At 64.2% G+C, this 57,671-nt stretch carries 51 protein-coding genes (1 of these 51 running past the window's edge); 18 read left to right on the plus strand and 33 right to left on the minus strand.

Annotated features, from left to right (window positions below; all coding sequences use genetic code 11):
- On the plus strand, window positions 1-1,481 hold a 1,481-nt coding region (locus VF168_12390; protein ID HEX7004975.1), incomplete at its 5' end, for a hypothetical protein.
- A 5-nt stretch (window positions 1,482-1,486) separates the two neighbouring features.
- Window positions 1,487-2,689, plus strand: a complete 1,203-nt coding sequence (locus VF168_12395) for a GIY-YIG nuclease family protein (protein HEX7004976.1) — start codon at window positions 1,487-1,489, stop codon at window positions 2,687-2,689.
- A gap of 124 nt (window positions 2,690-2,813) precedes the next feature.
- Here the strand turns inward: VF168_12395 and VF168_12400 are convergent, their stop codons facing one another.
- Together VF168_12400 and VF168_12405 are read right to left on the minus strand one after the other, a co-directional pair.
- Window positions 2,814-5,276, minus strand: a complete 2,463-nt coding sequence (locus tag VF168_12400; protein ID HEX7004977.1) for a S8 family peptidase — start codon at window positions 5,274-5,276, stop codon at window positions 2,814-2,816.
- Between the two features lie 2 nt (window positions 5,277-5,278).
- A complete protein-coding gene (locus tag VF168_12405) occupies window positions 5,279-6,259 on the minus strand; it encodes an ATP-binding protein (GenBank protein ID HEX7004978.1) in 981 nt (326 codons plus the stop codon).
- An 878-nt stretch (window positions 6,260-7,137) separates the two neighbouring features.
- Here VF168_12405 and VF168_12410 point away from each other — a divergent pair.
- Window positions 7,138-8,121, plus strand: a complete 984-nt coding sequence (locus VF168_12410; GenBank protein HEX7004979.1) for a hypothetical protein — start codon at window positions 7,138-7,140, stop codon at window positions 8,119-8,121.
- Between the two features lie 95 nt (window positions 8,122-8,216).
- Here VF168_12410 and VF168_12415 read toward each other — a convergent pair whose 3' ends face one another.
- From VF168_12415 to VF168_12425, 3 genes are all read right to left on the minus strand, one after another.
- Entirely contained in the window at window positions 8,217-10,802 is a 2,586-nt protein-coding gene (locus VF168_12415; GenBank protein ID HEX7004980.1) for a tetratricopeptide repeat protein, read from the minus strand.
- 88 nt (window positions 10,803-10,890) lie between these two features.
- Window positions 10,891-12,639, minus strand: coding sequence for a hypothetical protein (locus VF168_12420; GenBank protein ID HEX7004981.1), 1,749 nt, complete (start codon window positions 12,637-12,639; stop codon window positions 10,891-10,893).
- A 266-nt stretch (window positions 12,640-12,905) separates the two neighbouring features.
- Window positions 12,906-13,874: a LysR family transcriptional regulator gene (locus VF168_12425; GenBank protein HEX7004982.1), complete on the minus strand. Its 969-nt coding sequence runs from the start codon at window positions 13,872-13,874 to the stop codon at window positions 12,906-12,908.
- A gap of 276 nt (window positions 13,875-14,150) precedes the next feature.
- On the opposite strand from VF168_12425, the gene VF168_12430 reads away from it, so the two are divergent.
- Entirely contained in the window at window positions 14,151-14,570 is a 420-nt protein-coding gene (locus VF168_12430) for a hypothetical protein (GenBank protein ID HEX7004983.1), read from the plus strand.
- A gap of 108 nt (window positions 14,571-14,678) precedes the next feature.
- Here VF168_12430 and VF168_12435 read toward each other — a convergent pair whose 3' ends face one another.
- Window positions 14,679-15,155 (minus strand): MarR family winged helix-turn-helix transcriptional regulator, encoded by a 477-nt coding sequence (locus VF168_12435; GenBank protein HEX7004984.1) that lies wholly within the window; start codon window positions 15,153-15,155, stop codon window positions 14,679-14,681.
- Window positions 15,156-15,387: 232 nt separating this feature from the next.
- Between VF168_12435 and ectA the strand changes: the two genes are divergently transcribed.
- The 5 genes from ectA (at window position 15,388) to VF168_12460 (ending at window position 20,373) form a co-directional block, all read left to right on the plus strand.
- Window positions 15,388-15,888, plus strand: coding sequence for a diaminobutyrate acetyltransferase (gene ectA, locus VF168_12440; protein ID HEX7004985.1), 501 nt, complete (start codon window positions 15,388-15,390; stop codon window positions 15,886-15,888).
- A 294-nt stretch (window positions 15,889-16,182) separates the two neighbouring features.
- Window positions 16,183-17,475, plus strand: a complete 1,293-nt coding sequence (ectB, locus tag VF168_12445; protein HEX7004986.1) for a diaminobutyrate--2-oxoglutarate transaminase — start codon at window positions 16,183-16,185, stop codon at window positions 17,473-17,475.
- Complete coding sequence (locus VF168_12450) at window positions 17,472-17,867, plus strand: ectoine synthase (GenBank protein ID HEX7004987.1); 396 nt, start codon at window positions 17,472-17,474, stop codon at window positions 17,865-17,867. The genes ectB and VF168_12450 overlap by 4 nt, the downstream gene beginning before the upstream one ends.
- Before the next feature lie 95 nt (window positions 17,868-17,962).
- A complete protein-coding gene (gene thpD, locus VF168_12455; protein ID HEX7004988.1) occupies window positions 17,963-18,889 on the plus strand; it encodes an ectoine hydroxylase in 927 nt (308 codons plus the stop codon).
- A gap of 8 nt (window positions 18,890-18,897) precedes the next feature.
- Entirely contained in the window at window positions 18,898-20,373 is a 1,476-nt protein-coding gene (locus VF168_12460; GenBank protein ID HEX7004989.1) for an aspartate kinase, read from the plus strand.
- A gap of 8 nt (window positions 20,374-20,381) precedes the next feature.
- On the opposite strand, the gene VF168_12465 is transcribed toward VF168_12460, so the two are convergent.
- The 6 genes from VF168_12465 to VF168_12490 all read right to left on the minus strand — a co-directional run bounded on the left by VF168_12465 (window position 20,382) and on the right by VF168_12490 (window position 27,681).
- Window positions 20,382-21,170 carry a class I SAM-dependent methyltransferase gene (locus VF168_12465; GenBank protein ID HEX7004990.1) on the minus strand — a complete coding sequence of 263 codons (789 nt, stop codon included), beginning with the start codon at window positions 21,168-21,170 and terminating at the stop codon, window positions 20,382-20,384.
- A gap of 61 nt (window positions 21,171-21,231) precedes the next feature.
- Window positions 21,232-21,669: a hypothetical protein gene (locus VF168_12470; protein HEX7004991.1), complete on the minus strand. Its 438-nt coding sequence runs from the start codon at window positions 21,667-21,669 to the stop codon at window positions 21,232-21,234.
- A gap of 113 nt (window positions 21,670-21,782) precedes the next feature.
- Window positions 21,783-24,203 carry an ExeM/NucH family extracellular endonuclease gene (locus VF168_12475; GenBank protein ID HEX7004992.1) on the minus strand — a complete coding sequence of 807 codons (2,421 nt, stop codon included), beginning with the start codon at window positions 24,201-24,203 and terminating at the stop codon, window positions 21,783-21,785.
- A gap of 191 nt (window positions 24,204-24,394) precedes the next feature.
- Window positions 24,395-26,785, minus strand: coding sequence for an excinuclease ABC subunit UvrA (locus tag VF168_12480; protein HEX7004993.1), 2,391 nt, complete (start codon window positions 26,783-26,785; stop codon window positions 24,395-24,397).
- 28 nt (window positions 26,786-26,813) lie between these two features.
- Entirely contained in the window at window positions 26,814-27,227 is a 414-nt protein-coding gene (locus VF168_12485; protein ID HEX7004994.1) for a VOC family protein, read from the minus strand.
- A gap of 10 nt (window positions 27,228-27,237) precedes the next feature.
- Complete coding sequence (locus VF168_12490; protein ID HEX7004995.1) at window positions 27,238-27,681, minus strand: helix-turn-helix transcriptional regulator; 444 nt, start codon at window positions 27,679-27,681, stop codon at window positions 27,238-27,240.
- Window positions 27,682-27,946: 265 nt separating this feature from the next.
- Here VF168_12490 and VF168_12495 point away from each other — a divergent pair, with 265 nt between their 5' ends.
- Entirely contained in the window at window positions 27,947-30,112 is a 2,166-nt protein-coding gene (locus VF168_12495) for an HD domain-containing phosphohydrolase (GenBank protein ID HEX7004996.1), read from the plus strand.
- A 27-nt stretch (window positions 30,113-30,139) separates the two neighbouring features.
- On the opposite strand, the gene VF168_12500 is transcribed toward VF168_12495, so the two are convergent.
- The 4 genes from VF168_12500 to VF168_12515 all read right to left on the minus strand — a co-directional run bounded on the left by VF168_12500 (window position 30,140) and on the right by VF168_12515 (window position 35,568).
- Window positions 30,140-32,170: an ABC transporter ATP-binding protein gene (locus VF168_12500; GenBank protein HEX7004997.1), complete on the minus strand. Its 2,031-nt coding sequence runs from the start codon at window positions 32,168-32,170 to the stop codon at window positions 30,140-30,142.
- Entirely contained in the window at window positions 32,167-33,891 is a 1,725-nt protein-coding gene (locus tag VF168_12505; protein HEX7004998.1) for an ABC transporter ATP-binding protein, read from the minus strand. The genes VF168_12500 and VF168_12505 overlap by 4 nt, the downstream gene beginning before the upstream one ends.
- Complete coding sequence (locus tag VF168_12510) at window positions 33,891-34,490, minus strand: TetR/AcrR family transcriptional regulator (GenBank protein HEX7004999.1); 600 nt, start codon at window positions 34,488-34,490, stop codon at window positions 33,891-33,893. The genes VF168_12505 and VF168_12510 overlap by 1 nt, the downstream gene beginning before the upstream one ends.
- A gap of 91 nt (window positions 34,491-34,581) precedes the next feature.
- Window positions 34,582-35,568 carry a GNAT family N-acetyltransferase gene (locus tag VF168_12515; protein HEX7005000.1) on the minus strand — a complete coding sequence of 329 codons (987 nt, stop codon included), beginning with the start codon at window positions 35,566-35,568 and terminating at the stop codon, window positions 34,582-34,584.
- A 241-nt stretch (window positions 35,569-35,809) separates the two neighbouring features.
- Here VF168_12515 and VF168_12520 point away from each other — a divergent pair, with 241 nt between their 5' ends.
- From VF168_12520 to VF168_12530, 3 genes are all read left to right on the plus strand, one after another.
- Window positions 35,810-36,826, plus strand: coding sequence for a metalloregulator ArsR/SmtB family transcription factor (locus tag VF168_12520; protein ID HEX7005001.1), 1,017 nt, complete (start codon window positions 35,810-35,812; stop codon window positions 36,824-36,826).
- Between the two features lie 319 nt (window positions 36,827-37,145).
- Window positions 37,146-38,225: a crosslink repair DNA glycosylase YcaQ family protein gene (locus VF168_12525; GenBank protein HEX7005002.1), complete on the plus strand. Its 1,080-nt coding sequence runs from the start codon at window positions 37,146-37,148 to the stop codon at window positions 38,223-38,225.
- Window positions 38,226-38,513 carry a hypothetical protein gene (locus tag VF168_12530; GenBank protein HEX7005003.1) on the plus strand — a complete coding sequence of 96 codons (288 nt, stop codon included), beginning with the start codon at window positions 38,226-38,228 and terminating at the stop codon, window positions 38,511-38,513. It begins immediately after the preceding gene.
- 3 nt (window positions 38,514-38,516) lie between these two features.
- On the opposite strand, the gene VF168_12535 is transcribed toward VF168_12530, so the two are convergent.
- Together VF168_12535 and VF168_12540 are read right to left on the minus strand one after the other, a co-directional pair.
- Window positions 38,517-39,710, minus strand: a complete 1,194-nt coding sequence (locus VF168_12535; GenBank protein HEX7005004.1) for an FAD-dependent oxidoreductase — start codon at window positions 39,708-39,710, stop codon at window positions 38,517-38,519.
- Window positions 39,711-39,824: 114 nt separating this feature from the next.
- Window positions 39,825-40,193, minus strand: a complete 369-nt coding sequence (locus VF168_12540) for a VOC family protein (protein ID HEX7005005.1) — start codon at window positions 40,191-40,193, stop codon at window positions 39,825-39,827.
- A gap of 102 nt (window positions 40,194-40,295) precedes the next feature.
- Here VF168_12540 and VF168_12545 point away from each other — a divergent pair, with 102 nt between their 5' ends.
- A complete protein-coding gene (locus VF168_12545; protein ID HEX7005006.1) occupies window positions 40,296-40,841 on the plus strand; it encodes a YIP1 family protein in 546 nt (181 codons plus the stop codon).
- Here VF168_12545 and VF168_12550 read toward each other — a convergent pair.
- From VF168_12550 to VF168_12595, 10 genes are all read right to left on the minus strand, one after another.
- Window positions 40,838-41,575 carry a DNA alkylation repair protein gene (locus VF168_12550; protein HEX7005007.1) on the minus strand — a complete coding sequence of 246 codons (738 nt, stop codon included), beginning with the start codon at window positions 41,573-41,575 and terminating at the stop codon, window positions 40,838-40,840. The genes VF168_12545 and VF168_12550 overlap by 4 nt on opposite strands.
- A gap of 83 nt (window positions 41,576-41,658) precedes the next feature.
- A complete protein-coding gene (locus VF168_12555) occupies window positions 41,659-42,633 on the minus strand; it encodes a cytochrome c (protein HEX7005008.1) in 975 nt (324 codons plus the stop codon).
- A 6-nt stretch (window positions 42,634-42,639) separates the two neighbouring features.
- Window positions 42,640-42,867: a hypothetical protein gene (locus tag VF168_12560; GenBank protein HEX7005009.1), complete on the minus strand. Its 228-nt coding sequence runs from the start codon at window positions 42,865-42,867 to the stop codon at window positions 42,640-42,642.
- On the minus strand, window positions 42,867-43,487 hold the full coding sequence (locus VF168_12565; protein HEX7005010.1) for a cbb3-type cytochrome c oxidase subunit II: 621 nt from the start codon (window positions 43,485-43,487) through the stop codon (window positions 42,867-42,869). The genes VF168_12560 and VF168_12565 overlap by 1 nt, the downstream gene beginning before the upstream one ends.
- On the minus strand, window positions 43,484-44,935 hold the full coding sequence (locus VF168_12570) for a cbb3-type cytochrome c oxidase subunit I (protein HEX7005011.1): 1,452 nt from the start codon (window positions 44,933-44,935) through the stop codon (window positions 43,484-43,486). The genes VF168_12565 and VF168_12570 overlap by 4 nt, the downstream gene beginning before the upstream one ends.
- Window positions 44,936-45,272: 337 nt before the next feature.
- The gene (locus tag VF168_12575; GenBank protein HEX7005012.1) at window positions 45,273-45,662 is read right to left on the minus strand and encodes a YkvA family protein; all 390 of its coding nucleotides are present in this window, start codon (window positions 45,660-45,662) and stop codon (window positions 45,273-45,275) included.
- A 112-nt stretch (window positions 45,663-45,774) separates the two neighbouring features.
- Window positions 45,775-46,770: a hypothetical protein gene (locus VF168_12580; GenBank protein HEX7005013.1), complete on the minus strand. Its 996-nt coding sequence runs from the start codon at window positions 46,768-46,770 to the stop codon at window positions 45,775-45,777.
- A 65-nt stretch (window positions 46,771-46,835) separates the two neighbouring features.
- On the minus strand, window positions 46,836-47,480 hold the full coding sequence (locus tag VF168_12585; protein HEX7005014.1) for a TetR/AcrR family transcriptional regulator: 645 nt from the start codon (window positions 47,478-47,480) through the stop codon (window positions 46,836-46,838).
- A 130-nt stretch (window positions 47,481-47,610) separates the two neighbouring features.
- Window positions 47,611-47,811, minus strand: coding sequence for a helix-turn-helix transcriptional regulator (locus VF168_12590; GenBank protein ID HEX7005015.1), 201 nt, complete (start codon window positions 47,809-47,811; stop codon window positions 47,611-47,613).
- Window positions 47,812-47,813: 2 nt separating this feature from the next.
- A complete protein-coding gene (locus VF168_12595; GenBank protein HEX7005016.1) occupies window positions 47,814-48,206 on the minus strand; it encodes a hypothetical protein in 393 nt (130 codons plus the stop codon).
- A gap of 86 nt (window positions 48,207-48,292) precedes the next feature.
- On the opposite strand from VF168_12595, the gene VF168_12600 reads away from it, so the two are divergent.
- Both VF168_12600 and VF168_12605 read left to right on the plus strand, forming a co-directional pair.
- Complete coding sequence (locus VF168_12600) at window positions 48,293-48,628, plus strand: YrdB family protein (GenBank protein HEX7005017.1); 336 nt, start codon at window positions 48,293-48,295, stop codon at window positions 48,626-48,628.
- Window positions 48,625-49,497 (plus strand): alpha/beta hydrolase, encoded by an 873-nt coding sequence (locus VF168_12605; GenBank protein ID HEX7005018.1) that lies wholly within the window; start codon window positions 48,625-48,627, stop codon window positions 49,495-49,497. The genes VF168_12600 and VF168_12605 overlap by 4 nt, the downstream gene beginning before the upstream one ends.
- On the opposite strand, the gene VF168_12610 is transcribed toward VF168_12605, so the two are convergent.
- Together VF168_12610 and VF168_12615 are read right to left on the minus strand one after the other, a co-directional pair.
- Window positions 49,494-50,309: an ABC transporter permease subunit gene (locus VF168_12610; GenBank protein HEX7005019.1), complete on the minus strand. Its 816-nt coding sequence runs from the start codon at window positions 50,307-50,309 to the stop codon at window positions 49,494-49,496. The genes VF168_12605 and VF168_12610 overlap by 4 nt on opposite strands.
- The gene (locus tag VF168_12615) at window positions 50,306-51,247 is read right to left on the minus strand and encodes an ABC transporter ATP-binding protein (GenBank protein ID HEX7005020.1); all 942 of its coding nucleotides are present in this window, start codon (window positions 51,245-51,247) and stop codon (window positions 50,306-50,308) included. Before VF168_12615 ends, VF168_12610 begins: the two co-directional genes overlap by 4 nt.
- 41 nt (window positions 51,248-51,288) lie before the next feature.
- On the opposite strand from VF168_12615, the gene VF168_12620 reads away from it, so the two are divergent.
- Window positions 51,289-52,716: an HD-GYP domain-containing protein gene (locus VF168_12620; GenBank protein ID HEX7005021.1), complete on the plus strand. Its 1,428-nt coding sequence runs from the start codon at window positions 51,289-51,291 to the stop codon at window positions 52,714-52,716.
- 40 nt (window positions 52,717-52,756) lie between these two features.
- Here VF168_12620 and VF168_12625 read toward each other — a convergent pair whose 3' ends face one another.
- Both VF168_12625 and VF168_12630 read right to left on the minus strand, forming a co-directional pair.
- Window positions 52,757-53,587 carry a hypothetical protein gene (locus tag VF168_12625; GenBank protein ID HEX7005022.1) on the minus strand — a complete coding sequence of 277 codons (831 nt, stop codon included), beginning with the start codon at window positions 53,585-53,587 and terminating at the stop codon, window positions 52,757-52,759.
- 133 nt (window positions 53,588-53,720) lie between these two features.
- The gene (locus VF168_12630; GenBank protein HEX7005023.1) at window positions 53,721-55,817 is read right to left on the minus strand and encodes a heavy metal translocating P-type ATPase; all 2,097 of its coding nucleotides are present in this window, start codon (window positions 55,815-55,817) and stop codon (window positions 53,721-53,723) included.
- A 277-nt stretch (window positions 55,818-56,094) separates the two neighbouring features.
- On the opposite strand from VF168_12630, the gene VF168_12635 reads away from it, so the two are divergent.
- Window positions 56,095-57,276: a GGDEF domain-containing protein gene (locus VF168_12635; GenBank protein HEX7005024.1), complete on the plus strand. Its 1,182-nt coding sequence runs from the start codon at window positions 56,095-56,097 to the stop codon at window positions 57,274-57,276.
- 10 nt (window positions 57,277-57,286) lie between these two features.
- On the opposite strand, the gene VF168_12640 is transcribed toward VF168_12635, so the two are convergent.
- Window positions 57,287-57,671, minus strand: partial view of a CGNR zinc finger domain-containing protein gene (locus VF168_12640; protein HEX7005025.1) — the 3' portion only. Its footprint extends 182 nt past the window's final position; 385 of the gene's 567 nt are visible here — the last part of the coding sequence; its start codon lies off the right edge, out of view; its stop codon occupies window positions 57,287-57,289.

Raw genomic sequence — 57,671 nt, forward strand, 5'->3', positions numbered from 1 at the left:
GGTCCTACTTCCGTGGGGACGCCGATGCCGTTCTCGCTCCTGAAGACGAGGCGAGATTTGACACGGTCACGTACACGTACTACGAGCAGCTCAACGGCTACGAGTACCTAAAGCAACTTGACATTGGGTACTACTTCTACGCCGGATCTTATGTGGACGACATCCTGAACGTCCTTAACCCGGCGGAGAAGACGATTGTTCATATTCCTAACGTCAACTCAAGAGAGAGCACTAAGGACAAGATCCGCGAGGTTGAGCACATCTTGGATTGCCTCGGCAAATGGCAAGGAGCGGACCCGGAGACTGGCTTCCAGTTGGTCGAAACGCCGGATGGGCGGCTCCTGAGGATCGCGGACTTGGTTGACGATGACCCGAACAAGCGCGACCGTGTTGTTGCTGCGTTGAAAGACCCAGCACAGAAGAACAACCGGGATCACGTCGATATCATCATCGCGTTGGGAATGGCAAAGGAAGGCTTCGACTGGATCTGGTGCGAACACGCGCTTACCGTTGGGTACCGGTCGAGCCTGACGGAGATTGTGCAGATTATCGGCCGGGCTACTCGTGATGCGCCGGGCAAGCCCAAGGCGACTTTCACCAACTTGATAGCTGAGCCGGACGCCAGCGAGGAAGCCGTCACTGAAGCCGTCAACGACACGCTCAAGGCCATTGCCGCCAGCTTGCTAATGGAGCAGGTGCTGGCGCCCCGTTTCGAATTCAAGCCGAAACGTCCTGAAAGCGAGCCGGATGCCGGTTTCGACTACGGGAGCGACTGCTACGACCCGGCCGCTACTAACGTCGGCTTCGACGAGGAGACGGGACGCGTGCAGATCGAAATCAAAGGTCTCCTTGAGCCAAAGACCGAGGCGGCGAAGAGAATTGTAGACGAGGACCTGAACGAAGTCATTGCGACTTTCCTTCAGGACAAGACCGCCGCGGAGCGCGGCCTCTTCGACCCGGACCTCGTGCCAGAGGAGCTCACCGTGGTCCGGATGGGCAAAATCGTCAAGGATAAGTACCCCGAACTTGATGATGAGGACCAGGAAGCTGTGAGGCAGCGGGCGGTGGCGGCGCTGGCGATAACACAAGCTGCCAAACAGGAGGTGCTGAACACCCCAGGCGGGAGCCCAGGTGAGCCCTCGGCCAACACGTCGTTGATTGATGGCATCCGCAAGTTCGCGATGGACGTTCGTGAACTGGACATCGATCTAATTGATCGCATCAATCCATATGGCGAGGCGTACGCCATCCTTGCGAAGGCCATGAGTGAAGACAGTCTCAAGCAGGTGGCTGCCGTCATCGCTGCAAGGAAGACACGACTATCTCCGGAAGAGGCGAAGGACCTCGCTTTCAGGGCGGTGCGCTTCAAGCGCGAAAGGGGCCGGCCCCCATCCATTAGCTCTACGGACGCATGGGAGAAACACTTGGCTGAAGGAGCTGCCGCGTTCGTCCGATATAAAGATGAGGGTCGCTATGAGTGATCGCTATGGCTGATATGGACTTGGAACAGCTGAGGGAAGAGCTCGACGAGTTTGCGCAGCCCGCCAAGCAGGAAGGCCGAACGCCGCTCGAAGAGCGCATTATCGCCGGGTTCGAAGAGATTCAGCGTTTCGTTGACGAGCATGGTCACGCGCCTCGCCACGGCGAGCACTTGGACATCTTTGAAAGGCTGTACGCGATCCGTCTCGACCGGCTCCGCACACTTGGAGGGCACATGGGCTTGCTCCAGGGCCTAGACCGACAAGGGCTCCTGGCCCAGCCCGCTGGCATACCGCTGCCCGAAGAGGAGCTGGACGACGACGACCTACTTTCTGAACTCGAAGGCGTGGCGGGAGCTTCGTCAATCACACAACTCAAACACGTACGAGCAACCGCTGAGAAGCGAGCTGCCGAGGAGATTGCCAACCGGGAGCCGTGCACGGACTTCGACGCCTTCAAATCCCTGTTCCACCAAGTAAAAAAAGAGCTCGCCACTGGCATACGAGAGACAAGCCGCTTCGAGGAAAACGCGACCATCCAGCCCCAGCAGTGGTTCATAGTTGGAGGCCAGATCGCTTACGTTGCCGACATGGGTGAGGTCTACACTAATGCTCAAGGGCGAGAAGATGCACGACTCAGGGTCATTTACGACAACGCCACAGAAAGCAACCTCCTCATGCGCTCACTACAGAGAGCCCTGCATCGTGACCCTGCCGGCAGGCGGATTATCAAGTCATCAAATGGTCCACTATTCAGCGGCGAGGCAGCCGAGGACGACATAGCGTCCGGCACTGTTTACGTCCTGAGAAGCAATTCCGACCACCCCGATGTGGTGGCCAACCGAGATCTGCTGCACAAGATAGGCGTTACTGGCAGCGACCTTAAACGACGATTGGCAAATGCCCGATACGATCCAACCTTCCTCCTAGCAGATGTCGAGGTAGTAGCTACGTACAAGCTTGCGAATATCAATCGGACGAAGCTTGAGAACCTTATCCATCGCATTTTCGAGCCGGCGCGGCTCAAGATTCAGATCACAGACCGCTTTGGTAAATTAGTGGTCCCTAGGGAGTGGTTTCTCGTGCCACTATTTGCCGTAGATCAAGCGATTAAGCGAATACAAGACGGGACTATCGTCGAGTACGGCTACGACCCGGAAAAGGCGGCGCTCATAAGGAATTCCGGCGTTTCGGGACGGCTAGAGGGTTGAGCGATAGATACGTCGAAAACATGAAATGCCGCCCTACGAGCCTGCCGTTGACACGTACGTAGACGATCAGATGCTGAAATACGCTTAAGGGCGGGGAGTGCAGCAGGATGAATGGCAGGGCCGTCTAATAAACCTCTACTGGAACGTTTAAGGCGTTGGCAACGGGTGTGTATATGTCGACATCAATGTCGGGGATGCGCACTGAGACAAGAAGCGAGTAGCGGGCTGTCCGTCCCCATCTATCAAGCGAGCGCTTCTCTTTCCACCAGCCCGTAACCGGGAAGACAGCAATGGCATCCCGTTGGCTTAGTTCGATAGCTGTTCCACGCCAAACATCCGAGTGGAGGGAGCCCGTATCCCGTACCTGACGGAAGAACCAAGCGTCGCCTTCCGTAGTTCCTGGTCCACTTGCCCGGCTTGGGTCATCAGCTTGAGCAGCGCGATTGATCCGTTCTCGGAACGATTGGGTGTCTTCAAGCATTCCCTTTAGTTCGAATCGAAGGCCATGGGAGGCGTATCTATGCCTTCTACTCCAGCCACGCTCCCCTGGATTAGGTTCGATGAAGTAAGAGAGTGTTACCTTCAGCTCGACCTGGGCCTCACCTAGTTCTTCTAGAATGGCAGTGGGCCAGGGGAACTGATGTACGTTCATTTCGTTGGTGACAACTGCGCTATCCTGTCGTCTAAATGGAGTAAGAGAATCCTGAACGACGAGCGTAAAATCATTCCGAGCGCTTCTTAGTGCGCGTGGCAAATTAGGTACTCCATAACCGTATCGCCTCAAGAGGTTGCCCTTTTGGGTTTGAGTCGGATTTGGGCCCAATTGACTTCTCATTGCAGGGGTCCACTCGGCTGAGTGAACAATGAGGGCACGTGTGGTTTCCGGCCAATGCTGCGGGTACAAATAACAGAGGTGAGCTGCCATACGCGATGCAAGAGCTGTGGCAGGACTCGTGCCTTCGAAGTGGCGAAAGTGGCCGACACTTAGGTCGAAGTTGGTGCTAAGAAGTGACAGGTCATCGGCAGAGAGTGCTAAATTTATACCGTCTGTCGCCAGATTTCCCCCCTCGAAAACCACATCCGGCTTTATAGGCCATTGTTTCATCCAGACGAGGGACGTACGGCTTCTAGGACCTAGAGAGCCGAGACTTGCCAGCGGTGCCCAACCGTTAAGCTGAGGGTCTTGAATCGTCGTCTTGTCCGTATAGGCCCCAACCGTCAGCGGATTCCATGCTTGAGCCGGACTCTGAACCTCTTCGATATCGTTGCGGTCCGGGTACTCGTATGCGTTCACTGGGTCGGCAACGTTCCCGGCTGACACCAGTATCAATCTCTTGTAGTGCTCCTCACCGAAGCTAATTTGGTCAAGACCTGCAGACCATGAGGACGGCGAACCGCGCGCGGACTGAAAATCGCTTGTGACGGCGATACAGATTACGCGGTTTCGATTGGGCGCACGTTGCTCGGCACGAGCAACGGCCTCAGCCGTTATTGCTGCATAAAGCACAGGATCGTTTTGGCCTTGTGGGGGCAGAAACTTCACGGATTCCACAGTGGAGTGGACTGGCACGGCCTGATTCGAGGCGAGTGGCACGACGAGATCGCCAAAGAGGACAAGTCCGGCCATTCCCGTTCCGTGCCCCCGCCAAAAGACGCTATCGGCGACTCCCCAGTTAGGATCAACAGTATCGGAAAGTGCCAAGAACGGGGCGATTAGAGGGTGGTTGACGGTTATTCCACTGTCGAGGACGCAGATTGTCACATTCGAATCTGGTTGAAGTTGCGCCCTTTCCGCTAGGTCTGCTGCCCATTCGGCTTGTTCAACGGTTGAGAGGTCCAGAAAAAAAGCTGGTGTGTCCTTTGGTAACCGTAGCTCAGCAATTGAGTCGATGTGGGTCAGAAGAATATCGAGAGTTGCCTCGTTAGTGTAGGCGAGAAGAACTCTTCGTTCTGGAAAGACAATCTCGCTATCGCCTAACTGGACATCGAGCTTCTGCGCCGCTTCTCGAAACCTGCCAGATGAGTGGTCGCGCAGCCATACTTCCCACCAAGTGGCAAGATTGCCCTCCGGAAAGTAAGCAAGATCATCTGTGAAAATAGAACGAGCTGTTCCCGCTCGGACCCCTTCAAGTCGATTCGCCAACCCCTCGTGCTTTGGTCGCCCGCTCTGCGTCTGTTCGTCACGGTACTCACGTATTCGTTTGAGGAAAAAGTCAGCCTTTTGTTCGGGGATAAACACTGTCGCCGTATACGGATCTCCCTGCTCATCAGGTGCGCGGACGGAAAGAAGTTCTATCCGCCGCGGCCTATTTTCCAGTCGGTCCAGAGCCTCCGTGGAGTCCGCCGTGACTTTGAACTCAAGGTGTAGGCCTCGTACACCTGAAGTGAGCTCGGCATTGCGTTGTTCAGCCCGCAGACGGGCCTCAGCTATAGCTTCCTCCATTTGCCGCTCGAGAAAAGCAGCGTGTTCAGCCGTGACCCGGTCCGGAGGGCGTCTTGGTCTTCCCTCACGCGGAGAGGAGTATCGTTCTGCATTTCCATGGTCTGACAAAAAGATGTGGGGGAAGTCGCGGGGGACATCAGGCATGCTTAGAGGTTTGCTTGTCTTCTCTCCGCTAACGCCAAAAGCAGGCCTCTGGTTGTTATTTCGGTATGCCCCTGCAGGACGGCCTCCTTCGCCGCTTCATCAGCTGCACGTGCAATCTCAGCTTGGCTTAATTCTTGTACTGCTTGTGTTATTTCCCCCCACTCGACACTGTCGGTATTGAACTGCGTCAAGTGGGACTTGAGGATGCGGATAGAAATCTCTGAGTCTGGAAACTCATATCGAATGAGGTCGTCAAATCGCCGGAAGAGGGCTTGATCAAGTAGATCTGGGTGGTTCGTGGCTGCAATAATAATGCTCTGCGACTCGTCATTTTCGAGAAACTGAAGGAACGAGTTTAGGATTCGTCGTACTTCACCAATGTCGTTTGGAGCGCGCCGGTTGCTTCCAATTGCATCAAACTCGTCGAACAAGTAAATCCCGATGGTCTGGTTCATGGCCTCAAAGATTTGCCGGAGCTTAGCTGCCGTTTCGCCCATGAACTTCGTTATCACACCGTCAAGGCGTATTGTAAAAAGCGGCCTTCTAAGTTCGCCCGCAAGGACCGAGGCAGTCATAGTCTTCCCGGAGCCGGGAGGTCCCACAAACAGGAGCTTACGGCGAGGCTGTAAGCCAAACGACCTCAACCGGTCCTGCTGCCTCTGTTCATGGAGTATTCGCAGGAGCTTCTCCTCGATGCTAGGAACAAGGACCATGCTAGAGAGTCGGTGGTCTGGATAGGACACGGAGAGCAAGGTTGCAAGTTCATCCCGTAGTACGGGCGTCGGGTGGACACCTGCCCGCCGTACAAGCGCACTCTGCTCCTGTTTCGCTTTGTCTACAAGATCCCGAAGCTGTTGAGCCACCTTGCCGTGACCCTGGCGGGCTTCCTTGGCGGCGGCTTGCATGGCTACGGAAAGAAACTTATCTTCGTTCCCTTCAACGTAGCTCTTTACTAGAGCGATTAGCTGTTGGGCAGTCGCCACAATGCAGTCTACCCGTGACAGAGAATCGAAGATGTGGGGTGGTTTCGGCGGGCAGTCTTGTCACGCTGCCCTAAGGGCGCTCGTGCCCGGCGCCACCTTGCCTCATCAGGGAGCAGTGTCACCTTTGTCGCCTGTCCCGCTGGGTTAGATGTTGCTGCCAGTTCTGCTGCCACTACCTCAGAAGCTTGGGGCTGCTTGCGGTCGGTCCTTCGGAGGGCTACGAGCCGTAAGTAAGGTCTACGACAGAGTCTGGGAACATGGCGGCACAACAAGGGATGTCTAAACCTTGATTCACACGCGAGGGGTCACTGGTTCAAATCCAGTACCGCCCAGCAAGAGAAACAACGTGAGGGACGAGAGAGCGGCGAGGGCGAACTTCCTCGCCGTTTCTGACTTTCTTGATTTGACAGTAGTCTGACGATAGTTTGGAAGGCGAGAACGTCTCTTCACTGGCCGCTACTCCCGTCGACTACCCTCTGAGATGCAACGCCGGGCAAAGCTGCGACTTGATCGAATAAACGCCGCGATTCCGGGAGGTGCTCGACCCGCCCGGCGGTGAAAGCAGGTGCTGGGACAGGCCGGCAACTTCACCCCGAACGACTTCACCAGGGTCATCCGTTCTAGAAATCGAATACGGTTCTCATTCGGGGCAATGCCCTAGCCTAGCTGAGGCCGTCATGAGTCACCGCTGCAACTCCGATTCCAAGGCGCGGGCGGCAAGCGTGAGTAAAGCGCCTAGTGATACATCCGTGGGGCCTGTGCAAAGGAAAGCAGGCGGCAGGTAGACGAGGCCAGCGGCGGCTCGGGAGAGGTGCAGGACGATGAGATGCACGGGAAGGATCGGATTCCTAGGTCTCGAGCAACTGCTGTTGTTCTCCATGAGTCTTGTTCTTGCCCAAGGCGGACCGTCCCCGCTTCCAGCAATCGAGCTTCCCGCAGGCTCGGGCGGGGTCGGCTTCGACGACCTTCGCTATGCGGAGGACCTCGAGCGGGTGCTGGTTCCAGGCGGTCAGACCGGCCTTCTGTTCCTGCTCGACCCTGGAACGGGCGAGGTCACTACGATCGGCGGGTTTGAAGGTGCCCAGGCCTACCGGGGTGGTCATGGCGAAGGGGTCACGTCGGCTGACTTCGGCGGCGGCATGCTCTACGCGATCGACCGCACAGCTCAGCAGCTCGACGTCATCGATCCCGAACGCGGCCGGATACTGGCCGGCGTCGACCTTGCGGCACCCCCCGATTACGTCCGCTACGTTGCTGCTACCTCAGAGCTCTGGGTGACCGAGCCCGACGCCGAGCAGATCGAGGTCTTCTCGGCGCCAACGGTCGACGAACTCAATCCTGTCCCTAAGCTGATTATCCGGGTCGCGGGCGGTCCCGAGTCTCTAGTCATCGATGAGGCCGGTGGACGGGCCTATACGCACGAGTGGGCCGGCCGGACGGTCGCTATCGACCTTGCGAGCCACGAGATCATCGCGAGCTGGCGGAATGGCTGCGAAGGATCGCGAGGTATCGCCCTCGATGAGGGTCTCGGCCTGCTCTTCGCCGGCTGCAATGAGGGCCGTGTCACCGCCATGGATCTGAGTAACGATGGTGAAGTGGTAGGTGAGGTCGATGTAGGCGTTGGGGTGGACGTGATCGGCTATGACTCCGGCCTCGCCCATCTATATGCTCCTGCTCAGGAGAGTGGCTCGATGGCAGTGGTCGGTGTGACACCCTCCGGCAGGCTCGAGGTCCTGGCGCGGGTCCCAGTCACACAGGGGGCGCACTGCGCCGTGGCCGACGGTATGGGCCACGCCTGGGTTTGCGACCCTCAGGGCGGTCGGTTGCTCCGCTATGACGACACGCTGCCACCTGTGGAGTAGCCCTCGTCCCGAAGGATGTCGAACGACCTGCCCTTGGTCGCACCATGGAAGATCTTCCCTGGTTCTCCTTCAGAATTGACTAGATCGTTGGCTGCCTAGCCTTCTATTGCTCCCAATAGCTCGGCTGCTCGAGCATCGAGTTGCGGATCGCGGAACTCCTGGGCAGATGATAGGACAGCGGACAGCAGCTTACGACCCTCCCTGAGGTCGCCCCGCTCGAGGTTGAGTTCGGCCAGGAGCAGTTGTCCGCGCGGGAGCTGGTCGCGCAGTACGGCGCGTTCGGCTCGGTCGAGAGATTCCTGCACCAGTAGCTGTGCCCTGTCGTTGTCGCCCTCGCTGCGGTGCAACGATGCTAGGTCGATGAGTACGCGAACGACGTTTATCTCGTTCTCCTGCCGACGGCTGCGCTCGAGCGCTTCCTCGAATAGCCGCCTGGCCGGGTCGGGCTTGCCCCGTGCGACGTGCACCTTCGCCAAGGTACGCAGGAGGCTGTTGACGCCCGCTCGGCCGAACGGCGAGTCGATCTGGCGTGCGAGCGCCAGCGATCTCTCGAGGAGCTCCTCTGCCCGCCTTAACTCTCTCGACTCGAGAGCGATCAGGCCGAGAGCATAGTGACCGGTGATCGTCCCCCACATGTCGCCGTGTGCCAAGGTCTCGAGACCTTCCATCGCCTTCCGTTCCGCCTGCTCCAGGCGTCCCAGTCGCAAATCGAGATAGGCGCCATTCACGAGCACATTCCCCAGGACGTTCTCGAGCCGTTCGCAGTCACCGGCCACTTCCGTTGCCTCGCTCCGCACGTCCAGCTGTGCTCGCAAGACGTCTTGGGATCGGCGGAAGAAGTCGCTGCCCTCGGCGTAGCGGCCTCGCCTGTCGAAGAATTCCTGCAGGCCGAAGGCGATCGCAGGGAGGTGCGCCGTGGAGAGGGCGTTCCGCTGCAGGACCCAGTGCCAGGCCGCCACGACGTTGGACAGTTCGGCCTCCAGGGTGTCCAGTGCGGCGCGATGGTCGGCCTCGAACATCCGTGAGCCCACCAGGTTCTCGATGAGGCTCAGATAGTGCCTCGCGTGTCTCTCCCTTACACCATCTGCCTCATCGCCCTCTTCGCTCAGCCGCTCGGCCAGAAAACCTCGTACGAGCGGATGGAAGGTGAAGCGGCCCGCCTCCCTCGGCTGGACTACCGACTTGTCGACGAGGCGACGAAGATGGGCGCCCGAAGCCCCCGCCACCTCCCACGCGGCATCGAGTCCCCAGGTGTCGGCGAGGATCGACAGCCGGAGGGCGGTGATCCGTTCGGCGTCGTCAAGCAGCCGCCAGGTGCCGTCGAAGACGTCGTGGAAGCTCCGGTGCCGCTCAGGGATGTCGCGAAGGGGAGAGGTAAGAGTCTCGGGAGCGAGCGCGAGGGCGCTGGCGATCTGATCGAGCGGTAGTACCCGAAGCCAGCTCGCGGCCAACTCCAGCGCCAGCGGGAGTCCTCCGACCAGCCGACATATCCTCGTGACGAGCTGGAGCGAGGCGGGATCCGCCTCGAAACCGGGGGTTACCTGCGACGCTCGCGTCAGGAAGAGCTCGACCGCATCCCCACCCGCAGCCGTTCCGCTCTGCGTTCCGGATGCCGAGCCCCGTGAAGCGCTACGGCTGTCCTCCCGCGCGCCATTGCCGCTTCCGATGCCCGGAGCGAGAGAGTGCGGTAGCCCTGCCAGCGGCACGATCACCTCGGCCGTCAGGTTGAGTCGCTCGCGAGAGGTTACCAGCAGATGAAGGTTGGGACAGCAGGTAAGGAGCGCGGTCAGTTGCGGCCCTGCATCGATGAGGTGCTCGAAGTTGTCCAGAACGACCAGCATCTTCCGGTCCCGGAGGTTAGCGCAGAGTCGCTCGAAGGCCTCTTGACCTCGAGGGGGCGTCACTCCCAGATGGTTGGCGAGGCGAGCGGGGAGCGCGGTGGCGTCCGGTACGGCCTCTACCGGGACCAGAAGGACACCATCCCTGAACGCGCCTCTCGCCAGAACCCGGGCCGCCGCCTCCTCCGCGAGCCTCGTCTTGCCTGCGCCGCCCGGCCCGACCAGGGTCACCAAGCGGGTCTCGGACGAGTGCAGCAACCGGTCGAGGTGGGCCAGTTCGGCAGCTCGTCCCACGAACGAGTCGGCGCGCGGGACGAGGTTGTGGGGGATCGAGTCGAGGAAGGTCGCGCCCATCTGCCCGGCTATCGCCAGTAAGCGGCTCGCGACATCTGGAGATGAGGTAGTGAGGGCGGTGCTCCTCGCGAGCAGGGCGCCCTTCAGTGTCAGAGCCAGCCGTTCCCTCGTATCGAAGATCCACTCCTCCAGCTCCGTGCCCAGTCCGCGGGAACCGAGCCCATCGAGGAAAGGTCCGCCGTACAGTGCGAGGGCAGCTTCGAGGTCTCCTCCTTCGATTGCGACCAGTAGCTGACCGACATCGCTCTCCAGTTCGGTCCAGACTTCGTACCGGTCCGCGCCAACAGCACTAGGAGTGACGCTCCTCACCTGAGCAAGCGCAACGTTGAGGCTCCTCAGGTAGTTGCTTGCCTGAGGCCAGAACAGCTCCGCGAGGTTGCGCCGTTTCTGTGGGCCCTCGACAGCCAGGTAGGCGAGGAGCAGGAGCGATTTGGGTCGAGTGAGCCGAACTCCCTCCAGTCGCGCCCCGCCCAGCGTGCGCAGGAACATAGTTGGGCCGATTGTAGCGCCAAGTCGCGCTCGGCCATCTCCGGGCCCCGGTGCCGCCCAGCTGGGACCGTGGGTTCTCCCTCGGCCCTCAGCAGATGTTGCTGATGGTGATCATCACCGATCGGCTGCCTTCGAAGCCGTTCTCGTCGGTTGCCTCCAGCTCGAGGCGAGCCCAGTCGAAGGTTCGGCAGTCGATGGTGCCCAGGGTGTCGTTCGGACCCCACTCGATGCTCGCCGCCGTACCTATCTGGTAAACGTCCCCGCCGTTGCCGCTGTCATCGGTCGGGTGGTGGAGATACCAGACGTAGTCGTAGGGCCCGCTCCCGCCACTGGCCGAGCCGCTCAGTGTGATGGGGTCGCCGTTACCCAGTGCCGTACCGTCCTCTGGGTTGGTTATGGTGACGAGGATGTCGGGCAGCGGCTCTACTTCGATGGTGACCGAGTCGGTGTCCGTCTCTCCCGTGGGGTCGCTGGCGGTCACTGTGAGCGTCCGGCTGCCGGTAGTACCGAAAGTCCCCTTGCCCTCGCAGCCACTCGGCAACGAATCGCCTGCCCGGCTGGATTCCCAGTCGCAGCTCACCGTCTGTCCGTCGCGATCGTCGACCAGTGCGCTGAGTGTTACGGCTTCACCGACGAAGATTTGAGTACCAGGGCCGGGTGCCGCGAGCACGACGGTAGGCGGGTCGTTCGTTTCGCTCGCCACGGCAGCGCACAGATCGAACAGTTCCTTCTCGTAATCCAGGTCGAGAACGTCCACAGAGCTGATCCCCACGGAGCCGGCGAGGCAGCCTTTTAATTGCCATAACGTCCCTCCGGATCCAACAAGCCCCTCCTGGCTCGCTGCCAGACTAGCTCCGGCCTCCAGAGACCCGTATGGGCCGATGACCCCGTAGAGCCTGATCTCGAAGCGAGCGCCGGCCGCCACTTCGGCGCTCACGTCACCACTGAAGTCCACACCGCTGGAGTCGAAGCTGGAATCGTTACGCGACAAGTCGGAGAAGCCGTCGTCGGAGTTGTATTCGAAGCCAGCTGCCAGACCGATCTCCTGGTCCACCTCGAAAGAGAGCGTTGCCGTGAGGGAGCCTTGCGCGGTCAGGTAGATCTCGAGCCGCGGCGTCAGGACGACGGGGACCGGGCCGATGAAGAAGGTGATCGGTTCGAAGTTGTGGGTCGCTACGCCATACTCCGCGTCGAACTCGAGATCCTCGTCGCCCTCCAGGCTGAGGTTGGCGGTCTCGTTGAGCCCCACCTCGACGTGCACGTTCAGGTCCGGGATCTCGGCGCACACTCCGAAAACGGTGTCGTCGCAGCCGATGTCGATAGACAGATCTATTACGGGATCGATCTGCAGCGAACCGGTTGCCCGCAAGAGTCCGCCCGTTCCGAAGTCGGTGTTCAGCTGGTAACCCAGGCTCTGCAGCTCGATCCCCGAGTGAAGGGCCGTGGAAGAGGCAATATCGGCGGGATCGAGCTCCAGGTGGACCTCCAGACTGCCCTGGTGCACGGCGTCTCGCAGCTCGGCGCCATCGGTCTCGACCACGAACATGCCGCCCTCCTCGCGGACCGCCGTCACCTTGCGCAACAGTCCGTGGGGCGCTGCGGCGGTTGGCTCGCTCACTACTACATCGCCTGCCTCCAACGACGGTGCTACCGAGAAGAGGAGAGTGCCATCGGCTTCGACGGCGACCAACGAGTTGCGCTCACCCTCGTCCAGCACTTGAGTGGTAGGGGGGGTCAGAACGGGCCGCTCGCCGAGCGGCCCCCCTCCCTGACCGCCGCATGCCGTCAGGGCGATCAGGACGAGTAATGAGACGAGATACCTGATGCGTTGGGCCATCTACTCCTCCGCTCCGGTGCGGCGCCCGATTCCCCCGCGTCACGCCGGCGGTCCATCCGGGCGCTCGGCTGAGCCCTCGGGCTAAGCCGAGCCGTAACCGGCTGGCGGGCAACGGGTCATTGGAGAATATGGGGGGTTAAAAGTCGGTTAACGTCCGGGGCCGCCACTTGAAACGGGCAGTACTCGAAGCATGTCAGTCGCCACAAGATGGCTGAGATGACCGTACGTCGCGCACGCTACGGGTACGCCGACGGAGGGATCTAGGTTCAGCCCGGGATAGTGGACAAGGCGCTGAACGGAGGTAGTTCGCTGTTCGGCAAGCGCGCTCGCAACAGGGTCAGCACCTGCTTTACCGTGGGGGCGCCCAGTAGTTCGGGAGGAACGGCAATGCTGGCGGTCCTGGCACGAGGAACCTTCAGGCTCACCGCAGCTACACCCTTAGGCAGGGTATCGAGCGTGAGCTTCGGCAGCACGCTGAAGCCCAGGCCTTGAGCGATCATGTTCAGGATCATTCCGGTCTCCTGAGCCTGGTAGGCAGGTTCGGTCGCCCCGTACATTTCGAGAACGTACTTCACGCCCAACACGCAGCCGTCCCGCCAGTCCTTGCCGTAGGCGATCACCGGTAACTCCCGTAGGTCTTCCCACGTCAGTTCGTCGCGGTCGAGTGCTGCCGGGATGCAGACTACGAACGGGTCGTCGAACAGTTTCCAATGGATGAACTCATCGGATAGTTTCGCCACGACCAGGCCCAACTCTGCTTGTCCGGCTTCGAGGGCCCGGAGCACATCCATGGAGTTGAGGAGCACATCTCCCGAGTCGGTATCGACTTCCACGGGCCGTATTTCCAGTCCGGGGTGGCTCTCCCGCAGTCGTTTCATGACCGGCGGGAGCAGGTATTGAGCGATGCTGGGGAATCCTGCTACTCGTACCACACCCGAGAGAGTCCCCTTCATGAGCTCCGCTTCCTGGAGTAGGACTTCTTCGGTCCGAAGCAGCTTGACCGCCTGCTTCCGGATGCGTTCACCCTCGTCCGTCAGTCGGGCTCCGAATGCCCCGCGGCGGAAGAGTTTCAAGCCCAGAGCTTGCTCGGCTTGCGCCACTGCGTAGCTGACCGAGGCCTGCGACATGTCGAGATCGAGGGCCGCTGCCGAGAAGCTACCCGTCCGGGCGACGGCGAGGCAGGCGCGCAGTTGTGCCAGCGTCAACTCGCGACTATAGGTTTTCTCTATGGCCACGATACAGGCTATCAGCGGGGAACGTTGCTGGCAAGCGAGGCAGGGGCCTACCGTTTTCTCGAGGCCGAAAGGGCCGGTCCCGATTGGGGAACGAGGAGTTCCATACGGGAACGAAGGAGCAGCGAAATGTGGAAGCACCAGAAACCAACCTCAGGAGCACCCAGCTCATCTCTCCGTCGACCTGCCACTTCCTGCGCTGCGCTCGAAGAGAACGGCTTTGACCCTGGGCGCAGTGGGCGGAGGGCATCAGCGAGGAAGGGGTTCTCTGCCTCTTATTTGTCCGCCGATCCGCCCCAGATCCTTTCCGTCGTCATCCCCCTCCTGTTCATCGGCGTCATAGTCGCATTGGGCGGCGACCTCGGGCACGCAGAAGCCGGCTTCGCGGCGGGACAACAGGTCGCCGTTGATCACCAGCGGGAGGCGGTGCGCCAGGAGCTCGATGCGTTGGACCGGCTCGGTCAGGGTCTGATGGCACCCGAAAGAGTTGGTCGACCAAGGGTGATCGACCTCGTCGCTCGTCAGCAGCTGCTGATCGAGGACGGCCGTAGCCGCGCTGCCGCACGCGTAAGCCGTCAGATCGCCATCCTCAATGAAGTCATCCGCAGCGGCGACGCCAACGCCGAGTTCCTGGCCGGCGTAGAGCAGCGCCAAGCCGCATTGGTGACCCAACTTGAGCGGTTGAGCGAAGGGCGTTGAAACCGGATCGTTTCCGTTTCGCCCTGCAACTGTTGGCCCGGAGGGAGCTATTCGAACGCGGCATGCTCACTCCTACTGGCTTCCGCGCGGTAGTCCGCTGCGTTCCCGCTACTTCCGATCCACCGCCCCCACATCCAACAGCGGAGAGGCGTCGATCGCTCCGGCGTTGAGCATCGCGCCCACCTTCTCCAGGGCGGCGACTATCATCGCCTGCTCCCAGTCGGGTAGCTGCTCGAACTGCTCGGAGAAGGTTCGCTGCAGGGGGTCGGGTGCGGTCTCGAGGAGGCGGAGGCCGTCGGGCGTCGGCGCGACCCAGATCGCTCGCCGGTCCTCCTCTGCCCGCCTGCGGGTGACGAGCCCGCGCGACTCCAGTTTGCCGACCAGCGACGTTACGGTGGCCTGACCCACGCCGGCCCTGGACGCGATCTCTTTGGGGGTGAGCCGCCCGGCTGCGGCAACTATCTCGAGGACGATCAGTTGCGGTGTGGTGAGCCCGGTGGCGCGCGCCAGTTGCCGGGCGTTCAGTTCGGTCGCTCTGAGGATGCGCCGGAGCGCGATGAGGCTGGTCTGAGTCCGGTCTTCCATCAACCGCCCTTCGACGCGGGATGCTCCTTTATACCAGATGTAAATGATTCGATAGACGAAGAATAATTGCCGCCGCGGGGGCGATTATCAGCCGCTCCGCATGATGCAACCGCGCGGACTGTAAGCCACGATGCTAGGATATCTTTCGTCTATCGTAGTATTTGTGTCGCACGGGAGGAGGCAACCGTTGCCCACCAGCCAACTACAACCTGTACGACGACTGCCGGGCCAGGTGAGATTCCGGGCCCCCCGCACCGACGACGGCGCCGACGTATGGCGACTGATCAGGTCGTGCGAACCGCTCGACGAGAACTCGATCTACTGCAACCTGCTTCAGTGCGATCACTTCGCCGACACGTGCGTGGCGGCCGAGCGGGAGATGGACGGGCGGCTCGTCGGCTGGGTGTCCGCTTACCTGATGCCAGACGATCCCGAAACCGTCTTCGTGTGGCAGGTAGCCGTGGACGAGAGCGCCCAGGGCCAGGGAATCGCCGGGAGGATGCTGGCCGCGCTGCTCGAGCGCGATTCCTGCTCCAATGTTCGTCGACTCAAGACCACCATCACCCCCGACAACGACGCGAGTTGGGCGCTCTTCCGCTCCTTCGCCAGGAAGCAGGGTGGCGAGCTCACCAGCGAAGCCTACTTCCGTAAGAACGACCATTTCGACGGTGCCCATCAGACCGAGCACATGGTGACGATCGCTCTGCCGCTCGCCGCTCGCAGCGCCGCTTGAGCATCGCCGGAGCGCAGCCCCCTGAGCGCAGCCCCCTGAGCACCGTCACGTGAGTAGCGCCGCCTGAGCAGCGCCGCCTGAGCAGCGCCGAGTGAGCAGCGCCGCGTGAGCACGGCCCCGTGAGCACCCCCCTGACCACCGCCACGGGAGCAGCGCCGAGTGACCACCGTCCCCCAGCGCGCGCCCTGAGCACCGTCCCCCAGCGCCGCCCGAGCACCACCTCGAACCGTACGAGAGCCGGCCCCCCATCCGATTCGTCTGTCAAGAACGAACGACCGACCCGAAGGGACCCGAATGACGACTGCGACCCGACAAGACAAGAGCATATTCGAGCGGCGCGAATCCGCCGCCCGGAGCTACAGCCGCTCCTTCCCGACCATCTTCGAAAGGGCCAGGGGCTCGGTCCTCACCGGCTCCGACGGCCGCGACTACATCGACTTCCTGGCCGGTTGCTCATCCCTGAACTACGGCCACAACGATCCCGACATGAAGCGCGCCCTGAGCGACTACCTGGCCGCCGACGGGATCGCTCATGGACTCGACATGCACACCGCCGCCAAGTCGGCCTTCCTCGAGGCGTTCGAGCGTCTCATCCTCCGACCTCGCTCGATGGATCACCGGCTCATGTTCATGGGCCCCACCGGGGCGAACGCGGTCGAGGCAGCCCTCAAACTGGCGCGCAAAGCCACCGGGAGGACGAACGTCGTAGCCTTCACGAACGGTTTTCACGGCGTAACGCTGGGGGCTCTCGCGGCCACCGGTAACCTCTACCACCGTGGCGGCGCCGGCTTGCCGCTGAGCGGGGTGACCAGGATGCCGTTCGACGGGTCGCTCGGAGAGGACGTCGACAGCGCCGACCTGCTCGAGCGTCTGCTGAACGAGCCGGCCAGCGGGATCGAGCCTCCCGCCGCGATCATCCTCGAAACGGTCCAGGGGGAGGGGGGCCTGAACGCAGCCTCGCCCGAATGGGTGCGGCGCGTGGCCGAGATCGCCCGGGAGAACGGCGCCCTGTTGATCATCGACGACATCCAGGCAGGCGTAGGGCGCACCGGAACGTTCTTCTCCTTCGAGGAGATGGGCGTCGAACCCGACATCGTCACCATGGCCAAGTCACTGTCGGGCCTGGGCTTGCCCCTCGCCACTCTGCTGGTCAAGCCCGAGTTCGACGTGTTCGGCCCGGCCGAGCACAACGGCACCTTCCGGGGTAACAACCACGCCTTCATCACTGCCCGGGTCGCTCTCGAGAAGTACTGGTCCGACGGCAGCTTCCAGCGGACGATCGGCGAGCGAGCCGCCTATCTGAAGCAGCGCTTGTCGAGGATCGCCGATCGCCTGCCCGAGTCCAGGCTCAAGGGCAGAGGGATGATGCTGGGAATCGACGTGGGTTCCGGCGAGTTGGCGGCGCGGGTGTGTGCTCGATGCTTCGAGAACGGCCTGGTCATCGAGACCTCCGGCTCCCGCGACGAGGTCGTGAAGGTACTCGCGCCCCTGAACATCGACGAGGCCACCTTCGCGCGTGGGCTCGACATCCTCGAGAACGCGGTAGCCGAACTCGCCGAGCCCACGAAGGTGGCTGTGCCCTCATGATCGTGCGCGACCTGAACGAAGCGAAGAATGGTGAGCGGCACGTCTTCTCGGACGGCTGGGACAGCGTCCGGTTGCTGCTCAAGTCGGACGGCATGGGCTTCAGCTTCCACATAACGACCATCCACGCGGGCGCCGACCTACCGATGCACTACAAGAACCACCTCGAGAGCGTCTACTGCATCGAGGGTGAGGGTTCGATCGAGGACCTGGCGACGGGCGAGACGCATGCGATAAGACCCGGCGTCGTATACGCCCTGGACCAGCACGACCGCCACATCCTGCGGGCCCACGACCGCCCCATGGTCATGGCCTGCGTTTTCAATCCGCCGGTCACCGGCAACGAGGTCCATCAGGACGACGGGTCGTACGCCCTCGAGGCCGAAGAGGCCTGAATCGGACGCGACCGACCGAAGGCGAAGCAAGACGCCCACCCCAGCGGAATCGACCCCCAGGTTCGGCCCGCGAGATCGACCAGGAAGGAGAGCCCATGAGCGCGATCGCAACAGAACGAAGAGAAGATCTCTACCCGACCCGGCTTCCGGAGGAGCAGTGGCTCCCCCGCCACGACCCGACAGTTTCCAGCGACTGGCACGCGGGAGCGCCCCTCTCTCGGCAGCAGACCGAAAGGTTCGAGCGTGATGGCTTCCTGGTCCTGGAAGACCTCTTCACGCATGAGGAAGTGAAGGCGCTCATCTCCGAATCGGCCGCACTGCGCAGCGGAGAGCGGGACCTGGAGGCGGGCAGCGTCGTCACCGAACCCGGTTCGGAGGAGGTGCGTACAGTCTTCAAGCTGCCCGAGCAGAGCCCGCTCTTCGAGCGGCTGGCTCGCGACAGCCGGATAGCCGGAGCGGTCAGCTTCCTGCTCGGCGAGGACGTCTACGTGCATCAGTCCCGCCTCAACTACAAGCCAGGCTTCACCGGCAAGGAGTTCTACTGGCACTCCGACTTCGAGACCTGGCACGCCGAGGACGGCATGCCCCGGATGCGGGCCATCTCTGCCTCGCTGCTGCTCACCGACAACAGCGCGCTCAACGGTGCCCTCATGCTCATGCCCGGCTCGCACCAGCACTTCATCGCCTGCGCCGGCGAGACACCGGAGGACAACCACAAGTCGTCGCTCAAGAAGCAGGAAGTGGGCGTCCCGTCGCACGACGCCCTGAGCAAGCTCGCCTCCCAGCATGGCATCACAGCCGCAACCGGCAAGGCTGGCACCCTCCTCCTCTTCGACTGCAACACCATGCACGGTTCGAACGGCAACATCACGCCGTTCCCGCGCTCGAACGCCTTCTTCGTCTTCAACGCGATGTCGAATCAGCTCGAGGAGCCGTTCGGCGCCAAGAAGGCGCGCCCCGACTTCCTCGCTCAGCAGGGAGAGCCGCAGGCGGTCGAGGTCGCCTCCGGCAACCTGCTTTGACCGACCTGATGATGAAGAGACCCCCGGAAGTGAGCATGGACCAGATCGGCAATCATACGGTGGAGAAGATCGGCGGTACCTGCATGAGTCGGGCTAGTGAACTGCTCGACTCGATCCTCATCGGCAGCAGTAGCGGTAGCGAACTCTACCGGCGGATCTTCGTCGTCTCGGCCTTCGGCGGCATGACCGACAGGCTGCTCGAAGGCAAGAAGACCGGCGAGCCCGGCGTATACGGTCTGTTCGCCGACGGCGACAACGAGGCCGAGTGGATGAACGCGCTCAGCTCGGTAGGCAGGGCGATGCGCGACATCAACGAGTGGATGTTCGAAGACGCCGCCGACCTGCACGCCGCCGACGACTTCGTAAAGGGGCGAATCGAGGGCGTGCGAAGCTGCCTCATCGACCTGCAGAGGCTCTGCTCCTACGGTCACTTCCGGCTGGCCGAGCACATGCCCACCGTCCGCGAGATGCTTTCGGCCCTCGGCGAAGCTCACTCGGCGAACAACCTCGTCCTGCTGCTCCGCCGCCACGGCGTCAACGCCCGCCTCATCGACCTGACCGGCTGGCGCGACGAGAGCCAACCGGAGCTGGAGGAACGCATCGGAACCGCGTTCGCCCGGGTGGACCTCGAGCACGAGCTGCCGATCGTCACCGGCTACGCCCAGTGCCGGGAGGGGCTGATGCGCGAGTTCGACCGCGGTTACTCGGAGGTTACCTTCGCGACCATCGCGGCCATGACTCGGGCGCGCGAGGCGATCATCCACAAGGAGTTCCACCTCTCCAGCGCCGACCCCCGGCTGGTGGGCGCCGACCGAGTGCGCAAGATCGGCCGCACGAACTACGACGTCGCCGACCAGCTGTCCAACATGGGCATGGAGGCCATCCATCCGCAGGCCGCCAAGAAGCTGCGCCAGGCCGAGGTTCCGCTACGTGTCGCCAACGCCTTCGAACCGCACGACCCCGGCACCCTCATCGACGCCGAGCCGGCCCACGAGGCGGGCGTCGAGATAGTTACCGGCCTGCCCGTCACCACGCTCGAACTGCTGGAGCAGGACATGGTGGGAGTGAAGGGCTACGACGCCACCATCCTCGAGGTGCTCACCCGCCATCACGTCAGGATCGTCTCGAAAGTATCCAACGCGAACTCGATAGTCCACCACCTCGAAGCGCCTGCCAAGGCGATCAGGCGGGCGGAACACGACCTGGGCGAGCGTTACCCCACGGCCCGGATCACCGCCCGACGATCAGCGATGGTGTCAGTCATCGGGCGTGACCTTCGCGGGCTGAGGATCATGCGTCGAGCGCTGGTCGCCCTCGAAGAACACGGCATCGAACCGATCTCGGTGCAGGAGACCGGACGCGCCGTCGATGTCCAGTTCCTGGTGGCGCTCGAAGAGCGGGAGCGTGCAGTGGCCGTCCTCCACTCGGAGTTCATCGACTCGGGCCGGGCCGAGGTTCTTCCCGAGCTGGCCCTGGCCTCCTGAGCCGACGATCAGGGGTTGCGGCACAGCCCCAGCAGGTGGGCGCTGGAGTTGGTCAGCTCCGAGTCGGCCTCGGCCGCCCTCGCCGCTGCCAGGGCAACTTCCTGCCAGGCCGCATCTTGCCAGCGAGCATCGAACTCGCAGCTGAGCCAGGCGGGCCCTTCGATCCCTACCAGCTGCACCACCGTCAGGCCCGATTCCACGAGCTCAAATCGGGCCTCTTCAGTCGAGTGGAAGTAGGAGACGGCGCCGAACCCTGACCGTCGCTCGGTGAGACCGTTGCGAGCTACGTCGGCCATCATCTCTAGCGCACCCCGGTTCTGTGCCCAGTCGTTCAGGAAGGCGTCGAAGAAGACGCTGCTCCGCGAGATGAATGCGACGCACACGAACCCGCCGCTCCGCACGACCCGGCGGGCCTCCTTCAGGGCCGAGATGCGGTCCGCCTTCGACCGCAGGTGGTAGAGGGGTCCCAGGAGCAGGGCCGCATCGAACGAGTCGTCGGGCGCATCGAGAGCTCTGGCGTCCCCCACCATCGAGGCGAAACTGCCTTCGTCGCGGGCGGCGTCAACGTGGGAGGGGACCGGGTCGACCAGTTCGACTTCGTAACCCTTCCCGGCCAACCAGCCCGAGTAGACGCCGGTGCCACCTCCAACATCGATCACCTTCGCCGGCGGAGAGGGAAGGAATCTGCTGAGCAGTTCGACGGTGCGGGCGTACTCGAGCTGTCCAGGACCGCGCCTGAGGCGCTGCGCCTCGTCGTGGTCGACCTCGTAATACTTCGCTAGTTCGGCGTCGCTCATCAGTTCGCAGATGATAGCTCGTCGAGGAGACAGGAACTCTTACGAATCGGTCTCCTGAGAGTCAGGCGGAAGAATCCGTAGGCCCGCGGACACGTCCGAACGAGCGGCCCGACCAGACGATATAGAGGATCATCGCGGCAACGAGCAGGTGTACCGCCAACGCGACCGACCTCTGCGGCAGGTACGAGTACTCTTCGAGCAGCAGCCGAGTGTTCGCCAGCTGGTGAGTGGATTCGATGGTCAGCAGGTCTTCGCGCAGCGCCTCGGCCAGTGCGTATGAGGCGACCAGACCCATCAGGTTCATGGAAGCCGCGACCAGGTATACGACCGTGACCAGGACCTTCGTCGACATCGTAAGGGCCGACTTGCGAGACAGTAGCCAACCGACGACCGCGACGACCACCGCCAGATAGAAGTTCCAGTAGAAGTCGATCCTCCCTCGCGCGGCGAGGAGGAGTTCGGCCACCTCCTTCATGGAGGCTGCGTTGGACAACTCCATGACTTCCGAGCATACGGCTATACCGGCGGCCGCGGCGGCGCAGTTGACCTGCTGGACGAAAAGAGCGAGCCGGCCGCACGAGGCCGGCTCGCTACCTGCACTAACGCGTCAGGCTACCTGATGCCCCGTCCCCTGGGTGGCTCTAGGTCCAGGCCGATGATCACCGGATCGTGGTCGGACGAGCGGAACGGTGAGTCGTCGTAGAGCAACTCGACGTGCCGATCGGACTTGTAGTCGGCGTCGTAGTCGAGGACGCTCGGCTCCTCGGTGTTGATCCGCCACACCGCCGCGTCGGTCACCTGGTCTGCCAGGCCGGGAGTTGCCAGAGCGTGGTCGAGGGTGCCGCTCTCACCCGAGAACACGTAGGTGAACTCGTCGGGCTCGAGAAGGTCCTCGAAACCTGAGCTCACCAGCACCCGGATCGGATCCTCCATCGCGTACGAGTTGAGGTCACCCATGATCAGGACGTCCGGGTCCTCTGCTTCCTCCGCGAGCTGCTCGGCCCAGTCAGCCAGGGCTTCGGCCGCTGCGGTTCGTGTCTCGTTGCAGTTGCCCTGACCGTCGCCCGTGTCCGCGTCGCCCAGGTCGGCGCACGAGCTCCCCTTGCTCTTGAGGTGGTTGACGATCACCGTGAACCGGGCCCCGGAGTCCTCCGCGACGAACGTCTGCGCCAGCGCCGGGCGGTTCTTCGTGTCCACGAAGCGCGGGTCCACTTCGCTGGTGAGCACGCGATAGTGGCCAGCAGGGCTTACTTCTGCGGGTTGGTAGATGAGCGCGACCCTGATCTCGTCGGTTCCGATGACGCCCGTCTCGATGTAGTCGTACCTGTTCTGGCCGTCGAGCTCGTTGTTGAGCCTTCGGACGAGGTCGGCGAGAGCGCTCTGGGAGCCGGCGTCGTTCTCTATCTCGATGAGCCCCAGAACCTCGGCGTCGAGTGGCACGATCGCTGCGATCAGCTTGTCGAGTTGCCGCTCGAGTTCGAACTCGTTATCAGCGCCCCGGGGAGTGGGGAACCCGCCGCCGTGACCGTCACCGTTGAAGAAGTTGAGGACGTTGAAGCTGGCCACCTGCAGGTCGCCGCCAACGTCGGGGACCTGGTTCGGCCGGGGGTTGGCAGGAGTGAAATCGACCGCCTCGGTGGGGTGGATCCGGTAGGCGTCGGTTCCGTACCAACCCTCGCCGCTCCAGCTGTAGGTGATCACGCCTATTACCGAAGACGTCGTGTCGCCAACGCGCAGAGTGTCATGGGCCGTCAGTTCGTCGCCGGTCGCCGAGTAACGGATGGGATCCGGGTTCTGATCGAGAGAACCGTCGTCGAGGAGGATCGTCCTCCGTTCGAGCGACTCGCGGTGCTCCTCGTAGCCCGCCTCTGAGGGCAGGTTCGCCTGGGTGTACTGAACTAGCCGTTCGTCCGCCAGCATGACGAGGCCGCCTCGGCCGAGGTGGTAGACCTCCGTCGCCACCAGAGGTCCGCTCGCCGACTTCAACTCGACGAGCATCCCCTCGTAACGCTCCCAACCGCTGCCCTCCTGGAGCGGGAGGGTGACGACAGTGGCTTCCGCGGAAGCTTTGCCGCTGACTTCGACCATTTCTACATCGGTGAGCTCGGTAAGCCCGTGGTACTCGTCGACCCTTCCTCGGACCTCGACGAGGTCACCCACCTCGACGTCTGTGTCGTAGTGATAGACGAAGATACCGTCGGAAGTATCCTCGAGGCCGTCCCCTTCCAGGTCCTGAACGAAGAATCCGCCCAGGGAGCCGTACTCCTGGAAGTCGCCTGCCACGACTCCCTGGATCGTGACCTCGGACCCGTCCAATGGGCTCGACTCGCCCGCGCCTTGTATCTCGTAGATCGGTATTGTCCCCACGGGATCGGGTTCCGGTTGCGGTTCGGGCGACGCCGCACGATCAGCGGCAACGCATTTCTCTTCATGAGTACCCAGCCCGTCGAAGGTGTCGCGAGCGACGGCAGCCCACTGGAGTGCAGGATCGAAAGCTCCGTAAGCGTCCGTGTCCCCCACGCAGACGTTCGGGTTGCGACGTAGCGTCAACTCGGCTGTGCCGATCTGCTCGTTCCCCCAAACCTCGCCGGGGTCGACGCCGACCTGGCCGATCGCATCCGCAACCGCGTCGCCGCGTCGCAGGACGATCGCGTCGTCCCCATTGAACCAGCAGCAGCCTCCGGTCAGATCGGCCAGCGCGAGGATCTCCGGTCCAGCGTCGACTGTGGCTACGACGAAGGCGTCGCCAGCCGCGAGGACGCCCTTGAGGTCGACCGTGCGGCCCGGATCCGAATTGCCGTTGTAGTAGATCTCCACCCGGTATTCGGAGAGCGGCACATCGTCAAGCGTGCCGTTGTAGATCTCCAGGGCCTTGTTGTTGTCGCTTCCCTCGACGTACTCGCTGAAGTAGAGCTCGCTCGTTATGTGCGAGCTCTGTGTCGAGAAGGTAGCGGGTTCCGGAAGTTGCTGCCGTGAACAGCCAGCTAGAACCACCAGCAGGAAGCACCAAACGGATACTGCGAGTCGACGCACGAACACCTCTCTCGGACCCCCCATCGAAGGCCAATTTGGGTTTGGCCTACTTTACGATGGAGTGCAGCTCGATGAGTGAGAGATGAAGGCGCCGGCGAGCGCAGCCTGAGGGTGCTGCCTCTGGCCGGAAGCTCGGTGCGTACCGTACCTGGCGAAGCTCGTCGTTCGCGAACGCGTATCGCGATAGTGCGTCACTTGCCCACGTACTCCGCCAGATGCTCGCCGGTAAGGGTCGAGCGGGCTGCGACGAGATCCGCCGGGGTGCCCTCGAAAACGACCCGGCCCCCTTCGTGGCCGGCCCCGGGACCGAGGTCGATGAGCCAGTCGGCGTGCGCCATCACCGCCTGGTGGTGCTCGATGACGATCACCGACTTGCCCGAATCGACCAGCCTGTCGAGCATCTTCAGGAGCTGTTCCACATCGGCGAGGTGGAGTCCGGTGGTTGGTTCGTCGAGGATGTAGACCCCACCCTTCTCACCCAGGTGCGTCGCCAGCTTCAGTCGTTGCCTTTCGCCGCCCGAGAGGGTGGTGAGCGGCTGGCCCAGAGAGAGGTAACCGAGGCCAACGTCCACCAGCCGGTCGAGGATCTTCCTGGCGGCCGGCACCTTCGCTTCACCGGACGCGAAGAACTCCGCCGCTTCGACGATCGGCATCGCCAGCACCTCGCTGATGTCTCTGCCGCCCAGTTCGTACTCCAGCACCTCTGCCTGGAAGCGCTTCCCTTCGCACACTTCGCAGGTCACGGCGACCCCTGCCATCATCGCGAGGTCGGTGTAGATGACGCCGGCACCGTTGCAGTTGGGGCAGGCGCCCTCGGAGTTGGGACTGAAGAGCGACGCCTTGACACCGTTCGCCTTGGCGAACGCCTTGCGGATGTGGTCGAGGAGCCCGGTGTAGGTCGCGGGGTTGCTGCGGCGCGAGCCCTTTATCGCACCCTGGTCGATCGCTTCCACCCCGTCACGTCCCGCCACCGAGCCGTGGATCAGCGAACTCTTGCCCGAACCGGCCACGCCGGTCACGACCACGAGCACTCCCAGCGGGATATCGACGTCGACATCCTTGAGGTTGTGTGTCGTGGCCCCGCGTACCTGAAGCGCGCCCTTGGCCTTCCTCACCCCGGACTTCAGGGCAGCGCGGTCGTCGAGGTGGCGCCCGGTGAGCGTCCCGCTCTTTCGCAAGCCGTCCAGCGTTCCCTCGAACACCACTTCGCCGCCGGCGGCGCCGGCGCCAGGACCCAGATCGACGATGTGGTCGGCGATGGCGATGACTTCGGGCTTGTGCTCCACGACCAGGACCGTATTGCCCTTGTCGCGCAGCTGCAGCAGCAGCTCGTTCATCCGCTGGATGTCGTGCGGGTGCAGGCCCCCGGTGGGTTCGTCGAAGACGTAGGTAACGTCCGTCAGCGACGAGCCCAGGTGGCGGATCATCTTGGTGCGCTGCGCTTCGCCACCCGACAGGGTGCCCGACGGCCGGTCGAGGGAGAGGTAGCCCAGGCCGATCTGAACGAACGAGTCGAGGGTATCGCGGAGGCTCTCGAGCAGAGGGGCCACCGAGGGCTCCTTTAGCCCTCGCACCCACCGGGCAAGGTCGCTTATCTGCATCGCGCAGGCGTCGGCGATGCTGATGCCCTCGATCTTCGACGAGCGGGCCCCCTCGTTGAGTCGGGTGCCACCGCACTCCGGACAGGTCGTGAACTTCACGGCCCGCTCCACGAACTCGCGGATGTGGGGCTGCATCGCTTCCTTGTCCTTCGAGAGGAACGACTTCTGGATGCGCGGGATGAGACCCTCATAGGTGATGTTGATGTTGTTGATCTTCACCTTGACGGGTTCGCGATAGAGGAAGTCGTGCAGCTCCTTCTCGCTGTAGTCGCGGATCGGTTTGTCGGGGTCCAGGAACCCTGACTCGGTGAAGTAGCGAACCGACCAGCCCCCGGCCTTATAGCCGGGGATGGTGATGGCTCCTTCGTTGAGCGACTTGCTCTCGTCGAACAGCTGGGCGACGTCGATGTGGCTCACGGTCCCCATCCCTTCGCAACGGGGACACATGCCGCCGGTGACGGAGAAGCTGCGCGCCTCCACCTTCTTCCCGTCGGCGCGCTCGATCGTTACGGCCCCCTTCCCGCTCACCGAGGCGACGTTGAACGAGAACGCCTGCGGCGGGCCTATGTGCGGCCTACCGAGCCGGCTGAAGAGGATGCGAAGCAACGCGTTGGCGTCGGTCGCCGTGCCGACCGTGGACCTGGCGTTCGCGCCCATGCGCTCCTGGTCGACGATGATCGCGGTGGTGAGCCCTTCGAGCACATCGACATCGGGTCTGGCCAGTGCGGGCATGAACCCTTGGACGAAGGCGCTGTAGGTCTCGTTGATGAGGCGCTGCGACTCCGCGGCTATCGTGCCGAAGACGAGGGAGCTCTTCCCGGACCCGGAGACGCCGGTGAAGACGGTGAGCCGGCGCTTCGGGATCTCGAGGCTGACGTCCTTGAGGTTGTTCACCCGGGCCCCCTGGACCCGGATCAGGTCGTGGCTGTCGGCTGTGTGCTGTCGCTGCGCCGCCTGCTGCGGCTCCGTCTTCACGGCCATACGTGTCGCGCCTCCGATCGGCGGTCCTCTACCGGACCTGGTTTATGCGGATCAGATTGCCGGCCGGATCTCGCACGGCACAATCCCGGCGGCCGTAGGGTTGGTCGGTCGGCTCCTGGACGACCTCGGCTCCGCTCGCCTGAACCCGTTCGAAGGTGGCGTCGAGGTCCGGAGTGGCCAGGATGATGCTGGCGAAGGTGCCCTTGGCCATCATCTCCGCGATCGTCCGACGCTCCTCTTCGGTGATACCCGGGTTGGAAGCCGGCGGGTAGAGGACGATGGAGGTGCCGGGCTGTTCGGGAGGACCCACGGTGATCCAGTGCATGTCGCCGTACTCCACCTGGTTGCGGACCTCGAAGCCGAGGGTGTCGCGGTAGAAGGCGAGCGAGGCCTGCGGGTCGTCATGAGGGAGGAAAGTCTCGAATATGGTCACGTTTTTCATGGCGGTCACTCTAGCGCGGCTCGGTTTCCGTCGCTTCTCGATTCCTGATCGGCCGCGTTACCTGCTTCGCCACGCACGGCGCCAACCCTGCCGTGGCCAGCGCCTGCTCTTCACGGTATACGCTCGGAGGCACCCCCACGAGCTCGCTGAAACGTGTGCTGAAGGTGCCCAGCGACGAACAGCCTACTTCGAAGCAGGCTTCGGTGACGTTCAGGTCACCCCGCCGCAACAACGCCATCGCCCGCTCGATGCGCCGGGTCATCAGGTAGCTGTAAGGCGACTCTCCGAAGGCGATCTTGAACTGGCGGCTCAGGTGTCCGGCCGACATCCCGACGTCCCGCGCGAGGGCTTCGACGTCGAGCGGTTCCCGATACTCCCTGTCGATCCGGTCGCGTACCCGCCTCAGGCGCGCCAGGTCGCGCAGCCGTTTCGCTTCTGCCTCTCTGCCGCTCATCTGTGCCGATGGTGCCACGCGACCGGGTGGATGTCCAGCAGTGGGTTCGCTCCCTGTGGAGCTGGTCCGGCGCATCCGCCCAGGGCCCGGTGGGGGGGCCTTGTAAGATTTCCGTGAACTTTCTCGGCTTAAGCTCGAGCCGGGGTAGGTATCATCCCCCCGAAAAACGAAGACGCCCGTACCGTATCGGCCCTCGCCGAGCGGCGGGCTCGAACTTTTTTGGAGGGGCAAGCGGTGTGGAAGGGGCCGAAACCGTTAGATCCTGATGGACCGCGCCACTGACTCTACGATCTCGCTGCAGGCGGGCGAAGGGCCTCAGTACCGCACCGACCTGCTCTGGAACCTCAAGCGCCAGAGGAGCAAGGTGGTCCAGAAGTTCCTCTGGATACTGCTGGTCGTCGTGGCCGCCACCATGCTCGTGAACATCCTGCTGCTGGGCAGGGAGGCGTTCACGGTTCGAGGGCTGGTCCCCAACCTCTCCCTGCTCATCCTGCTCGGTGTGGCCATAGGACTGAACAGGCGCCACCACTTCAACGCGGCGTTGATCCTGATCATAGGAGTCATCCTGGTAGGCGCCTCCCTGCCGCTGTTCATGGTGGGCATACCGGGGAACGAGATAGCGCTCTTCCTCTTCTTCGTACCACTGGTCCTCGCCGCGCTGCTCCTGAATCGCTGGGCGCTCTACACCACGCTGACACTGACGCTGGCTGTCGTGCTGTTATCGTCACTGCTCTACGCCGCCGGCATGCTTGCGGGTGGGCCGGCAGAGGCCCGTGCCCCCTGGCTGCCGGCCGTGCAGTTCGCCATCGTCCTCTGCCTCGTCGCCTTCTTCCTCGACCGGTTCGGCGTGACGCTGCAGGAGGCGCTCCGGAACTCGGTCGAGCGTGAGGTGTCATTGCGGAACCTGACGGTTCGACACCGGCTCACCGACGAAGCTTTGGTGGAGGAGAAGCACTTCAACGAAGTGGTGATCGACAGCCTCCCGGGGATCTTCTTCGTGGCCGATGAGAGCGGTAATCTGCTCCGCTGGAATCGGAACTTCCAGGAGGTGACGGGCTACCGGCCCGGGGAGGTGGCGAAGGTGCGCGCGAGCGATCTCGCCGCCGGTAGCGACGGCGAGGTGATCGAACGGACGCTCCAGGCGGTGTTCGCCGACGGGCAGGCCAGCGCTCAGGCGAGCTTCGTGGACCGGCAAGGGGCGAGGGTGCCGTTCCTCCTGAGCGGTACCCGGATCGAGATGAGCGGCGCCGTCTTCGCCGTGGGCGTGGGCGTCGACCGGAGCGAGATCGATGAAGCCAGGAGCAGGATCCAGACCCTCAACGAGGAGCTGCAGGTGCGCCTCGAGCGGATCACCGCGCTGCACGAGATAGACAAGGCGATCACCGGCAGCCTCGATCTGGAGCTCACTCTCGATGTCGTGTTGCAGCAGGTGATGCGAATGCTTGCGGTGGACGCCTCCTGCATCCTGCTGTTCGAACCGAAGCGCCTGGAGTTGAGGTACGCCGCCAGCCGTGGTTTCCGTAGGAAGGGCTGGGAGAACCTGAGGTTGCGCCTGGGTGAGGGTCAGGCCGGAATCGTCGGTCTCGATCGGGAGCGCCGGTTCATCTCGGGCGCCGATCCGATGGCGGCGGCCTTCGGTACGGCCCGGCACATAGCCGGCGAGGAGTTCCATGCCTATGTGGCTGTGCCGCTCCTGGCCAAGGGTCACCTCAAGGGCGTGCTCGAGCTCTACCACCGCTCACCCTTGACGCCCGACGAGGACTGGTTCGACTTCCTCCACACGCTGGCAACCCAGGCCGCGATCGCCCTCGATGACGCCGTCATGTTTCAGGACCTCGAGAGGTCCAACCAGGAGCTGCGGCTCGCCTACGACACCACCATCGAGGGTTGGGCACGGGCGCTCGACCTGCGTGACGAGGAGACCGAGGGGCACAGCCGCCGCGTCACCGAGATGGCGCTGCGGCTGGCCCAGCGGATGGGGGTGCCGGACGACGAGCTGGTCCACATGCGCCGCGGGGCCCTGCTTCACGACATCGGCAAGATGGGCGTACCCGACGGGATACTCCTCAAGCCGGCCGAGCTGACCGTCGAGGAGCGCGAGATCATGAAGCGTCACACCACCTACGCCTTCGAGCTGCTCAGCCCGATAGCATTCCTGCGGCCGGTTCTCGACATCCCCTACTGCCACCACGAACGGTGGGACGGCAGCGGCTACCCGCGCGGCCTCTCGGGCTTCCAGATACCCCTGGCTGCCCGGATCTTCTCCGTCGTGGACGTTTTCGACGCCCTCACCAGCGACCGTCCTTACCGCTCCGCATGGAGCGAGGACGATGCTCTGGCTAACGTCGAAGAGCAGTCGGGGAGGCAGTTCGATCCGGAGGTGGTCGAGGCGTTCCTTTCGATGATCGCCGAGCGGCCTAGCGATGGCTGAAGGTTGTAGCGCCTTCGACCCGCCTGCCTAGGCCACCGCCTTCTCCGCCTCCTGGAACTGCGCCTGATAGAGGGCCGCGTAGGCTCCGCTCGCGGCGACCAACCGATCGTGGCTGCCTTGTTCGACGATCCGCCCCTCTTCCATGACCACGATCAGGTCGGCGTCACGGATGGTCGAGAGTCGGTGGGCGATGACGAAGCTCGTGCGTGTGCCCCTGAGAGCCGACATCGCATGCTGCACCAGCAGCTCCGTGCGGGTGTCGACCGAACTGGTGGCCTCATCGAGGATCAGAAGCGCCGGATTGGCGAGGAACGCACGGGCGATGGTGATGAGCTGCTTCTCGCCGGCGCTCACGCGGCCGCCCTCGTCGTCGATGACGGTGTCGTAGCCGTCAGGAAGGCTGTGCACGAAGCGGTCGACGAATGCGGCCTTGGCCGCCTCGACGATCTCGTCCTCGCTGGCTTCGGGCCGCCCGTAAGCGATGTTGTCGCGGATGGTGCCACGGAAGAGCCAGCTGTCCTGCAGCACCATACCGATCTTCGAACGCAACTCTTCGCGGCGCATGGTGGCGATGTCGATCCCGTCGAGGGTTATCCGCCCCGAATCGAGCTCGTAGAAGCGCATCAGCAGGTTGACCAGCGTGGTCTTGCCGGCGCCGGTCGGGCCGACGATGGCCACCGTCTGCCCCGGTTCGGCGACCAGGGAGAGGTCCTCGATCAGGGGCCGCTCCTCTTCGTAACGGAACGACACGTGCTCGAACGCCACCCGGCCGACAGTGGGCGCGTCGAGCGAGGGCAGATGTTCCTCGGGCGACTCCTCCTCTGCGTCGAGCAGTTCGAAGACCCGCTCGGCCGAGGCCACGCCCGACTGAAGCAGGTTGACCATGGCCGCGATCTGGGTGACCGGTTGGGTGAACTGGCGCGAGTACTGGATGAACGCCTGCACCTCGCCCAGGGTGATGGTGCCGTTCGCTACCCGCAAGCCGCCCATCACGGCTATGACGGCATAGTTTAGGTTACCGATGAACATCGTCAGCGGCATGATCAGTCCGGAGAGGAACTGCGCCCTGTAGCTGGCCTGGTATAGCTCGTCGTTCTCCCGTTCGAAGGCCTCCTGCACCTCGCGCTGGCGGCCGAACACCTTCACCAGAGCGTGGCCCGTGTACGCCTCCTCGACCTGTGAGTTGAGGGTGCCGGTGCTGCGCCACTGGGAGATGAACTGCTTGCCTGACCGGGTCATCACCAGCATCGCCACCACCATCGTCGCCGGGATGGTGGCGAGTGCGACCAGGGTGAGGGTCGGTGAGATCGAGAACATCATGACCAGCACGAAGACGACGGTGAGGGCAGAGGTGAGCATCTGGCTCATCGTCTGCTGCAGGCTCTGCGAGATGTTGTCGATGTCGTTGGTAACCCTGCTGAGCAGTTCGCCACGCGGTTGCCGGTCGAAGTAGCGCAGGGGCAGGTCGTTGAGTTTCTCCTCGACCGACTGGCGCAAGCGGTAGACGGTGCCTTGCACGACGTCGTTGAGCAAGTAGCCCTGGAGGAACTGAAGCAGGGATGCGCCCAGGTAGATGGCCAGGACGATCAGCAGGACCTGGCCGACTGCCGAGAAGTCGACTCCCACCCCTGGAGTGAAGTCGATGCCGGAGAGGAGACTGCCTATCTGATCCTGGCCCCGAGCCCTAGCGGCGGCTATCGCCTGCTCGCGGCTGATGCCGGCAGGCATCTGCTGGCCTACGATGCCCGCGAAGATCAGGTTCGTGGCGGTGCCGAGTACGCGCGGGCCCACCGACATCAGCGCCACGGCTATCACTCCGAACAGGATCACGAACGATACCTTCAGTCGCTCGGTGCGCAGGAGGCCAAGCAACCGCCTCAGGGAGGGACCGAAGTTCAGCGGTTTCTGCCCCACGGTAGCGCCGGGGCCGAACATGCCCGGGCTGCGGATGCGTTCTGTCTTCTCCATCGCCTTGGGGTTCTTGGGGTCCGCCTTGGGGCTCTTGGGGCCAGCCTTGGCGCTCTTGCGATCCGCTTTAGGGTTCTTCGGATCGCTCATGCCGCCACCTGTTTCTGCGACTCGGCGATCTCACGGTAGACCTCGTTGGTCCGCAGCAGCTCCTCATGCGTGCCGCTGCCCACGATGGCGCCATCCTCCAGAACCAGGATCCGCTGGGCGTTGACTATCGTCGCCACCCGCTGGGCAACGATGAGCACCGTTGCGTCTCGGGTTTCCGGGGCCAGAGCGCGGCGTAGTCGGGCGTCCGTGGCCACGTCGAGCGCCGAGAAGGAGTCGTCGAACAGGTAGATGGCGGGCTTCCGTACGAGCGCTCGGGCTATCGCCAGCCGCTGGCGCTGGCCGCCGGAGACGTTGGTCCCGCCCTGGGCGATGGGCGACTCGAGCCCTTCTGGCATCGCTGCGACGAACTCCTTCGCCTGGGCTATCTCGAGCGCCGTCCACATCTCCTCCTCGCTGGCATCGGGTTTCCCATAGCGGAGGTTGCTGGCTACCGTTCCCGAGAAGAGATAGGCCTTCTGTGGCACCAGACCGACCAGCGACCAGAGCGCCTCCGGGTCGTACTCCCGCACGTCCTGACCGTCGACCAGTACCCGACCCCGGGTGACGTCCATCAAGCGGGGTATGAGGTTGAGAAGGGTCGTCTTGCCGGCGCCCGTGGAGCCGATGATCGCTACCGTCTCGCCCGGACTCGCCTCGAAGCTGACGTTGGCAAGCACCGGCTTCGAGGCGCCCGGGTAGCTGAAGCTCACGTGCTCGAACTGGAGCAACCCCTTGCCGCGGCCAGCCCGGCCGGCCGGCGGCGGCACGACGCTCGGTTCGGTCTCGAGAACCTCGCCGATCCGCTCGGCGGAGACCGAAGCGCGCGGCAGCACCATGAAGAGCATGGTCGACATCATCACCGACATGAGGATCAGGATCAGATAGCTGATGTAGGCGGTCAGGGAGCCTATCTGCATGGCGCCACTCGCGATGCGGAGGCCGCCGAACCAGAGCACGGCGACGGTGGAGGCGTTGAGCACCAGCATCACCACGGGGAACATCGCTGCCATCCAGCGGCCCACATAGAGGGCGACATCGGTGAGCTCCTCGTTGGCCTTCTCGAAGCGAGCCTCTTCGTGCGGCTCGCGTACGAACGCCCGGATCACCCTGATGCCCGAAATCTGCTCGCGCATCACCTCGTTTATCCTGTCGATCCGCTTCTGCATGGCGCGAAAACCGGGCACCATGCGAACGGCGATGAACGCGATGGCACCCGCCAGGATCGGCACTGCCACGGCGACCAGCCAGGAGAGGCCGGCGTCCTCGCGGATGGCCATCGCTATCCCGCCGATCATCATGATGGGGGCCCGGACGAGCATGGTGAACACCATCAGCAACAACATCTGGACCTGCTGAACGTCGTTGGTGTTGCGGGTGATGAGCGAGGGCGGCCCGAAACCCGCCACCTCGCGGCTCGAGAAGTCGCTCACCCTGCTGAAGACCGCCGAACGGATGTCGCGCCCAACGGCCATCGCCGTGCGCGCACCGAAGAACACGGCGACGATGGTACAGACGATCTGCACCAGCGACACGACGAGCATCCAGCCGCCCTGCCGGAGGATGTAGGCGGTATCGCCCTGGACCACGCCCTTGTCGATGATGTCGGCGTTGATGCTGGGGAGGAGCAGCGCCCCTAGCGTCGCGACCAGCTGAAGCCCCACGATCAGCCAGATCAGTCGGGTGTATGGCTGGGCGTATTTGCGCAATATCCGAAGGAGCATCAGTTTTCCTCTGCGTTCCCGACGACGCCGCGCAGCACGATGTCGACGATCTCATCCAGTTCGAGTGGTGGGAGCGGGCCGATGGGCCGGCGGCTGGCGAAAAGCAGTGCGTAGAACGCAGATGCCGACTTTCGCGGCTCGGCGCGAAGAGTGGCCCGATGCGGCTCGAAGATCCGGGTTAGACCCTCGTGCGCCGCGGCGCTCCACTCGAGGACGAAGGCAGGTGGTCCCGAAGTGCGCTTCTTGCCCGGCCCAAGGGCGCGCAACACGCCGGCGAGGCTGGCGACCTCCTCCGATCTGGCGGTGATGACCCTGGCCGCTTCGAGCATCTGCGATTCGAGGCTGCTCGAGCTGTCGATGCGGCGCAGGCCCTCCTTCATCGGGGCCGGATCGAGACGGTATTCGATGGCGGCCAGTATCAGCGCCTGCTTGTCGGGGAAGACAGTGAATAGAGTTCCTTCCGCTACTCCTGCGGCGCGAGCGAGTTCGCGCGTTGAAACGGTCGCTCCCTCCTCGACGAGCAGCGGCAGAACGGCTTCGATGATGGCTTTTCGGCGCTCGTCGGGCGGCAGCGGTTCGGCGCGACTCTTCTTCGGCACCCCGGCAGTCTAAGTGAGTGAGCGCTCACTCGGAAGACGGTTGCGATACATTCGCTGCTCGTCGGCGTGCCGGCGGCTCTCTCGTCCTGGACTACTTCAGCTTCTTGCTCATGTCGATCTCGGCCGTTCCCCGCTCGAAGCCGAGCATCTCGTTGATGCTGAGCATCGGCCGGTTGCCCGACTCGTTGTCGGTCTTTATCCCTGGCGCGCCCACTTGCCGGGCGTACTCGATCCCGCGTAGCTTCAGCGCCAGCGCGATGCCGCGGCGCCGGTACTCCCGGCGCACGCCGGTGAGGCCGGTCTTCAGGTAGGCAGCCGCATGCGACTTCCACAGGGCCGAGGTGCCCGCGTATCGTCCGGTCTCGCTGTCTATCGCGATGAAGTACGCTTCCGGGATCCGGTTGATGCTCTTCCGGCGGTTCTCGACGAACCGTTCGAACGGCTCCGGCGTGAAGGGGTCCGGTACCGGTACGTCCATCGTGATCTCGTTCAGCATCTCGTACAGCTTCCGTTCGAAGTCGGCCTCACCGGCCAGGTCGGCCTCGCTCCTGATCACGATGCCGCCCGCCGCGACCTTCTCGATGACCCGCTCGTAAGGCGCGGGGTCGAACTTCTGCACGTCGAGGTACGACTCCCAGAAGCGCATCCGCTCCTCGAACCCGCGCTGCCTCAAGAACTTCAGACCGTCGGGCTGGTTCTCGTAGGCGACGTTGGTGAGGCGGATGGGGTCGTGCGGGGTGATCTCGGCGAGCGTCTTCTCGTAGAGGGCGCTCCCTATCCCCCTGCGGCGGAAGTCGGGGTGCACCGCCAGGCTGAAGTAGAGCTTCTGCGGGTGATACATGCCCGGCCAGTGGCCGTACCAGAGGTGGGCCGCGATCCTGCCATCCTCCAGTTCGGCGACGAAGTGCCGGTTGAGATACTTCGGATCGGGGTTGTTCGACTCGTCCCACGTCTTCAGCTCCTCCACGGTCACCGGCCGGTCGGGGTAGGAGGCGTTGTGCACCTCGGCCCGACCGGGATAGTCGCGGATACGGTCGAACTCTCGAACCGTGAATGGTAGCTGTCCGAAGAGAGCCATAAGGGACTCCGATTCTACTCGCCAGCGCTCCCCTCAGGTGGCGGACGGGACAGCGAGCGCGAGGCGCGCGGTCGGGCGATCGGAGGTCCTTGCGAACGAATGCGCGCGAATATGGGGGCCTCTCTGGGGAGAAAGCTGTTCCTAATCCCGGGCACCGTAGCCACCGGATCGAGCCGAAGCGTTCGTACTCGGCCTGGGAGCCTGCCTCGGTGGCCGACAGTGGTAGCATAGGTACAGACCTATGGAACCGAACTCGATCCTTTCATTCAGCACCGGCACTCGTAGCGGAGAGGTGCGAGTCGCTGCCCCATCCCCGGTCCTGGACCTGATCTTCTCCTGCTACTACCTGCGTGGCCTGACCACGCTGCGCCGAGAGCCGCTCGCCTGGGCGGAGGAGTTGCGGCGAACCGCACCGGAGCTCGCCACTGCCGCTGCTGACCTCGCCGGGGAGGGCGGAAGGGCTCGCTCCCTCTTCGCAGTGGCTCTGGAACTCGGCTTCGCGGCCGATGAGACGCCGCGTCGCTTCCTGAGCGCGTTGCCCGACCTTCCCCGTCTGCTCGAGGAGCTGGGCGCCGGCGACCACCCGCACCAGGACGACGACCCTCCCCCGTGGCAGGACGACCCGCCGGACGCGGCCTGGTCCGGGCGAGTTGCCGACCTGCTGGAGCGACTCTGGGCGGAGCTGCTGCCCACCTGGGAAGAGGGTGGACTGGCTGCAGCGCAGGCGGCGGCGCAGGAGGTGAACTCGGCGCTGGCAGAGCATGGAGACGTGCTGAAGGCGTTGCCTCGACACCACTTCTCCCAGTTCGAGGACATGAGCGGCAGCCTGCGAGACTCTTTCGCGAAGGGCCGGCTGCGCATAGTCCCGCTCGCTTTTGCGGAGGGTGGCGGCTTCCACCTGATAGGTGACAGGGTCACTGCCGTCGGGTTCGGGCTCCACGGCGAGCGGGTCCACGAGGTGATCGAAAGACGAGTGGCCGAAGCTGTTGTGGGCGCGAAGGCCTTGGCCGACCCGACTCGACTGATGCTGCTGAGCTTGATAGTCCGTTACCGAACTATGCCAATGACCGTCGGAGACCTGGCTAATCAGCTGTCCGTCACGCAACCCACGGTGTCTGGCCACCTCAAGCTCCTGCGGGAGGCGGGTCTGATCACTACCGATAAGAAGGGGAACAAGTCGTTCCCCAAGCCGGTAGAGGGAGCGGTTAAGAAGGTACTGGACACCCTTTCGGAGGCCCTGGTAGACGAAGTAAGCTGACTATTGGCAAGGACCTATTGACAAGTATCGGCAGCATCCGATAGAGTTGTTGCATAGGAGGTTGCCAATGTTAGTACATCCCGATGCTTACTTCTCCAACGCCCTCGTCGAACACCGCCGCACTATCGAATCGACGCGCCCTGCAAAGGGAGGCCGCGGCCTCGGCGGTGAACCGGTGTCCAGTCACTATCGGCAAGAGAGGTCCCGTCGCAAGGCGTTCCGCATCGCCCACACCTGAGCCGGGCCCCGATGAATCACGAACTGGTCCCCTGAAGCCGGAGGCGGAAACGACCTCCGGCGCTTCGTCTACGATTCGGGGGTGAGCACAGCGGTCCCTTCACCTGAACAGATCCTTGCTGCGCGCGCGGTTCGGCACCACCTGACTCCCTCCAGCCGAGGGAGCAGCGACTCCGACTACCTCGAGATCGTGGGACAACTTGGCCCGCTCAGGCCGCCCAGCTTCGAGTTCCCGGGCACGCCGGTCGTACTGTTCGACAGGCACGAAGACGCCGCAGGCTCCAGCGCTCAGGAGGTGGGCGAGCGGATCCGGCGCCAACGGCTGGTATTCAAGGGACGGTTCCAGGGCGGCAAGGTCGCCTACGTACGCACTTCCGATGTTCCCATCTATCTGGCGGCGTTCCGGCGCGAACGCCCGTTGACCGGCCCCGAACGCGTCGTCCTCGAAGTCCTCGAGAGCGAGGGCCCCCTCCACAAGAGCGATCTCGCCGAGGTGAGCGGGGTGCGCGGCAGGGAGCTTTCCGCTGCCCTTCAGAGGCTGCAGGAGGCGTTCCTGGTCTTCGAGCAACAGCTCGAGACGGAGTGGGACAACGCCTGGTTCTCGCTCGAGCGGGAGCAGCCCGAGTGGCTGGTCGCCGCTCCCGAGCAGGACCTGGCGCGGCTCGAAGTGCTCCGTCGGTTCAGCCGAGCACACGTGGCGACGAGCGCCCAGGAGGCGAAGGACTGGTCAGGTTTCCCCCTCCGTCAGGTGCGCGAGCTGCTGACCGAGCTGACCGAGTCGGGCGAGCTGACGCGGGTCGCTATCGACGGCTGGGGGGAGCGTTTCATGGCCAGCGACTGGGAGCCCGTGGAACCGGAAGCGAGCCTCGCGATCCTGGATCCGGGCGACCCGCTGGTAACGGCACAGGCGTCTGTCCTCAAACGGAAGTTCGATGGTTTGCCTGCGCTCAAGTATGTATACGTCGACGGTGATGTGGCGGGCATCGCCACCGGCAGGTGGGGAATCGGGCCGTTCGATGTCGACGATGTGGTCTTCATCGAGGAAACCTCATCCGAACGATCGAGAGACGACATCATCGCCAAGCTGCGCCGCCACTTCCCTTCACCCCGACACCGTATCGTTTCGTTCGGTGGCATTCCGCTGGACGGTAGATTGGTCTAGGTGGCCAGAAGACGGATCCGGACTCCAAAGGAAACGCGGCCGAAGCGCAGACCTGTCGAAAGGCACCTGCTGGGCACCATGTTCGACCCTACTCGTGCGGTTGAGCGGGTGCTCTCCACCGGCACCGTAGTGAGGCTGAGGGTGGAGGAGTTGGGCGAGGGGTGGGTGATGGTTCACGAGGCGCGCCGCAGAAGAGCTGGTGGCAACTGGATGCGCTGGCGTGAGGTCGAGGGAGAGCAACTCGCCGATGACCTGGGTATGGACAAGTGCTCCCCGGTCGAGGAGTGAACCCTAGTCGATAGCAGCTGCGGCTGCCTCGAGGCGGGGCACTCGGCCGTTCTCGATCTTCTGCCTGGAGGCTATCAGGTCCCGGGCGGCATCTACTTTGCCCCAGCTGTTCCAGAGGAGGGTCCCCTCCACCCTGCTGCCGTTCAGGTAGTAGATGATTCCCACCTCGTTCTCCTTCTCCCAGTCCGCGATCGCCGTGAGGCTCGAGTCCACCCGACCTACGCCCTCCCAACCCAGCTCGAAGAGATCCGAGTAGAAGAGGGGGAGGTGGCTGTAGGGCGCCAGCTTGCCGGCCATGGCCTGGCCCGCATGGAAGCCCATGGTGTTGGCGTTGTCTTCGTGCTCGAAGCGCACCTGCCTCTGCAGCACCTGATCGAAGATGCTGGCCGCGTCGCCGGCCGCGAAGATGTCGTCGTTGCCGGTCTGGAGGAACTGGTTAACGCTGATGCCGCCGTTGATCTCGAGTCCCGCCGCCTCTGCCAGCTCCGTATTCGGGATGATGCCCAGCCCGGCGATCACGACCTCGGCTTCGATGTCGTCTCCACCGGAGATCCTCACCCGGTACCCGGCACCCTGTTCTTCCACGCCGTCCACGAGAGTCGCAGGATGCAGGGCCACTCCCTTCTCCCGGTAGTAGCCGTTCACGTACTCGCCCAACTTCGTTGGCAACAGGCGCGCCAGCAGCGTCCTCTCGGGGAAGATCATCTCCACCTGGTGCCCGTTCATCGCCAGGGCCGCTGCGATCTCGGCCCCGATGTAACCGCCTCCGATCACTGCCACTCGGCGCGGCTCCTCGGTGAGGTCCCGTAGCCTCAGGTAGTCGGCCAGGTCGCGGAAGTAGATCACGCCATCGTCGCGACCGCGCAGGCGCCGGGGGACACCGCCGGTCGCGAGCAACAGCCTCCCGTAGCGGTAGCTCTCGCCCGCGTTGTCTTCGACGGTCTTGCGGAGTGGGTCGAGGCGAACGGCAGCTCGGCCCAAATGGGTCTCGACGCCCAACTCCTCGGTGTCACGCCAGATGCGCTCGAGCGATTCCCCCTTCCAGAGCGCCTTGGAGAGGGGCGGCTTGTCGTATGGAGGGAAGGTCTCCTTGCTCAGCAGACCGATGGTGCCGTTCTCGTCGAGCTCTCTTATGCCTCGAACGGCGGCGTCCGCGGTCATCCCACCCCCGACGATCAGGTAGTCGTATTCAGGCATGCCCGTCTCCTTTCCGCGCCCTGGCGAACGAATGAGAAACTTATGCAAGGAATATATGGCCAAAGTATGCGTTGGTCAAGCTCAGGGTTAGCGGCGTTGCAGGGTCAGTCCGCTTCAGAGGTCGGCCGGAGTGTCGAGGAATTCCAGCCGGTTGCCGAACGGATCGTGCGTGTAGAAGCGGGTCTCGCCTGGCAGATTCGCGTCCCACTCGAGTTGGAAGCCGCTGTCCAGTAGCCGCCGCGAGAGCTCCTCGAGGTCGCCGCAGCGGATGGCTGGGTGCGCCTTGCGGGCAGGACGGAAACCCTCCTCTACCCCCAGGTGCAGCTGTTGCGCGCCAAGACTGAACCAGACCCCGCCCCTGCTGCGCAACTGCTCGGGCTTGACCAACTCTTCCAGCCCTACCAGGTCCCGGTAGAAGGCCCTCGCCTGTTCCTCGCGGCCGGCGGGCATGGCCAGTTGGACGTGGTCCAGGGAGTAGCCCATCGGCCAAAGCTACAACAGGAGAGGTTGAGCCGTTCGGTTTCGAGGCTCCGAGCGGCCGATCTAGTAACATTCCGGCTAGGGACACCTGAGGAGGCCCCCCTTATGACCGCGAACTCGTCGATCCCCGAGATGCTGAACCAGAGCAGGACGGTTCTCACCAGTCCCAGCGTCGCCAACTTCGAGCGCTTCGAGGGGCGAGGCAACCTGGCCGACGCGCTCATCTATATGACGATCGCCGCAGCCATCACCGGCGTATTTGGCCTGACCGAGGGCGTAGGCGGCTTCCTGCGCAACATCATCAGCGCGCTTCTAGGCTTCCTGATCTTCACCTACCTGGTCCACTGGATAGGTAGTCGGCGCGGCGGCAGCGGGACGCTCGACGAGGTCGCCTACTCGTTCGCTCTCTTCTGGGCACCACTGACGGTGCTGGTGGGCGTGGTGAGCCTGATCCTCGCCATCACCGTCGTCGGCATCGTCCTCATCCCGCTCGTTCTGCTCGCTGCTTTCGTGGTGAACGTGTTCTTCGCCTACCTGGCGGTCCAGTCGAGCATGAATCTCCAAGGCGGAGGACCCACTTGGACGGTGCTGATCCTAGCTGCCCTGGCTTCGTTCGTCCTGAACCTGATAATCGCCGCCATCCTGAACTAGGGCCTCGAGCGGACGCGGCCGAGCTTGGCCCGCTGCTCCTCGGATAGATACTTGCTGGCCTCGCGGAAGGTCAGGCCGGAGATGCGCTCGACCCGCGCGAGCAGCCAGTCGAACACCTCCTCCGGCCGCTTCTTCGAGTACTCTCGCAGGACCCAGCCGATAGCCTTGCGGATGAAGAACTCTCGCTCCTCCAGCATCCGATCGGCGTAGCCCGAGAAGGGCCCGAATGGGCCGCTATCCCCCCTGCGGAGCGGAAGCAGGAAGGAGAGCAGCACGGTGCGCCGGAGCCAGAAGTCGTCGTCCTCTGCCCAGCTGTCGAGCACCCTCACCAAGCCCCCGTTGCGGCGCGCGAGAGGGCCAACGACCTTCACCGCGAGCGTGTCGACCAGCGCCCAGGTGCGAGCTTCGCGAAGCATCCTTTCGAGCAGTGGGACGTCGGCGGCTGCCAGCAACTTCTCGCGGTAACAGAGGAGCTCGACCGCCGCCATCCGCAGTTCGTGTACCGGACGCTCCCACAGAGCCAGCACCAGGACCAGGAGCTGATCGCGGTCGAGCTCCGGCAGCTCCTTCACTACCCCCTTGGCGACCTTGCCGATAGCCGGTACCGAAGCGCCGTAATGCTCCAGGGAGCTCTTCAGGTAACGCTTCTCGCTAGCGGCCCGCTCGGAGGTACCGGCGTCCCGTAGCGATCCGGCGATCCGGTCTACCAGCTTGCCGACCTCGGCGGTGCTCACGCCTGAGTCTACGCCCGTTCCCCTGCACGAACAGAAGCCGGAGGGTCTGATATGTCCCTCCGGCTCCAGTTGGTGTCGTTCGCTCAGCGCAGCTCTCGCACGGCCTCGGGTGTTACCAGCGGTGCGTCGTTTCCCCAGCTGCTCCGCTCGTGACTTATGACGGCGGCGATCTGCTCGTCGCTCAGTTGCCCGCCGAAGGCCGGCATGGGCGACGCGTAGGCGACGCCGTCGATAGTCTTGCCCTGAAGACCGTTCAGCACGATGCTTATGTGCTCGGTCGGGTCGCTGGCCGTGACCACCGGGTCGCCCGCCATGGGCGGGAAGACGCCGGGCAAGCCCTTGCCGTTCGACTGGTGGCAGGCCGAGCAGTAGGAACCGTAGACGCTGGCGCCCAGTTCGGAGTCGAACGCAATCGGGGTCGCTGCCCCTGCCGCGTCGGCTGCCGGAGGAGGCTCCTCGGCGAGGGCTCGGCCCTCGTTCTGCGCTACCGATTCGGCGACGGCGGCTTCGACGGGCTTCGCCTGGGTCCCGGTAGCATCCGCCTGGCCCTCCGGGGCGCCGGCAGGTTGCGGGGTCACCGCACTGCTGGCAGCAACCGTCCCATAGGTGGGTGTGCTTGCGAAGCTGGTCGGCGGCTTCCACTGCCGAACTCCGTAGAATCCGGAGAAGGCCACGAAGACGATCAGAAGCACCCAGGCCCAGGTGGGTGCGGGAGCGGGAGTCTCTGCCCTGGAGGGTTCCCAGTTCTGCTCGACGGCGCCACCGTACGAGTTGACCAGCACGGGGATCGAACCCTCCAGTACGTCGTTGTCGCGAATGCCGCTGATGGCGATACCGGGCCCGTTGCGAACCGTGAAGGGGATCTCGCGGACTCCCTTCGTGCCGGTCGAGTCGTACGCCTCCACTCGGAGAAGGTGGGGACCGTCCTGCATCTGCGAGGTATCTAGTTCGAAACGCAGCGGCGGTCGGTAGCTGACCAGGGGTTCCTTGTCTCCGTCGAGGTAGATGTCGATCCGGTCGCGGTCTTCGCCCTCGGCTTCTCTTCTCTCCTCAGCCATCGCCGTTCAACCCTCTTCCCGGAGGATCCGCCGCTTGATGTGTTCGGAGCTGCGTTCCCTCGGCGTGACGAAGAACTTCAGCGCGTAGACGACCACCAGCAGGACGACCAGCGTTCCCAGGCTGGTGATCGCGAAGTCGAGCGGCTTGGCGGTCGGGGCGCCGTGACCCTGGGTGGAGGTCGAGAAGTCGGCGGCCTGGGCGGCGAGCATGAGCAGGAGATCGGCTCCGGCCATCACCGTACCTCCCCGTGGGTGGCGCCCTTTAGGGGCACCTGTTCGAGTGAGAGGAGGTAGGCGACGAGGGCCCTTGCTTCGTCCGTGGCGACGATCTTGCTGCCTGCGGGTACCCTCTCTGCTGGAACCGGGACCACCCCGTCATCTGCCGTGGCTTCCTCCACCACTTCGAACAGCCACGGGTAGGCTGGCATCACCGACTCGGGGACGACTATCCGCGGGTTGTACAGGTGCAGGTACTGCCAGGTCTCGCTCGGCTGACGGGCGCCCACGTTACTTAGGTCGGGACCGGTGCGGGAGCTGCCGAGTACCGCCGGGGCGTACGGTCTCAGTGCGCCGGCCGGAGCCACATCGGCGTAGTCGCCCGGGGCAGAGGGGCGGCCCCATTGGGCGTCCATCGCGATCGGACGTACCTGCTGGGTGTGGCACGCCACGCAGCCTTCGGACACGTAGACCGCCAGGCCCTCCCGCTCGAGTTCGGTCATGGGCGTGGCCCCTGGGAGCGGATGGGTGTTGTTCTGGACCCAGACCGCCGGGCCGATGGCGATCACGGAGGCGAGGGTGACGAAGCCGAAGAGGATGACGGAGAAGAGGAGGATGTGGTTCTTGTGGAAGTTCATGCTGGCACTTCCGCTCCCGTCGCTGACGCCGATGGCGCCGGGGAAGTGTCCCTGGCGGGGCGCATCGACCAGAGGTTGAAGGCGAACACCAGGTGCGATATGAACATCAGGCTCCCGCCCACGGCGCGCCACAGCCAGAAGGGGACCATTAGCTGGACCGACTCTATGAAGGGCGCCTCCGCGATCCAGCTGAGGCCCTGCATGGTGCCGCCGATCATGAGCGCCACGCTGTAGAGCATCAGGCCCACGAGCGCGAACCAAAAGTGGACGCCAACGAGCAGTTGCGGCGGTTCACGTCCGGTCAGTCGCGGAAGCAGCCCGTAGACGCCACCCCAGATGAGGAAGACCACGAAGCCGTACATGGTGAGGTGAGAGTGGGCGACGGTGAAGTTGGTGAAGTGCCAGACGTGGTTGAGCGAGCGGATCGCTTCGAGCGAACCCTGGAACGACCAGAGGAAGTAGGCCAGAACCCCGGCCAGGATGAACGGCAGGCTGTAGCTGCGGGCGATGGTGCGGCCACTGCCCTTCATCGTCAGCAGGAAGTTGCCGGTCCCGGCCGCCAAAGTCACGACCATACCGATGCTGAAGATGATGGCTACCGTCTGCAGCCACCAGGGGACCGGGGCGAAGATGAAGTGGTGGGCGCCGATCATCGTGTAGAAGAGCATCTGGGTCCAGAACGCCAGCACCCCCAACGAGTAGGAGTAGATCGGCTTGTTCAGGAGCTTGGGTAGGAAGTAGTAGGTTAGTCCCAGGACCATCGGCGTGAACCACATCCCCACGCCCATGTGCATGTAGAAGCCCTGGATAACGGTCTCGCTTATGGCGTTCTGCTGATAGAAGGGCAGGTAGGCGATCACCAGGAGGGCGATCGTCCAGAGGAACGCGGCGATGATGTACCAGTTGGAGATGTAGATCTCCTCTACGCCGCGGTCGGCGATGGTGCGGATCAGGTTGTAGGCGGTGAGAATAGCGCCGACCGCGAATATCGCCTGCACTGGCCAGATGTACTCGCGGTACTCCTGGCCGCCGTTGTTGATGCCGGCCATGAGGCAGATGTCGCCTGCCAGGACGGCGATGTTGATGAGTGCCAAGCTCACCCAGGCGAGCCTGTAGCTGAAGAGCCGCCTCTGGCTCGTTCTGGGTACTACGTAGAGCGCCAACGCGATCATCGCCAGCGTCGACCAGCCCCAGAAGACGGTATTCGTGTGGACGGGCCGCAACCGACCGTAGGAGAGCCACGGGATGTGGTCGATGTCGGGGCTGGAGAACTTTATGCCCAGGTATTCGCCCACGAGCGTCCCCACTACGAGCCAGAGTGTCGCGAACGCCAGGTAGGTGAAGATCAGTCTCGTCGAGGCGGTATCGCGGTCGGGAGCGCCGGTGACACGTGCCTTGGGCACCGCCAGTGGACGGATGTTCGAGATGGTGGGGGCCAATCCGGCCATCAGGCGAGCCTCGCAGTGGAGCCGGGGCAGCCGGGCCGGGTGGATATGGAATTCATTCGTCCTCCTGATACTCAGACAACTACGTCTGAATATAAGAGTCGGACCCCTTCCGAGCTAGGGACTATTGCCCCAAGAGGGGCGTATGAAGTGGGTCACAAGTAGCAGCGGCTGAAAAGTCGGACATGATGGTCCGGGACTAGTAGCGTTCGGCCCGGCCTCATCGAGCCCCAGGCCGCCCGGCCGCTGCGCCCGCAGCAGCGATACGGCAGTGATCGGAGGCTGTAGCTCTACAGCGGCCGGCGAGGTCCCCTAACGATGACTCCCGTGCGCCGGGTCCTCAGTTGGGCGACGGCCCGGTCCCCAGCAAGGACCTGGCCTTCTGCCGCGCCTTCTCTCGGTGGGTCTCATCGATGCTCTTCAGCACCTCGAACCCGGCCCACGCGATCATCGCCGCGTCGTCACCCCAGCCCACCGCCGGCAGGAAGTCGGGTATCAGGTCGGTAGGGAGGATGGTATAGGCGAGTGCCCCGGCGATCACCGCCTTGCTCTTGGCAGGAGTCTTCGGGTCGACCATGCAGTAGTAGAGGGTGAGGACCTGGAGCAGCAGGCCCGAACCCCACTTGGCCGCCTGCCGGCCAACGGTACGCCAGAATCTGGGCTCGTCGTAGTCGTCAGCGTTGGCGTACTTGCGCGCCAACTCGAGTTCGTTCTTCCGTTCGTCGTCCACGCGTCTCCCATCGCGGCATGGATCCGAGGCGCTCCCCTGCCCGCAACGGAATCTTACTGGTCGCGCCCGGGTTCGCAGGCAGCCCCGGCTGCCTCCGGAGATCGCGATCGCCTCAACCGGCCTGCCTGCGCAGGCGGGGACGAAGCGCGATCAAGGAGGCAGAACCTGCCAGCAGTACGATGCTGAGGAACGCACCCGCCGTGACAGCATCGGGCGCGACGAGTGGCTGGGCGCGCAACGCCTGCCAGGTGAGCAGAAGCATGATGGCGGCGTACGCGGCCGCGAAAATCCAGGTGAGCGGCACGCTGCGCGCCGGGCTCAGTCGCCGCCGGCGGCTCAGGAACCAGCCAACGAACGGGACCACCTGCAGGGCGTGCATCCCCACGAAATGTCCGATCCGCAGATCGCCGCCTTCTGTACTCCAGCCGGTAACGGGCATCCCCTCGCCACCGTCGGGTACCCCCACGCTGTGCGCGCCGATGACGGTGATCGGTTCTCCGCCCTGCCACGATGCCAGTTGCTGGGCCGTCGGATCGGTCATCAGGAAACCGAGACCCATGCCGACGATCGTCAGCAGCAGGCCCAGTCGCAGCCCCCAACCGAAGGTGCGCGATTCGAAGCGCTGTGCAAGGAGCAGGATGGCGGTTACGAAGTTGGCGACCCAGAGTACGAGGATGGTGATGCCCATCGTGGCGACGACGGTGGCGTCGAACGGGGTGGCAGCATTGAAGTGACTGGTGGTGCCTCTTACGACCTGCGTGACGATGGCCGTCATCTCGATGGCGAAAGTCACGACGGCGACCCAGGCGACAGCGGCGGCCGCCCGACGCTTCCACTTGCTCGACCTGTCGACGAACCCCAACATCCAGGTGAGTGTGAGGGTGTAGAGCGTGATCGAGATTCCGAACTTGGTGGGTTTCAACCATGCCGGCGCGCCGGTGATGACTCGCCCGTCGACGAAGATGCCGGCGATGAAGAAGAGTGTCAGCACGCCCATGAGGAGACCGGTCAACGTCAGCGGTGCATGTACCCGCCAGAGCGAGCGGATGGCGCCGACAATGTCGACGCGCCCGAGGGGATCGCGAGGGCCGAGAATCGATGTTGCCACTTCTGCTCCTCCTGCTGGGGATCTCATGGAATTCGACGGGACGGCCGGTAGCGAGAACCGGCCTGCTAGCTCCTGATCCCGTGGATCAGTGATCGGGCGGTCAGCCGGTGAACCGCCAGCGCCCGCTCGTATTCCAAGTAGGGGGTGGCGATCGCCAGAGCGACGACGCCGTGGACAGCGGCCCAGATCATCGCGGCGTATGCGAGCGTGTCGCCGTCCTCGATCACACCCGCCTCGAGGCACTCCTCCACGGTTCTGGTCAGGATGCCGAAGGAGTCGATGACCGACTCGTAACCCTCTGGCGGCTCACGCTCCAGGAACTCGCCGCGCTGCATGAACATCAACCGGTAGTGCACCGGGTTGGTGAGGCCGAACTCGACATAGGCCTCGCCGATGGCGGCTAGCTTCTCCAGTGGTTCCGAGGCGCCGTCGCAGGCCTCCTGCAACTCCTCCCCGAAGCGGCCGAAGCCGTCCATCGCCACGTGGAAGAGGAGATCGTCCTTGTCGCTGAAGTAGAGGTAGATGGTCGTAGGCGAGTAACCGATCTCCTCGGCCACCTGCCTAAGCGAGAATCGCTCGTAGCCATGTTCGAGGAAGAGAGTGGCGGCGGCATCCAGGATCGACCGGCGCCGCTCTGCCCGCTGCACCGAGCGCCGTTCGGCGCTGCGCTGGCGGATCCGTTCCTCGCGAGTAGTGGCCTCAGGCCTCACGCCCGTTACTGTACTTAACACCGTTAAGCTTGTCAACAGCGATCGACGGCGCAACCGGCTCTATCGACGTCGAGACCTTCCGGGCAGGTGTAGATCCTACGAAGCCCCCGGAGGTTCGTCGCTTGCCGTTTCAGGCCTTTTGACCGTCGTCGAAGATCGCCTCGATCGGCTGTTCGAAGAGTCGCGCTATGCGGAAGGCCAGGGGCAAGCTGGGGTCGTACTTGCCGGTCTCGATTGCGAGCACGGTCTGCCGCGACACCCCTAGTCGTTCCGCCAGCTGGGCCTGCGACCAGCGCCGTTCGGCGCGAAGAACCCGCAAGCGGTTCTCCACGATCAGCGGAATCGGCGCCGCACGATCACGTTACCCAGGCAGAAGGCGGGCGCGATGATCATCCAGACCACGAACATGCTCATGCGCGGGAGGCCCAGATAGACCTCCAGGAAGCCGTAGCTGAAGGTGAGCACGGCCGTAAGTCCGAGCGAGATGAGTCCGGCTTCGCTGTGGAGGCGACGCTGGAGTTCGTCCATCGCCCGGACAGCTTCGAGCCACCCGGTCATGGCCCACACGGCGGGCACCATCGGCAGGAGGGCCAGCGGCACCATCAGGGCGATGGGGAGGGAGGCTGGCTCGAGGTAGAGCCCCTGAGCCACGACCAGGGCCGCGTAGAGGGCCATGCCTATCGCGAAAGTCCGCCAACCGCTCTGTTTTCTGGCATCCGTCGACATCGGGATCTCCTTATCTGGCGTGCTTTACGGATAGTAAAGGAGACTTAACCGAATGTCAAGCGTACTTGTCAAGGTATGCTGTGTGCGTGAGCCTGAAAGACGCCAACCTCGCCGTCCGCTTCCTCCTCGAACTGGCGACGCTGGTGGCCCTCGGCTACTGGGGTTTCGGCGTCGGCGCTGGAGCGCTGCAGCGCTTCGCGCTAGGTCTGGGCGCGCCCCTCCTCGCCGCTCTTCTGTGGGGCCTCTTCGTCGCGCCCAGGTCCCGGGCGCGGCTCGCGGAACCACTTCGATACGGCATCGGGCTGCTGATCATGCTCGCTGGAGCGCTCGCTCTCGCTGCCAGCGGCGAGCACTCCCTGGCTCTCGTTTTCGCACTGGTAATCCTCCTCAATACCTCTCTGGTCGTGCTGTGGCGGCCGTGAACTTCAGGCAGTCGCTCCTTCCCAACGGCCACACGATCGGTTTCGACGATCTGGGCAGCGAACGTGGCGAGCCGTTTCTCTTCTTCCACGGCACCCCTGCCAGCCGAATCAACTTCCGCTTCTTCGATGCGGACGAGGTTATTCGCGAGCGCCAGCTAAGGGTGATCTGCCCCGACCGGCCCGGCATCGGAGGGAGTTCTCCGCAGGCGGATCGCACCACGGCCGACTGGGCCGAAGACATGGAGTTGCTGCTGGATGAACTGGGGCTCGAGCGAGTCACCCTGCTGGCACACTCCGGCGGGGGGCCTTACGCCCTCAGCTGCGCCGCTCACATCCCCCAACGCGTGAAGGCGATCGGTCTAGTCGCCGGCTCGCCGCTCGACTACGGCAACGAGGTCGAGGGCACCAACGCCGATTCGGAGCGTTTCCTCGAGCTGTGCGCGAGGCGTCCCGCGGTGGCTCGCGGCCTGCTGCGGCTCATGAGGTTCGCCTCGTTCGCCGCGCCTGATCTCTTCGTGCGCCAGGCATCGTCGATACTGCCGCGCTGCGACCGGGAGGTGATGGAAGAGCCGGAGATGAAGCGGGTCTTCCTCCGCATGGTGCAAGAGGCGCTCCGCCAGGGCCCGGCGGGAGCTCAGCAGGACGGCGCCTCGATGTTTGGCCCGTGGCGGTTGCCTCTGGAGGAGATCGGGGCGCCGGTGCTGCTCTGGTACGGGAGCGAGGACCGTAACGTGCCGCCGCAAGTGGGTGAGTGGTACAGCGAGAAGATCGACGACAGCGAACTCTCCCTCCTCACCGGCGAAGGCCACCTTTCGATAATGGTGAGGCACGGCCGCAGCATCATCGAATCGTTGCTCGCGAGGACCTAGATCCGAGCGACCAGGCGTTCCCGCCGCAACGTACGGACCCCGTACCAGAGCAGCGCCAGGGCGATCGCCCAGATCAGCAGTCCCAGCAGCAGCACCAGACCGATACTGAAGTAGATGACGCCTACGGCCTGACTGACCATCAGCAGGACTATCGGAAGCACCACCACCCCACCCAGCTGGTACGCCTCCTGCACCGTGTTCACGCGGGCCGAGACGAGCACTCCACCAGCCAGTCCGAAGGCGGCGACGGCCGGCGCTACCCAGAGAGCCAGTACCAGCCACATCAGGTTGGGGAAGAAGATGCCGCCCATCGTGCGGTAGTTGGTGATGTTGACGACCAGCGAGTAGGCAACGAAGCCGAGGAGCGCCACGGCTACCGCGGCGAGCCAGGGCGCCATCAGCTTCGCCGTTACCAGTTCCCGGTCGCTGGTGGGCGTGTAGAGAAGCGCCTCCAGGGTCTTGCGCTCCTTCTCGCCCGCGAACGAGTCGGCGGCGATGACGTTGGCGACCATTATCGGAACGATCAGGTAGAGCGGTGCGAAGATGTAGACCAGCAACATCAGCAGCAGCCGCTGCTCCTCGTTCCGGCCTTCCATCACCGCCTGCAGCCCCGCGGGCATCGCCTCGAGCAGCTGCGACAGGTCGTTTCCGGCGCCCGGCAGGTTTACGAGGTTGGGTGCGAACGAGGCCAGTGCCGGCAGCGCCACGAGAACGACGATCGGCACGATCACAAGGGGCAGCATTATCGCCCTGCTCTGCCGCACGACCGACAGGTCCTTGCGGATGATCGCCCGGACGGCTCGCCAGTTCACGCCGTGGCTCCGCTCTGCCGGTCGTAGAGTTCGAAGTAGACGTCCTCGAGTGAGGGCTCCGACGTCTCGACGCTGTAGATGTGGAGGCCCTCGGCGGCCAGGAGCCTCACCAGCTCGGGGATCAGTTCGCGCTCCACGGTCGTCACCTGCAAGGTGCCGCCAGTGCCTGTCGCGGTGCCGAACTCAGGGCGGGAGCGCAGGAGGGTGAGCGCCCTGCCGAGTTCGCCATCGCCCAGCTGCAGCTCGATCGACCGCCGCATGCCCAGGTCGCGCGCCAGTTCGTGGGGAGCGCCCAACGCCACCACCCGCCCCTTCTCGAGAACCGCTACCCGTTGGCACAGCTGTTGCGCCTGCGCCAGGTTGTGGGTGCACAGAAGCACGGTCCGGCCCTCCTCGCGGCTCAGTCGGCCGATCAGCTCGTTCACGCCCTTAGTCGCGACCGGATCGAGCCCGCTCGTGGGCTCGTCGAGGAAGAGCAGTTCCGGCTCGTGGATGAGAGTCCGGGCGAGCGCCAGCCGCTGTTTCATCCCCTTGCTGTAGCTCCCGACCCGGTCATCAGCGGCCCCGATCAGGCCGTAGCCTGCCAGAAGAGCGGTCGTCCGGCCGGCCACCTCCCGCTTCGGTACCCCGTACAGCTCCGCGAAGTAGTGCAGGGTGTCTCGTCCCGTCATCCGGTCGTCTACCGACGGCGTTTCCGTCGAAACGCCGGTGCGGCGCCTTATCTGCGTACCGTCCCGGGAGGGATCGAGGCCGAAGACGGAGGCGCTTCCGGAGGTCGGCTCGAGCAGGCCGTTCAGCAGTCGCACGGTGGTGGTCTTGCCGGCGCCGTTGTGCCCCAGTAGTCCGAAAACCTCCCCGGCCGCTACCTCGAAGCTGGCTGCGTCGAGTGCGAGGTTGTCGCCGAAGGCGCGCGTGAGGTTCCTGAGGGATATAACCATCTCCACAGTAGCCGAGTATCGCACGCCCTATACTCCGGTTCGTGCCGACGTTCCGCGCTCTGATGGGGCCTATCATCGCCTCACTGGTGGCGCTGGCGCTGTTCCTGGTGATCTACGAGTCGCCCGGCCTCGACCCGCGGCTCGCCGCGCCTAAGTTCCACTTCTGGCTGGTCTCCGGGACCTCGTTGCTGGCGTTCGCCCTTGCGGTACTCGTAGGTTTCGCAGGGGCCCGCTCGGGGGACGCTCGCGTCGCCTACCTCGGCGCCGGATTCGCCGGCCTGGCCGGCTTCTTCTCGCTCCACGGCCTCGCGACGCCGGGATTCCTGATCGGGCGGTCCGAGGTCACGGGCGTCGCCGCCGAGCTCTCGTTGATGTCGCTGGCGATCTGGATGTACCTCGCCGCCTACCGCCGCCCGAACGACGAAGGCGCCGGTATGGTTCGGACGCTCCTCGTCTGGGTTCTCTTCCTCGTCACCGTCGTTACGGTTGGACTCGCTCGGCCCGACCTGGCCCGCTTCATACCGGTCGATGACGATCCGCTCCGCTGGGGTGTCACTACCCTGGTGATCGTGCTGCTGCTCGCCGCCGGAGCACGCTTCCTAGAGGGCTACAGGTTGTCACGCTCGGCACTGCACCTGGTGATGCTCTACCTGGTTGGCCTCCTCGCCGTATCGCAGGTGATCATGGTCATGGGGGTGGTATTCCAGCTGAGCTGGTGGATCTACCACGCACTGTTGCTGATAGCGGTCGTGTCCATGCTGGTCACGGTCGCTGGCCAGCTGCAAGCCGGCACGCTCTCCATCGGACTCGGTTCGCTCCTCACCGACGATGCGGAGCGGCGGCTGGCCTACGGACTGAGGCCAGAGGTCAGGGCGCTCGTGGTCGCCACCGAGGCGAAAGACCGCTATACGGCAGGGCACATGCAGAGAGTCGCCGGGTTCGCGGTGAGGCTGGGCCGGGCCGCGGGCCTTGGCCCCGAGGACCTGAGGGCGCTGGCACAGGCCGCGGTCGTTCACGACGTGGGCAAGATCGAGGTGCCGGACGCGGTCCTCAACAAGCCCGGAACACTGCTCGAGCAGGAGATCGATCTGATCAGGAGCCATCCCGACGTGGGGGCGCGAATAGGCGAAGCGCTGGGGATGCACCGCCGGGAACTCGAGGTCATCCGCCATCACCACGAGCGTTGGGACGGCAGCGGCTATCCCGACGGTCTGAGTGGCGAGGAGATCCCGAAGCTCGCTCGGGTGCTCTCGATCGCCGACGTGTACGACGCTCTGACGTCGGATCGCTCCTACCGCGATGCCTGGAGTCCCGAGGCCGCTCGACAGCACATAAGCCGAGAAGCTGGGCGCTCCTTCGACCCCGAACTGGCGCGCGCCTGGCTCGATATGAACTCCGGTAGCCAGCTCGAAGCGGGCCGCGAGGCCCAGCCGCTCAAGGGGATGTTAGGCGTCCAAGGGGCAGAGTAGCGAACTGGCTGGTGCCCGAGCGGGGAGGCGCAAGGGATCGTCAGAGGGCGGGAACCATCACGAACGCGGCGTAGAACTGGGGCCTCGCGCCGCCCAGGTCGATGACCGAGAGCACGGCGCGCCAGCGACGTTCCTCTTCGAGGCGGGTCCACACGCTCGCGCCGGACTGTCCGCCTGGGGCGCGAAGCCAGCCCGCTCGCTCGAGCTGCTCCTCGAAGTGGCGCTGGAGTTCGTCGGCGGACATGTCGGTGAACACGACCGCGCTCGAAGAGGCCTGTTCCTCCAGGTAGGTTCCGCCGTGAAGGGTGATCTCGCTGCCCGGCGGGGCCGCCAGCTTCGGCAGCGGGATGTCGAGCGGCTGGTCGATCCGCTGCTCACCCGAGCAGGGGCTGTAGACGACCTGGGTGTTCAGCTCGAGCCGGACGTCGGTGAACCCCTCTGCCGTTCCGAACGAGTTCATGTGGATGAAGGCCAGGTCCTCCGGGGCGCAGTAGAGAGCGGAAACGTGAGCGTTCACGGGCGTGAAGCCCACCGGTTGGCCCTGTTGCTGGACGCTCCAACCAGCCCGGTTGAACGACTGCTCGAGCAGAGCCAGGGTGTCGTCGGGCGGCAGCGGGCTGTCGAGGACAATCTGGGTGTGCACGAGTTCGCCGTCCGCACCGTAGTTGGCGAGGCTGCCCAGCAGGTCGAGCTCGTCGGGAAGAGGCAGTTCGACGGGGATGCCTTCCGGTAGACCGCGCGGGGTGAGCTCTACGCGCAGCCCGCCCCCGTCGCCCCACGGGCCCAGAAGCCTTCGGGCGAGGGCGAGCGCGGCGTCTTCGTCGTCCTGCGCTTGGGCCGATGGCGTCAACGCCAGTAGGAGGAGGGTCACTGCCGCGAATGCTCGCCTGGCCGCCGACTTCACTTCGTTCCTCGTTTCCCTGGAATCGCCCAGTCGTTGCGTCCGAGTATAGGTCCACTGCGCCGTGCGGCGGAGTTGGGGAAGGTGAAGGTCGTCTTCAGAATCACGTCACCCGCTGCCTTCGGAGCAGCACCGCGTTGAGGGCGACGATCACCGTCGAGGCGCTCATGAATATCGCGCCCACGGCGGGGGAGAGGAGCAGCCCCCAGGCGTAGGCGGCGCCAGCGGCGAGAGGCAGTGCCAGGGCGTTGTAGCCGGTCGCCCAAAAGAGGTTCTGGACCATCTTCCGGTAGGAGGCCCTGGAGAGCGTGAGTGCCCTGACCACGTCGAGAGGGTCGTTTTCGATGAGCACCAGGTCGGCCGATTCGATGGCTACATCGGTACCTGCTCCGATAGCTATGCCCAGGTTCGCCTCGAGCAGCGCCGGGGCGTCGTTGATGCCGTCGCCGACGAAGGCCACCGGTCCGCTGCGAGCCAGCTGTGCCACCAGCCGCGCCTTGTCGCCCGGCATCACCCTCGCGTAGTAACGATCTATGCCCAGGTCCTTCGCCACCGTCGCGGCGACCGCCTCGGCGTCGCCGGTGATCATGACCGGCTCGATCCGCAGCGCACGAAGCCGCTCGACCGCCTCCTTGGCACTCGGCCGGACCTTGTCCGCCAAGGGGAAGAGGGCCAGGACGCTCTTCTCGTCGAAGAGAGCGATGACGCTCTCGCCACGTCCTTCTGCCTCTGTCAATCTAGGCCGCAATGCGCTCGGGAGTTCCAGGCCGGACTCCTTCGCCCACTCCGGCCGGCCCACCCGGTAGCGGTGGCCCGCCACCTTTCCGCTCACGCCGCTGCCCGCTTCCACCTCGAAATCCGTCACCGCGGGCGCCTGCAGTCCCCTCTCCTCCGCTGCCTCGACGAGGGCTCTCCCCAACGGGTGCTCGCTCCGCGCTTCCAGTGCTGCCGCCACGCGCAGCGCTTCCGACTCGTCCAGCGATGCCGTGTAGATCTCGCGCATGCCGAAGGCGCCTTCGGTGAGGGTGCCGGTCTTGTCGAAGGCGACCACCTTCAGGTCGCGCGCCCGCTCGAACGCTTCGCGGTTGCGCACCAGGATGCCGTTGCTCGCCGACATCGAAGTCGCGTTCACGATCACCAGAGGGATGGCGAGGCCGAGGGCGTGAGGGCACGCCATCACCAGTACCGTGACGGTGCGGGTGAGTGCGAAGCCGACGTCGAAGCCGGCTACCAGCCAGGCGATGAGGGTGACCGTGCCTGCCGCGACGGCGATGTAGGTGAGCCAGGCGGCGGCGCGGTCGGCCAGGCCCTGGAAGCGGCTGCGCGAGGTCTGGGCGTCGGCGACGAGACGCTGGATCTGGTTGAGGGTTGTGCGATCGCCGGTTCGCGTTACTTCGACCGTGAGCGCCCCCTCGCCGTTCACGGAGCCGGCGACGACCTCGTCGCCCGGCTCCTTCCTGTCTGGCCTCGATTCACCGGTGAGGAACGCCTCGTTGACGCTCGAGCGCCCCTCGGTCACCCTGCCGTCGGCGGGTACCTGCTCGCCGGGACGAACCAGGATCAGGTCGCCCGTGTGCAGGTCGGCCACCGGCACATCGGCTGTCCGCCCCTCCGTGAGCCGGTGGGCGGTGTCTGGCACCAGCGAGGCGAGGTGCTCGAGCGCTCTGCTGGCACCCCGCACCGACGCCATCTCGATCCAGTGACCGAGCAGCATCACCAGAACGAGGGTGGCGAGCTCCCAGTAGAGCGCCATCCCCTCGAGTCCCAGGCTCACCGCGAGGCTGTAGGCGAAGGCGACGGTTATGGCCAGGCCTATCAGCGTCATCATCCCAGGCTTCCTCGCGGAGAGCTCGGCGATGGCACCGCGGATGAACACGCCACCTCCGTAGACGAAGAGCGCCGTTCCCAGGAGCGGCTGTACCCAAGGGAGGTCGGGGGCGGAGAAGCCGAACCACCCTTGCAGGTGGGGGTCGAAGTAGAGGATCGGCAGGGCCAGCAGCAGGCTCAGCCAGAAGCGCCGGCGGAACATCTCGGGGCTGTGCCCGGCGTGCTTGTCGTGGCCAGAGTGCTCGCTGTGGCGGCCCTCTCCGTCGTGCCCCGCGTATTCGCCATGGCCGCCGTGGCCACTGTGGGCGCTTTGGCCGCCCCGTTCGTCGTGGCCGGCGTGCGCACCGTGGTGCGTGTGGTCGTGATGTGCCATCTGCAGCTCGACTGCCTCTCCGCCTTCCGGCCGGGAATCCCACCCACCCCACCTGGGGTGGCACCAGCGATTATCACCGCCCGGCCGACGGCTGTCAACGTCGGCCTTTACGACGCGACGAGTCCGGATCTTCGACCTAGCGTCAGGGCTGGGCCGGTTCGAGCGTGCCCGGCGGTCGGTAGGCAGGGCGCCCGGGAAGATGAGAGCCTTCTTACCCCGCGCGTCCGCTTGGAAAATCATTCACTCCCTCCGTCGTACCGCCCGAATACCCTTGGTTGTGGCCAGGGGTTCTCACGGGGCTTACGGTTCGACTACGGGCAGCGAGATGGGTGCCGGCAAGGGTTCATCGCGCGAACCTCACGGCAACCAGCAGCCAGCAACTCCAGCAGCCGTGAAACGGATGGGATACATGTTCGGCCTGGGTGGCGGCGTCTTCGCCCTGCTGCTGGGGAGCATCATCGAGTTCTATTCGGGGAAGAGGAACCTGGCCGAGATCGTCTCCTACCTGTTCATGGCGGGTCTGCTCGCGGGGCTGTTGATCGCTCTGATGAGAGCGGGCCGGAGCGTTCGGCGTCTCGAACTAGCCACCTTCGCGGTACTGTCGACCTTCTTCCTGATCCGACTCGGCATAGCGCTCTACCTCCCCGGTCAGACGCCGCACCAGATCACGGACCAGCTGAGCCGCTTCGGTTTCTGGTTCCCCACCCTCTACGCCAGCCTCCTTTTCATCCTGGGGGTGGACAGGGGTTGGCGGGTCTCGGCCGGGCACTTCATGCTCTCGCTCCTGCTGGCGCTGCCGTTCGTCGGGGACAGCGTCATCGCGGGTGAAACGCACGCTCTCTTCTCGCTCAGCCAGCTGTTCGTATCCAGCGCGGTCCTGATCGTCACCATGACCATCTTCGCGCGCTACACCGAGCGGGTGATCCGCGCGAACGCCGAGATGGAGCATCTGGCTCACACCGACTTCATCACCGAGCTGGGCAATCGCAGGCGGATGGAACGGGTGCTGGGGCAGGAGGTCAAGCGGGTGGAGCGGTACGGCGACGCCCTCTCCCTACTCCTCCTGGACCTCGATCAGTTCAAGCGGGTGAACGACGCGCACGGTCATCCCGCCGGCGACCAGGTTCTGAGGGAGGTCGCTGCCCTCCTGGCGGCCGAGTCGCGAGCGAGCGACCATCTCGGCCGCTGGGGTGGTGAGGAGTTCGTGCTCATCCTCCCGCAGACGGAGCGGGCCGAAGCGCTCGAGCTGGCCAAGCGGATAATGTCGAGGGTCCGCGAGTATCCGTTCACCAAGGTGGGCAAGGTGACGGTGAGCATAGGTGGGGCGACCTGGGAGATCGGTGAACTGCCCCGCGACCTGATCAAGAGGGCAGACGACGCCCTCTATCAGGCGAAGGGGAAGGGTCGCGACCGAGTCGTGATGAGCGGCCCGCCCGAGTTGGAAACGGCCAGCGAGTGACTCGCCGGTTTCAGCCTTTCCGCTGACGGTGGCTGCGCACCTTCGTGCGATTGCCGCACACCTCCATGCTGCACCAGGTGCCGGATCGGTTCTTGGAGGCATCGTAGAAGGCCCAGCGGCAGCTGTCGCTCTGGCAAGTCTTGAGGCGGCTCCAGGTCCCCTCGAGCATGGCCCGGTAGATCACTGCCTGTAGTTCGCCGAGGGCGAAGGAGACTCCATCGCCGGCGGCGTGGAGTTCGACGCCTCCGTCATCGAGGTGATGGAGGTGCAGGGGCACGACTGCCGCGACCTGCTCGAGTTTGTCGAGCGAGTCGGGGTCGAGGGGCTCCCCGTTGTTGGCCCCGAGGCGCGAACGCAACGCCTCCCGGAACTCGACGACACGCAGGCGCTCCTCT

This window comes from Trueperaceae bacterium, assembly GCA_036381595.1.
Classification (GTDB): Bacteria; Deinococcota; Deinococci; order Deinococcales; family Trueperaceae; genus DASVCN01.

Coding starts and splice junctions, on each gene's coding strand:
- VF168_12395 (HEX7004976.1), top strand. CDS start 1,487: ATGGCTGATATGGACTTGGAACAGCTGAGGGAAGAGCTCGACGAGTTT.
- VF168_12400 (HEX7004977.1), bottom strand. CDS start 5,276: ATGCCTGATGTCCCCCGCGACTTCCCCCACATCTTTTTGTCAGACCAT.
- VF168_12410 (HEX7004979.1), top strand. CDS start 7,138: ATGAGTCTTGTTCTTGCCCAAGGCGGACCGTCCCCGCTTCCAGCAATC.
- VF168_12415 (HEX7004980.1), bottom strand. CDS start 10,802: ATGTTCCTGCGCACGCTGGGCGGGGCGCGACTGGAGGGAGTTCGGCTC.
- VF168_12420 (HEX7004981.1), bottom strand. CDS start 12,639: ATGGCCCAACGCATCAGGTATCTCGTCTCATTACTCGTCCTGATCGCC.
- VF168_12435 (HEX7004984.1), bottom strand. CDS start 15,155: ATGGAAGACCGGACTCAGACCAGCCTCATCGCGCTCCGGCGCATCCTC.
- ectB (HEX7004986.1), top strand. CDS start 16,183: ATGACGACTGCGACCCGACAAGACAAGAGCATATTCGAGCGGCGCGAA.
- VF168_12450 (HEX7004987.1), top strand. CDS start 17,472: ATGATCGTGCGCGACCTGAACGAAGCGAAGAATGGTGAGCGGCACGTC.
- thpD (HEX7004988.1), top strand. CDS start 17,963: ATGAGCGCGATCGCAACAGAACGAAGAGAAGATCTCTACCCGACCCGG.
- VF168_12460 (HEX7004989.1), top strand. CDS start 18,898: ATGATGAAGAGACCCCCGGAAGTGAGCATGGACCAGATCGGCAATCAT.
- VF168_12465 (HEX7004990.1), bottom strand. CDS start 21,170: ATGAGCGACGCCGAACTAGCGAAGTATTACGAGGTCGACCACGACGAG.
- VF168_12470 (HEX7004991.1), bottom strand. CDS start 21,669: ATGGAGTTGTCCAACGCAGCCTCCATGAAGGAGGTGGCCGAACTCCTC.
- VF168_12480 (HEX7004993.1), bottom strand. CDS start 26,785: ATGGCCGTGAAGACGGAGCCGCAGCAGGCGGCGCAGCGACAGCACACA.
- VF168_12485 (HEX7004994.1), bottom strand. CDS start 27,227: ATGAAAAACGTGACCATATTCGAGACTTTCCTCCCTCATGACGACCCG.
- VF168_12490 (HEX7004995.1), bottom strand. CDS start 27,681: ATGAGCGGCAGAGAGGCAGAAGCGAAACGGCTGCGCGACCTGGCGCGC.
- VF168_12495 (HEX7004996.1), top strand. CDS start 27,947: ATGGACCGCGCCACTGACTCTACGATCTCGCTGCAGGCGGGCGAAGGG.
- VF168_12500 (HEX7004997.1), bottom strand. CDS start 32,170: ATGAGCGATCCGAAGAACCCTAAAGCGGATCGCAAGAGCGCCAAGGCT.
- VF168_12505 (HEX7004998.1), bottom strand. CDS start 33,891: ATGCTCCTTCGGATATTGCGCAAATACGCCCAGCCATACACCCGACTG.
- VF168_12515 (HEX7005000.1), bottom strand. CDS start 35,568: ATGGCTCTCTTCGGACAGCTACCATTCACGGTTCGAGAGTTCGACCGT.
- VF168_12520 (HEX7005001.1), top strand. CDS start 35,810: ATGGAACCGAACTCGATCCTTTCATTCAGCACCGGCACTCGTAGCGGA.
- VF168_12535 (HEX7005004.1), bottom strand. CDS start 39,710: ATGCCTGAATACGACTACCTGATCGTCGGGGGTGGGATGACCGCGGAC.
- VF168_12540 (HEX7005005.1), bottom strand. CDS start 40,193: ATGGGCTACTCCCTGGACCACGTCCAACTGGCCATGCCCGCCGGCCGC.
- VF168_12545 (HEX7005006.1), top strand. CDS start 40,296: ATGACCGCGAACTCGTCGATCCCCGAGATGCTGAACCAGAGCAGGACG.
- VF168_12555 (HEX7005008.1), bottom strand. CDS start 42,633: ATGGCTGAGGAGAGAAGAGAAGCCGAGGGCGAAGACCGCGACCGGATC.
- VF168_12560 (HEX7005009.1), bottom strand. CDS start 42,867: ATGGCCGGAGCCGATCTCCTGCTCATGCTCGCCGCCCAGGCCGCCGAC.
- VF168_12565 (HEX7005010.1), bottom strand. CDS start 43,487: ATGAACTTCCACAAGAACCACATCCTCCTCTTCTCCGTCATCCTCTTC.
- VF168_12570 (HEX7005011.1), bottom strand. CDS start 44,935: ATGGCCGGATTGGCCCCCACCATCTCGAACATCCGTCCACTGGCGGTG.
- VF168_12595 (HEX7005016.1), bottom strand. CDS start 48,206: ATGTCGACGGATGCCAGAAAACAGAGCGGTTGGCGGACTTTCGCGATA.
- VF168_12615 (HEX7005020.1), bottom strand. CDS start 51,247: ATGGTTATATCCCTCAGGAACCTCACGCGCGCCTTCGGCGACAACCTC.
- VF168_12630 (HEX7005023.1), bottom strand. CDS start 55,817: ATGGCACATCACGACCACACGCACCACGGTGCGCACGCCGGCCACGAC.